Raw genomic sequence first — 46948 nt, forward strand, 5'->3', positions numbered from 1 at the left:
CTGCGATCTCCTCCTTGTTGAGATCGTTTTCCTTGTCCTTCATCAGGAAACGGATCGCCTCCGAGGTCAGGTACATGTCGTTGCGGGTGTTGCCGACGGCTTCCGCCGGCACCTTGGTCAGTGAGCCGTACCTGGCGACCTGATCGCCGACGTCCTTCACCAGCGCGGCGAGCGAGGGATAGGTGCCCTCGTTGAGGTGGTGCAGCGCGATGTACTGCGTCACCGCTGGACGGGGATCGCCGATGATGCTGTGGCCGGCGCCCTTCGCCGCGATCACCTTGGAGGCGGCATCGGAGGTCTTCTGGAACTGGACGACTTGCGATTCCGGCAGTGCGCGGTTGAGCGCATAGGCCGTCGGCACGGTGCCGATCAGGATCAGCATGATCAGGCCCATGCCCTTCTGGCCGTCGTTGGAGCCGTGCGCAAAGCTGACGCCGGTGCAGGTCGCGATCAGCAGTCCGCGGATCCAGAGCGGCGGCGCCTTGTTGCCTTCGGGTGCAGCATAGAGCGCCGGGTTGCGCACGATGAACTTGAGGACCAGCAACAGCACGGCGGCGCAGATGAAGCCGACCAGCGGCGACAGCAGCAGCGCATAGCCGATCTCGGTCGCTTTGCTCCAGTCCACGCCCGAGGTGCCATCGCGGCCGCGCATGACGGCGTTGGCGATACCGACGCCGATGATCGAGCCGATCAGCGTATGCGAGGAGGAGGCGGGAAGGCCGAAGAACCAGGTGCCGAGATTCCACAGGATCGCGGCGATCAGCAGCGCGAACACCATCGCGAAACCGGCGCTGGAGCCGACCTGGAGGATCAGCTCGACTGGCAGCAGCGAGACGATGCCGAAGGCGACCGCGCCGGAGGACATGAGCACGCCGAGGAAGTTGAAGAAGCCGGACCACATCACGGCGACTTCGGCCGGCAGCGAATGGGTGTAGATCACGGTCGCCACCGCATTGGCGGTGTCGTGGAAGCCGTTGACGAATTCGAAGCCGAGCGCAATCAGGAGCGCGACGAACAGCAGGATATAGGGCAGGTAGGTCGTCACGCGCGCGCCGGTCGCGTTGACGTCGACATAGATGCTGTAGGCGACGAACAGCAGGCCCGTGGCGAGGATGCCGAAGAACAGGATCGTCGTCAGCGGGTTGAAGCCCTTGTCGAGATTTGGCCGCGAGGCCGGCTGGATCGGCGCGGGATCGGCCACCGCGCGGTCGAATGCAACATCGGTCATGTCTGGACGCCCCTAACTTTCAAGTAAGGGTATTGTCCGCGATGGATTTGAAGGCCGGATGACAACCGAGGCGTGAAAGCCGCCTTCTTGCCAGTATTTAGGCGGCCCGCGCGGCTTTCTTCTGCAAACCGGCGGCGACCTTCAAATCTTCGACAAAGCGCTGATATTCCAACGCCTTGGCTTCCGGATCTGGTAGCCGCAGCAGGTAGGACGGATGCACCGTCACCAGCGCCTTGTGGCCATCGGGAAGGTCGATCAGCCGGCCCCGGTTCTTGCCGATCGGGGTGATCTTACCGAACACGCTTTGTGCAGCGGTCGCTCCCATGGCCACGATAACATCGGGCTGGATTGCCGAAACTTCCCGCTCATACCATTGCCGGCACGCTCTGATCTCCGGCGTGTTCGGCTTCTGATGCAGGCGGATTTTTCCGCGCGGCACGAATTTGAAGTGTTTGACCGCGTTGGTGACATAGACCTTCCTGCGGTCGACGCCGGCTTCCTCCAGCGCCCGGTCGAGCATCTGGCCGGCAGGGCCGACGAAGGGATGGCCGGCGAGGTCTTCCTTGTCGCCGGGCTGTTCGCCGACCAGCATGATGTTGGCTGACTTCGGGCCTTCGCCGAACACGGTCTGGGTCGCGTCCTTGTAGAGATGGCAGGCGCGGCAGTGCGCGGCCTCCTCGCGGAGCGCTTCGAGATCGTCGGTGGCAGGGTTGCGTCCCATATTGGCTTCCGGGCGTGGGGAGATCCGTCCGCCGGTCCAGCGTTCGGCATCAGCGAGCAGAGGTCCAAGTATCGATCCAAGTATCGACGCGTCCTGAAGGTTCCTCCGGCGCTTCACCGGCGCGTCGGTCGTTGTCAGCCGGTCGGGCTGGAAATGGCGCCGCCAGGTTTCCTCCAGACGGCCAGGGGTAGGCCATTCCGTCCGGCTGATTCCTGGCGTGAAGGAGATCGCGTGACCGTTCCAATGGGCACAAACGTCAGGCGTGAGGATCGACCATGGCATATCGGCAAAACGACGCGCGAAGAACGGCGCGGCGAATGCGACGATGTGATGCTCCGGCTCGAACCAGGCGGCGTAATGCGCCTTTTGCTCGCGCCCGATCTCGCGGAAGCGGACGAGGTCGCGCATCCGCTGAGCATCGCGCTGCACCGCGCCTGCCATAGCAGTTGCCTGCGCCACGTCAGGATCGGTCATCATGCCCAGCAGGTCGTGATCGGCTTTCAACCGCCAGAGCAGGCGATACAGCAGCGCAAAGCGCTCATCGTCGCGATGCAGGATCGCGATGCGTGCAAGCTCGATGAAATTGGCCGGCACAGTGAACGTGCCCTCGGTCTCGATCGGCGGAAGGCTCGGCGCTTCGGACAGGCCGGGCGGCGCCTGGTCTTTTATTTGGCCTTGCACGCACCACGTCACGTCCGCCGGTGCGACATGATGCAGTGCGAACGCGCGTGCGGCTTTACGCCAGCCGTCGAAATCGGTCTCGCAGTCCAGGGTAATGAGGTACATGGCACTCGAATCCTATTGATTCCGCTCATGAATCTGCAGACGCGCCAATTCGATTGACTCTCATGCGCCCGTTAGCTTTATATTAGAACATATCATGAACAAATGAGCCAGCCGTTGGTTCTCTTTTCGAGAGCCACGGCAATCACCTCTGAAGGAGCGGCGAGCATGAGCGGCGCACGCATCAGCGCGCTTGCGACCTTGCGCGGCCAGATCGAGCGCATCGAGGTTTCGGATGCCGTGCATCATCGCGATCGCGTGGCGCTGGGCCACCCGGAAGCCGATGGGGCACTGCAAGGCGGGCTCGCGCGCGCGGCGATCCACGAGGTGTTTTGTGAGGGCCGCCAGGGTACGGCCGCGACGGGTTTTGTCAGCGGGCTTGCGGGTCGTGTGACGGAGCGCAAGCCGTTGCTGTGGATAGGGCAGGAATTTTCGGACATGGAAACAGGCGCACTGTCGATGCACGGGCTCGCCGAGCTCGGCCTCGATCCGCGCCGCGTGGTGATGGTGCGGGCCGCCGATGTGGAGAGCGCGCTGCGCACCTCGGCCGATGCGCTCGCCTGCGATGCGCTTGGCGCCGTCGTGCTCGAGCTCTGGGGCGAGACCAGACAGTTCGACCTCGTGGCGAGCCGCAAGCTGACATTGGCCGCGCAGTCGTCCGGCGTGACCGGCCTGCTGCTGCGGATGGCCGCGCAGCCTTTGCCCTCGACCGCGGAGACACGATGGATGCTGCGTGCGGCGCATTCGCCGCCGGGGGCGATGTGGAGTGCCTGGGGCACGCCGCGCTTCGATGCCGAGCTCTTGCGCAATCGTCATGGCCCGTGTGGCCGGTGGATCATGGAATGGAAGTGTGATGAGTGCCAGTTCTCTGAATCGTCGGCGTATCCTCAGCCTGTGGCTGCCGCGCCTGCCCATCGACCGGATCAAGCGGTTCTTCAACGGCGGGCTGGGTAGAAATAATGAACCCGGCATCGTCGTCGCCAAGGACAACAACGCGCTGGTGATCCATGCGCTCGACGAGGCCGCCGAGCGCCTCGGCCTGCACATCGGCCTGCCCTTGGCCAATGCGCGGGCGATGTGTCCGGACCTGAAGGTGTTCGACGCCGATGTCGCGGCCGATGCAAAGACGCTCAGCGACATCGCCGACTGGTGCGACCGCTTCACGCCGCTGGTGGCGCTCGATCCGCCGCATGGGCTGTTCCTGGACATCACCGGCTGCGCACATCTGTTCGGCGGCGAAGCCACGCTGTTGCAGACGCTGGTCCGTGCGCTTGCCCGCCAGGGCTTTGCGGTCAGCGCGGCGATCGCCGGCACCTCGGTCTGCGCGCGCACGCTGACGCGGCAGGCACCCGGCACCATCGTCGCCGATGGCGGAGAGGCGGAGGCGATCAGCGCCCTGCCGGTGTCCGCACTCGGCGCGGACGAGGCCATCACCACCGGCCTGCGCCGTGCCGGCCTGAAAACCATCGGCGATGTCGCCTCCCGCAGCTCCCATGAGATCACGGCACGGTTCGGCGCGCGGTTCTCCACGCTGCTCGCGCATGCGCTGGGGCAAGGCGATGCGCCGATCAGCCCGCGAAAACCGCTGCCCGACTACATTGTGGAAAAACGCTTTGCCGAGCCGATCGCGACCGACACCATGATCGCGATGACGCTGTCGCGGCTCGCCGACACGTTGATCGCCTCCATGGAGAAGCAGGGCAAGGGCGCGCGACGGCTGGAGGCCGCCTTCTTCCGCACCGACGGCGTGGTGCGTGCGATCATGGTCGAGACCGGGCGTCCGGTGACGCAAAGCGCGGTCATCGACCGTCTCTTCCGCGAGCGTCTCGATGCGCTCGCCGATCCCCTCGACCCCGGTTTCGGCTTCGACATGGTGCGGCTGTCGGCCAGCCGCACCGAGATCGTGGTGCAGGAGCAGCGCGATCTCGACGCCCATGTCCACGACAATGACGAGCTTGCCGCGCTGATAGACCGCATCGCCGCGCGCATCGGCGGAAAGCGCGTCGTCGTGCACCTGCCGCAGGACACCCATATTCCGGAGCATGCGGTGCTGGCCGCGCCTGCGCAGCGCCATCTCGCCGCCGCCATGCAGGCCGAATGGCCGGCGCGCGTTGCGAGCGAGCCGCCGCTGCGGCCCTTGCGGCTGTTCGACAGGCCGGAGCCGATCAAGGTGCCGTTCGCAACCGTCCCGGACGGCGCCCCGCATCAATTCACCTGGCGGCGCGCGCTGCATGCGGTGGTGCGGGTGGAGGGGCCCGAACGCATCGCCATGGAATGGTGGCGGCAGGACGGCAAGCAGCTGACGCGGGACTATTTTCGCATCGAAGATGCCGAAGGCCTTCGCTTCTGGATCTTTCGCGACGGTCTTTACGACAGCGAGCTCATCGATGACGAGGGCAAGCCCGTTCCCGCCAACTGGTATGTTCACGGCCTCTTCGCATGACGACATCAGCCTATGCCGAGATCGGCATCACCACCAATTTCTCCTTCCTGCGCGGCGGCTCGGATCCGCGCGCCTATGTGCACCAGGCCAGCATCCTCGGCGTTCCCGCGATCGGCATCGCCGATCACAACACGCTTGCCGGCGTCGTGCGCGCCTACAAGGAACTCGACAATGCCGAGGTGCTGAACAAGCCGAAGCTGCTGATTGGCGCGCGCATCGTTTTCATCGACGGCACGCCCGACATTCTGGTCTATCCGCGCGACCGCGCGGCTTACGGCCGGCTCTGCCAGCTTCTCACCAAAGGCAAGCGTGGCGACGATATCACGCGGATCGAGAAGGGGGAGTGCCATCTCACTTTTGCTGACCTCCTGGCGTTTTCGGAAGGTCAGCTTTTGGTCCTGACGCTGCCGCATCGCTTCGAGCCGACGCAAGCGCTGGATATTCTCGCAAAACTCAAGGCAAGTCGCGCCGAGGGCGTATGGCTGGCGGCGAGCCTGCTCTATCGCGGCGACGACCGGCGCCGCCTGGTGCGGCTCGGTGATCTCGCAGCGGCAGCAATAGTGCCGCTGCTCGCGACCAACGAGGTGCTCTATCACCACCCGGCGCGCCGTTCCTTGCAGGACGTGCTGACCTGCATCCGGGAAAAGACCACGATCGATGCGATCGGCAGGAAGCTCGAGGCCAATGCCGAGCGGTTTTTGAAGACCCCCGGAGAAATGTCGCGGCTGTTCCGCGATTTTCCAGGCGCGGTCGCGGAGACCATGCGCTTTGCCGACAAGATCGACTTCTCGCTCGACCAGCTCAAATACCAGTACCCGGACGAGCCGGTGCCGCCGGGCAAGACCGCGCAAGAGCACCTGGAGGACCTGACCCGGGCGGGCGTGCAGAAGTATTTCGGCGACAATATCGACGACAAGCTTCGCGCCACCCTGAAGAAAGAGCTCGCGCTGATCGCCGAGCTGAAATACGCGCACTACTTTCTCACCGTGCACGACATCGTGCATTATGCGCGCAGCCAGAACATTCTGTGCCAGGGGCGGGGATCGGCGGCGAACTCGGCCGTCTGCTACGTGCTCGGCATCACCTCGGTCGATCCGACCAAGGTCGACCTGCTGTTCGAGCGTTTCATCTCCAAGGAGCGGCTGGAGCCGCCGGACATCGACGTCGATTTCGAGCATTCGCGCCGCGAGGAGGTGATGCAATATGTCTATCGCCGCTACGGCCGCCACCGCGCCGCGATCATCGCCACCGTCATCCATTATCGCCCGCGCAGCGCCATCCGCGACGTCGGCAAGGCGCTGGGCCTAACCGAGGACGTCACCGCCGCACTCGCCGACACCGTGTGGGGAAGCTGGGGCAAGGGCCTCAACGACATGCAGGTCAAGCAGGCCGGGCTCGATCCCGAGAATCCGATGATCAACCTTGCGGTCGAGCTTGCGACCGAGCTGATCGAATTTCCGCGCCATCTCTCCCAGCATGTCGGCGGCTATGTGCTGACGCAAGACCGGCTCGACACCTATGTGCCGATCGGTAACGCCGCGATGGACGACCGTACCTTCATCGAATGGGACAAGGACGATGTCGACGCGCTCAACATGATGAAGGTCGACGTGCTGGCGCTGGGCATGCTGACCTGCATCCGCAAGTGTTTTGATCTGATCGATCAGCACAAGGGGAAGCGCTGGGTGCTGGCAAGCGTCCCGCAGGATGACCCCAAAGTCTACGACATGCTGTGCCTGGGAGAATCGCTCGGTGTGTTTCAGGTCGAAAGCCGCGCGCAGATGAACATGCTGCCGCGGTTGAGGCCGCGGACCTTCTACGATCTCGTCATCGAGGTGGCGATCGTGCGGCCGGGGCCGATCCAGGGTGACATGGTGCATCCTTATTTGCGGCGGCGAAACGGCTTGGAAAAAGTGAGCTATCCATCGCCGTCACCGGAGCATGGCGACAAGGACGAGCTTTACAAGGTGCTGCACAAAACGCTCGGGGTGCCCCTGTTCCAGGAACAGGCGATGCGGATCGCGATCGAGGCCGCAAAATTCACCTCCGAGGAAGCCAACGGCCTGCGCCGCTCGATGGCGACGTTCCGCAATCTCGGCACCATCGGTACATACGAGGACAAGCTGATCGGCAACATGGTCGCGCGCGGCTACGATCCCGACTTCGCCAGAAGCTGTTTCGACCAGATCAAGGGGTTCGGCTCCTACGGCTTCCCGGAAAGCCATGCTGCAAGCTTCGCGCAGCTCGTCTACATCTCGTCCTGGCTGAAGCACTACCATCCCGACGCGTTCTGCTGCGGCCTGCTGAATTCGCAGCCGATGGGCTTTTACGCCCCGGCGCAGATCGTCAGCGACGCCCGCAAGAACGGTGTCGAGGTGCGCGACATCGACGTGTCCTACAGCTTTGCGCAGAACACGTTGGAGAACACCGACGATAAATATTGTGCTGTCCGTCTTGGTTTCCGCCAGATCGACGGTTTCCATTGGCTCGATCAGGATGAGGAGCGCCTGAAACGCTCTCAGCTGTCATTCCGGGACGCGCGAAGCGCGAACCACGACGGGATTGCGCTCCCTCTCCCGCTTGCGGGGGAGGGTTGGGGTGGGGGTGCCTCCGCGATTCACGCTCCCCAAGAGGAGAGAGCCCTCACCCGCATCGCATCTTTCGATGCGATGCGACCTCCCCCGCAAGCGGGGGAGGTGAAGGAAGATTGGGCCGACCGCATCGTCGCCGCCCGCAATCGCCGGCCCTTCACCTCGCTGGAAGATTTTGCCCGCGACACCAGCCTGCCCAAGCGCGCGCTGATCCTGCTGGCGGACGCCGATGCCTTCCGCTCACTCGGGCTCGACCGCCGCGAGGCGCTGTGGCAGGTGCGGCGCCTGCCAGATGACGTACCGCTGCCGCTGTTCGAAGCGGCCACCGCGCGCGAGCAGCCGGACGAGCACGCAAAACCGTTGCCGGTGATGCCGCGCGCCGAACAGGTGGTCGCCGACTACCAGACCATCCGCCTTTCGCTCAAAGGCCACCCGATGGAATTTTTGCGCGAGATGTTTTCGCGCGAGCGCGTCGTGGCCTGCAAGGACATCCGTCATGAGAACGAGCGGCGCCGCGTCCGCTGCGCCGGTGTGGTGCTGGTGCGGCAGCGGCCGGGCAGCGCCAGCGGCGTCGTGTTCATGACGCTGGAGGACGAAACCGGCATCGCCAATGTCGTGGTGTGGCCCAAGATCATGGAGCAGTACAGGAAGGAGGTGATGGGCGCGCGTCTCATCATGGTCGAAGGCTACATCCAGAGCAGCCCCGAAAAGGTGACGCATCTCATCGCCCAGCGCATGATCGACCGCTCGCAGGATCTGATCGGCCTCGCCAACGACGCGCTGAGCCGCAAACATCCGGTTCCCGCCGGTGCCGACCTGATCGAGCCGCTCAACGACGACCGCCGCGACCACGTGGATGCTCCCGCCCAGAAAATCCGCCACCCCCGCAACGTCCGCATCCTGCCGTCGTCACGGGATTTTCATTGAGGCGATCATAGTCGCATCAACAAATGCGACGTCATACCCCGCGAAGGCGGGGTATCCAGTACGCCGTGACGTCACGGCTCTATCACCAGCGTCTCTGGAATACTGGATCATCCGCCTTCGCGGATGATGACACCGCGCAAGATGGCCAAGAGCGAGACCCCTCACTCCGGCGCAGCCCCCACCGGCGGGCCGCCGGGCGGGCGGTGCAGGAAGGTCAGCGAGGCGTAGGCGCCGGCCCAGGAGCCGAGCGCGGCGAAAGCCACATAGAATGCGTTTTCGGTGTAACTGATCACCGCATAGAAGGAGAGCAGGTACCAGACCGCGCTCCAGTTCGCGGCCGGCACGCGCTTGCGCGCGATCACGGCTGAGGTGAACATGACATAAACCGCGTCGGTGGCCGCCGTTGCGATGAACACGGCGCCTGCGGTGAGGGGATCGATGGCGGCCATTGCGTTCCCTTGTGTGCTCATGGAAGGTCGCGAAACTAAGGGAGAGAAGCGGTCATGCAAAGCCCCGCCGGCATTCTCAGCGACATCTGGACCTCCGTCGGAGGCGATGCGGCCGCGCTCGAACGCGTGCGACTGACCGGCGAGGAGCCGCAGATCCCGTCCTCGTTTCGCGTTGCCGTTGCCGGACAGACGACGATTGCCGCGGCTGGCCTTGCCGCTGCTGAAATCTGGAAGATGCGCGGCGGCGAGGCACAGGACGTTAGCGTCGACATGCGGCACGCCGTGGTCGAATGCCGCTCCGAGCGTTACCTGCGCGTCGACGACAAGCCACCGCCACCGGCCTGGGACGCCATTGCCGGCGTCTACAACACCGGCGACAATCGTTTCGTCCGCTGCCACACCAATTTCAGGCATCACCGTGACGCCGTTTGCAAGGTGCTCGGCTGCGAGCCGGAGCGCGAGAAAGTGCAGGCCGCATTGATGCGATGGAAGGGCGAGGATTTTGAAACTGCGACTTACGCCGCCGGCGGCGTCGTCGCCCTGATGCGCAGCCATGACGAATGGTCCGCGCTGCCGCAGGCACGAGCGCTCGCCGAATTGCCGCTGATCTCGATCGAGAAGATCGGCGATGCCCCGCCAAAATCCTGGCCTCACGGCGATCGCCCGCTGGCCGGCCTTCGCGTGCTCGATCTCTCCCGCGTGATCGCAGGTCCGGTCGCCGGCCGCACGCTCGCCGCCCACGGCGCGGACGTGCTTCTGGTTTCGGGGCCTGAGCTGCCCGCCATTCCCTGGCTCACCATCGATACCGGGCGCGGCAAGCTCACCACCTTCATCGAGCTCAAGAGCGAGGCGGGGCAGGCACAATTGCGCGAACTTCTGAAGGAGGCCGATATCTTCTCACAAGGCTATCGCCCGCGCGCCCTCGCAGCCCTCGGCTTTGCGCCGGAAGATGCAGCGAAGATCAATCCCGGCATCGTCTACGTCACGCTGTCGGCCTATGGCCATGCCGGCCCCTGGGCGGATCGGCGCGGCTTCGATTCCCTTGTGCAGACCACGACCGGCTTCAATCATGCCGAGGGACAGGCTGCCGGCATCGACGGGCCGAAGGAGTTGCCGGCACAGATGCTCGACCACGCCACCGGCTATCTGATGGCGTTCGGCGCGATGATGGCCAAGGCCCGTCAGTCCCGCAAAGGCGGCAGCTGGCACGTGCGGGTGTCGCTGGCGCAGACCGGGCGTTGGCTGTGGAATCTCGGCCGGCTCGAGCATGGTTTGAACACCCCGGATCTTACGGGCGAGGCCGTACATGCTGCATTCATCGAGAGCATGCCATCTGGCTTCGGCACGTTGAAGGCAGTGAAGCATTCGGCGGTGCTGTCGAAAACGCCGGCACAATGGAGCCGTCCGGCAATGCCGCTCGGCACTCATCCACCTGCGTGGCCGCTGCGAACCTGACGTGGGGCTGACGTGTCGCAAAATTTTAACGCAAACCTCAAAGCGATCGGTACTTTTTAGGTTGTTTGAAATCTGAATTCGGCACTATTAGCGCGATCGATCACGCAGTCATTTGCCGAGATCGTCGCAGACTAGACCGGGCCCCATGGTAGTTGAAAAGACCAAGCGATTGCAGGTGTTTACAAAACAACGGATGATCGTATCCGTAGTTTTACTGGCACTCGCCGGCGCCGGGGCCTACGGCTTCCTCTATGCGGGGACCAAGCAGAAGAGCCACTCCGAAATCTCCAGCCAGTCGCGCAGGAATGCGCAGAACTTCACGCCGACGCCGTCCGAATGGGCGACGCTGACGATCGAGCCGGTCAAGGCCAAGACGTTCCGCGCTGAATATGTCACCGAAGGCAAGGTCGCGGTCGACGAGGACCGCTCGACGCCGGTGTTCTCGCCCTATGCCGGACGCGTGACCAAGCTGCTTGCCAAGCCCGGCGAGAGCCTGAAGCAGGGTCAGCCGCTGTTCACGATCGAGGCCGCCGACACCGTGCAGGCGCAGAACGATTTCATCACGGCGATGACCTCGCAGAACAAGGCGAAGTCGGCGGTCGATCTCGCCGACATCCAGTTCAAGCGCGCCAAGGATCTCTATGAAGGCCACGCCATTCCGCTGAAGGATTATCAGCAGGCCGAAGCGACCCAGATCCAGGCGCAGAACGACGTGCGCTCCTCGGCGACTGCGCTGGAAGCTGCGCGAAACAAGCTGCGCATCCTCGGATTCACCGACGAGACGATCAAGACCTTCCAGGACAAGGGCGCCATCAATCCGGAGGTCACGATCTACTCGCCGATCGCGGGCACGGTCGTGCAGCGCAAGATCGGTCCGGGCCAGTACGTCAATTCCGGCGCCAGCGATCCGGTGTTCGTGATCGGCGATCTCTCCACGGTCTGGCTCACCGCCTTCGTACGCGAGAGCGATGCAGCTTCGGTCTGCATCGGGCAGGACATCACCGTCAACGTGATGGCGCTGCCGGGCCGTCCCCTGACCGCCAAGATCAACTATGTCGCCACGGCGATCGACCCCAGCACCCGCCGTCTCCTCGTCCGCGCCACCATCGACAACAAGGACGGGCTGCTCAAGCCGGAGATGTTCGCCAACGTCACGATCTATTCCGCCGGCGACCGCGCCGCGCCAGCCGTGCCGAAGCAGGCGTTGATCTACGAAGCCGACCAGGTCCGCATCTGGGTCGCGCGCGAGGACAAGTCGGTCGAGCTGCGCCAGATCAAGATTGGCCTCATCAACGGCAATCTCGTCGAGGTCACCAGCAACCTCAAGCCCGGCGAGCAGATCATCACGAAGGGCAGCCTGTTCATCGACCGTGCGGCGTCCGGTAGCTGATCGACGAGCAGGAAGCTGAAGACCTGAATGGATCGCCTCGTCGCCCTTGCCGTCAACCGGCGCTTCCTGATGGTCGGAATGTTCGTCGCCGTATTGATCGGCGGCCTGATCGCGTTCAACCAGCTCAACATCGAGGCCTATCCCGACCCGACCCCGCCGATGGTCGACATCGTGACGCAGAGCCCCGGCCTGTCGGCGGAGGAGATCGAACGCTACATCACGATCCCGATCGAGACGCAGGTCGCCGGTCTGAAGAACCTCACGACCATCCGCACCATCTCGCTCTACGGCCTCTCCGACGTCAAACTCCAGTTCTCCTTCGCTTATACCTACGACGAGGCGTTGCAGCAGGTGTTGAACCGTCTGGCGCAGCTTGCGCCGCTGCCGGGCAACGTGCAGCCGCAGATATCGCCGCTCAGCCCGATCGGCGAAATCTTCCGCTACCGGCTGGTCGGTCCGCCGAACTACAGCGTGCTCGACCTCAAGACCATCCAGGACTGGATCCTCCAGCGCCGCTTCCGCGCCGTACCCGGCGTGATCGACGTGACGGGGTGGGGCGGCAAGAGCAAGACCTATGAACTTCAGGTCGACTTCAACAAGCTGGTCGCCAACGGTCTGACGCTGCCGCAATTGCTCCAGGCCGTCGGCAATTCCAACGTCAATGTCGGCGGCAACACCGTCAATATCGGCCAGCAATCGGCCGTGGTGCGCGGCGTGGGCCTGATCCGGTCCATCGACGATCTCGCCAACACCATGGTGGCCCAGACCGGCGGCAATCCGGTGCTGGTGAAGGACGTCGCCACGGTTACGGTGGGCCAGAGGCCCCGTCTCGGCATCGCCGGCCTCGATGAGGCCGACGACATCGTGCAGGGCATCGTCCTGATGCGTCGCGGCGAGCAGAGCTCGCCGACCATCAAGCGCGTCCACCAGCTCGTTCAAACCATCAATGACTCCAGCATCCTGCCGCCCGGCGTACGCATCGAGCGCATCTACGACCGCGGCGACCTAATCGAGCTTACCACCCACACCGTGCTGCACAACATGGTGCTCGGCATGCTGCTGATCGTGCTGCTGCAATGGATCTTCCTTGGAGATCTGCGCAGCGCGCTGATCGTCGGCGCCACCATTCCATTCGCGCTGTTCTTCGCGGTGATCATCCTGGTGCTGCGCGGGGAATCGGCGAACCTGCTGTCGGTCGGCGCGATCGATTTCGGCCTGATCGTCGACGCCACCGTCATCATGGTCGAAGCGATCTTCCGCCGACTGACGCAGACGACGCCGATGTCGGAATCCGAGCAGATGTCCAACGAGACGCTGTTCGGCATGAAGAGTCATGCCATTCTCAGCGCCGCGGCCGACGTCTCGCGCTCGATCTTCTTTGCCGCCGCGATCATCATCGCGGCCTTCCTGCCGCTGTTCACGCTGTCCGGCGTCGAGGGCAACATCTTCGGGCCGATGGCGCGGACTTATGCCTATGCGCTTGCCGGCGGACTTCTCGCTACCTTTACTGTGACCCCGGCGCTCTCTGCGATCATCCTGCCCGCGCATGTCGAGGAGACCGAGACCAGGGTCATGCTGATCCTGCACCGGCTGTACACGCCGTTGCTGAATTGGGCGGTCGCCAATCGCAACATCGTGCTCGGTGGCGCGGCTGTCCTGGTTCTGATGACGGTGGCGCTCAGCCGGCTGCTCGGTCTCGAATTCCTGCCCAAGCTGGAGGAGGGCAATCTCTGGATCCGCGCCACGCTGCCGCCGACCATCTCGCTCCAGGAAGGCAACACCTACGTCAATGAGATGCGCAAGCTGATCCGCGCCCGGCCCGAAGTGGAATCCGTGGTTTCGCAGCACGGCCGTCCGGATGACGGCACCGACGCGGCGGGCTTCTTCAATGCCGAGTTCTTCGCGCCGCTCAAGCCCGCCAGCGAATGGCCCGGCACTCACGACAAGGAAGAACTCACCGCGCAACTGCTCAAGCAGCTCGACGACCGCTTCCCCGGGGTCGAGTTCAACTTCTCGCAATATCTCCAGGACAACGTCTCCGAAGCCGTCTCCGGCGTGAAGGGCGAGAACTCGATCAAGCTGTTCGGCAGCGATCTGCAGGCGCTCACGGACACCGCCAACAAGATCAAGTCGGTGCTGGCGACGGTGCAGGGCGTCACCGACCTTGCGGTGTTCACCTCACTCGGACAGCCGACCATCCAGATCGACATCGACCGTGCCAAGGCCGCGCGCTATGGGTTCGCACCTGGCGACATCAACGCCACCATCAAAGTGGCGATCGGCGGTGACACCGCAGGCGACATCTATGAGGCTGGAAGCGACCGTCACTTCCCGATCATTGTTCGCCTTGCGCCGGAATTCCGCAGGAGCGCCGAAGCAATCCAGAATTTGCGGATCGGCGCGCCCGGGCCGAACGGCACCGTCACCCAGATCCCCCTGAGCGAGGTCGCCAGCATCAGCCTCGTCTCCGGTGCGGCCTATATCTACCGCGAGCAGCAGGAACGCTATCTGCCGATCAAATTCTCGGTGCGCGAGCGCGACCTCGGCAGTGCGATCCGCGAGGCGCAGCAGAAGATCGCCGATCAGGTGCAATTGCCGCCCGGCGCGCACATGGACTGGGTCGGCGAGTTCGGCAATCTTCAGGACGCGATCCGGCGGCTGTCGATCGTGGTGCCGATCTCGCTGGCGCTGATCGGCGTCCTGCTCTGGTTCAATTTCGGCTCGATGACCGACACGCTGCTCGCCATGAGCGTGATCCCGATGGCGATCTTCGGCGGCGTGCTCGGGCTATTGATCACCGGCACGGCGTTCAGCGTCTCCGCCGCCATCGGCTTCATCGCGCTGTTCGGCATCGCCGTGATGGACGGCATCATCATCCTGTCGCAGTTCAACCAGCTGATCGACGAAGGCATGGACCGCATGAGCGCGGTGATCCGTACCGGCGAATTGCAGCTTCGGCCGGTGCTGATGACGTGCGTCGTCGCCGGCGTCGGTCTGCTGCCTGCGGCCCTGTCGGAGGGCATCGGCTCGCAGGTGCAGAAGCCGCTTGCGGTGGTCGTCGTCACCGGCATGATGCTGGCGCCGATCGTCATCCTGGTGACGCTGCCGGTCCTGATCTCGTTCTTCGCCCGCCGTGCACGCTGACGCCGCCTCGCAGAACAGCCGCGGCGCGATCGGGCGAGCGTCGCGAGTTCCGTCGCTGATCAAAAACCGTAGAGTCGCGCCGGATTGTCGACGAGGATCTTCTTGCGCATATCCGCATCCGGTGCCCACACCGGAAGCTGGTTGAGGAGGTTGCCGTCGTCGATCTGGTAGAGCGGCGCGACGTCGGTTGCTTTTCGGCCCGGCACTTGGCTGGAATCCGGATGCGGCCAGTCGGTACCCCAGACGATGCGGTCAGAGTTCGCCGCGATCAGCGCCTGCGCGAATGGCACCATGTCCTGGTAATCGGGCGCGAGTTTTGACGAACGGTAGGCGCCGGAAATCTTCACATAGGCCTTGCCGGATTTGACCAGTTCGATCAGGTCCGCAAATCCCGGCTGCTCCAGCCCGAGCGATGCCTCGAGCCCACCGAAATGGTCGAACACGGCGGGCGCCGGCGCGGCCAGCACGAGCTCCTTGATCGCGGTGATCATCGGCAGCGTCGTATAAAGCTGCACGTGCCAGCCGCGTGCCTTCACGCGCTCGACGGCCGCCGTAAAGCGCGCCCGGCCCACATTGGGATCGTTGATGCCGCCGGTCGCGAGGTTGATCCGGATGCCGCGAAAACCCTCCTGATGCATCGCGTCGAGTTGGGCATCGGTCGTCTTGTCGTCAATCACGGCGACGCCGCGGGCATTTGCGCCGCGTGCCTTCATGCCGAACAAAGTGGAGGAATTGTCGGTGCCGTAAACGCTCGGTGTGACGATTGCCACGCGCTCGATATGCAGCGCCTTGTGCAGCGCGGCCATTTCCTCCGGCGAAGCCAGCTCGGGCGTATAGACGCGCCCCGCGAAGAACGGAAACTTCTCCGGATCGCCGTGGATGTGGGTGTGGCAGTCGCAGGCATGGGGCGGTACGTCGAAATTGACCGGCGTCGCCGGCTGCGACGGCTTGGCGTGCGCTTTGTCGGTCATGGCTACTCCGGCGGCAAGGGAGGCAAGCAGGACGCTGCGTCGGTTGAGCATGGTTTTCTCTCCCGCTTTTATCATTGGCGAATGCATAGCATATTTCGCCGGGAGAGCAGATGGGCCTCTTACGCAACGCGGCGGCGCTTTGACATCCGTCCGCTTGTCGCGCGTTGGGCCGACAATGTCAGGCCTAACGCTCCGACAATACGCATGACCGTGCCGAACTCGGGATTTCCGGTCTCTCCGAGTGCCTTGTACAGGCTTTCGCGGTTCAAGCCGGCTTTCTTCGCGATCGTGCTCATGCCGCGCGCACGCGCGACGAGGCCAAGCGCGTCACGCACGAAATCGGCATCGCCAGTCTCCAATGCGGCCGCGATATAGGCCGCCTGACGCTCTTCGGTGTTGAGATAGTCGGCGGCGTCGAAGCGTGTCGTCCTGGATGCCGTTTTGACCGTCGTTTTCGCTGCTTTTGGCATCACAATGTCTCCGCTAGTTGCTGGGCTAGCTTGATGTCTTGTCGCTGCGTTCGCTTGTCCCCGCCATACAGCAGGATCACGATCTGCGTTCCGCGCTGCACATAGTAGATCCGATAGCCCGGTCCGTAGTCGATGCGCATTTCCCGGACGTTGCGGCCCACGCTCTTGCTGTCGCCGGGATTGCCCATCTCCATGCGGCGAATGCGGGCAGTGATCCGGGCAACCTCGCTGGCGTCTTTGAGGCGGTTCAGCCACTCCGAAAAATGTTCGGTTTGCCTCACCTCGATCATGAGGCCCACTGTAGTCCATGGGCTACAAAATGTCAAGAGTGGCGCGCCGGACGGTGGGCGGTGCAGGGAGGCTGAAGGCGTTGCGGACGGCTACTGCCCCGAGGGCGTGCGCAATCCGTGCCAGGCGTCGCGGACCTGCTGGTAGTGCACCTCGGGTAGGTAGTCCGGCGTGTTCAGGCTCAGCGTCTTGACGTCGAGATGGCCGACGGCGCTCAGCAGCGTGTAGGACGCGATGACGCGGTCGCGCAGCGCGCCGATCAGGCGGGCCCTGGCCTGGATCAGGTCGGCCTGCGAGTTCAAGACGTCGACCGTCGTGCGCTGTCCGCCGGCTGCTTCGCGCTGCACGCCTTGCAATGCCACGGTCGCCGCCTTCACCTCGGACTCCGAGGCCGAGACGGCGATCTTGGCCCCCTCATTGGTGACCCAGGCGCTGGTTGCGGCCGTGCGCGCCTGGTTGCGCACCTGATCGAGCACGAGCCGGCTCTGCGCCGTGATTTCCTTGGCCTGCCGGGTCTGCGAGGCGGCCTGGCCGCCGTCATAGATCGGTGCGGTGACGTTGGCGATGATCGAGGCCTGGTCTTCTGCGAAGGTGCCGAGCGTTGGATCGTTGTTACGGCTGCGGCTGGCGCTGCCTTGAATGCTCGCGCTCGGCAGCAGCGTGCCTTCTGCCACGCGGATGGTGGTGGAGGCGACATCAACGTCGAAGCCGGCTGCCATCACCGCCGGATGCTCGCGGATCGCCATCGTCATCGCGTCCTCGCGGCTCCTTGGCAGATAGCGATCGACGACCTCGGCGGGCCGAAGCTGCGACGGTGCATTTCCGACCACTTGGGCGTACGTCGCCTGGCTCACCGCCAGCGCGACTTCGGCGGCATTGAGATCGGCGAGTCCGCGGTTGAGCCGAGCCTCGGCCTGTGCGCTGTCGGTCGGCGTGACATCGCCGGCGTTGAGGCGGCGCTGCGTGACGGCGAGCGTCTCGCGCAGGAACGCGACGTTGGAGCGCTGGGCCTCGACCAGCGACTGGTTGGCCAGCACGTTGGTGTAGGCGGTCACCGCGTCCAGCAGCACGCCCTGACCGACATTGCGCAGCGCCTCGCGGCCCGACTGCACCTGGAGCTCCGCCATCCGCACGCTGTTGGCGGTGCGGAAGCCGTTGAACAGGGTCTGCGTCACGGTGACGCCGATGACCCATGGCTTCAGGTTCGCGGTCTGGATGGTGTTGTCGGGCAGCAAATTGCGCACCGATTGCAAGCCGGCGCTGAGGCTCGCCACGATCTGCGGGCGGTAGCCGGCGAGCGCCTGCGGCACGTTCTCGTCGGTGGCGCGCTGCCGCGCGCGCTCGGCATTGAGCTGCGGATTTGTCTGGTAGGCTTTTGCCAGCGCTTCCGGCAGGGCTTCAGCCTTTGCTGCGGCTGTCACAGCGCAGGAAAGGGCCAGTGCGGTCCATGTCGCCAGGACAGGAGCCACGCCTGATCGATGCCGCATCATCACGCGACCAGCTTTGGCGGCACGCCCAATCATGTAATCCCGCAAACTTTCGGCTGTCCGCCCCCGCCGACGGTCGCTCTCTTACCTGTTTAACCAGCGCCGGTCCCGCAGGCAAACTGCCGCGGGCAAAACCCCCATGTATTCCGTGCTTGTTGCAGCTTCGTCACAGGGATCGTGCGGGTCAGCGACGGAGCCTTACAGCAGCCTGACGGGTGCTTGTCTTGCCAGTGCTTGTTTGCCGGTGCTCGCCTTAGCGGTTCTTGTTCACCGGCTTGCGCTTCTCGATGAACGCCGCCATTCCCTCGGAGCGGTCTTCCAGCGCGAAGGTCGAATGGAACAGGTTGCGCTCGACGCTCATACCCTCGGCGAGCGTGGTCTCGAAGGCGCGGTTGACGGCTTCCTTGGCCATCGCGACTGCGGGCCGCGACATCGCGGCGATCTTCTCGGCCGCCGCCATCACCTCGTCCATCAGCTTGTCGGCGGGCACGATGCGGCTGACGAGACCGCTTCGCTCGGCTTCGGCCGCATCCATCGTGCGGCCGGTGAGGCAGAGGTCCATCGCCTTGGACTTGCCGATCGCGCGCGTCAGGCGCTGGGTGCCGCCGATGCCCGGAATGGTGCCCAGCGTGATTTCGGGTTGGCCGAATTTGGCGGTTTCTGCGGCGATGATGAAATCGCACATCATCGCGAGCTCGCAGCCGCCGCCGAGCGCATAGCCCGCGACCGCGGCGATCGTCGGCTTGCGGCAGCGCGCGATGCGATCGCCGCCGATCGCGGCAAAATCCTCGGAGAACATGTCGATGAAGCTCTTCGGCTGCATCTCCTTGATGTCGGCGCCGGCGGCAAAGGCCTTCTCGCTGCCGGTCACGACGATGCAGCCGATGGCGTCATCGGCCTCCAGGTCGTCGACGGCGGCGGCGATCTCGCGGAAGACGCCGAAGGAGAGCGCATTGAGCATCTTCGGCCGGTTCAGCTTGATGATGCCGACCGCGCCTTTGCTTTCGACGATGATGTGTTCGAACGTGCTCATGCTCCACCCACGCATTTGAATGAGCGGGCAATGTGCCCGCTGGCGCGGTGAGCTTCAAGAGGGCCAAACGCCCCGCAGGGACGCGCGTGCCGCGCGCCCTTACGGAACCGGCCGTCAGGCCATGAACATGCGCGCGGCGGAAGCCAGCGTCAGCAGCGTGCCGACGCCGATGAAGATCTTGCCGATCAGCGAGCTCTGGTCCCAGGCCGAATTCTGCTGGCTGCTCGCCATCACCGGCGCCGGGCGCGGTTGTGCATCGGTCGCGGCAATAACCGCCTTCTGCGCAGGCGGGTTGTCCTGTTGCAGGGCGCGGTCGAGGTCGTTGAGCTGGTCGGGTGGCACCACCTGCTTCTCGGCGCCCGAGGTGGCGGTATCATCGGCCGCTGCCTGCACATTGTCGTTGGCGCGGCCTGTCATCGCGGAGGCCGCCGCCGCGGGCGGCGTATCGCCGGCCGCGAGCTGTGCATTGGCGTCGGCGACTGCGGGCGGCATCTGGCTGGAGGCGGAGGCCGGCACGTCGCTGGCGGCCTTTGCATCGTCAACCTTGGCGTCGTCGGCCTTTGCCGCCTCTTTCTTGTCGGCGCTGTCGCCTGAGGATTTCTGCGCCGTCTTGCTATCGGTGCGACGGTGAGAATCCTGATGAGAATCTCGGCGCCGCTGCTTGCCGGATTTGACCTCATCGGCCTGCTTGCTCGCGCCGTCCGCCTTGGAGCTTGCGGCGGAGCTTGGCGCCGCTTGCGCCGCGCCCCCGAACAGCACGAATACCGCGGCCAAAAGAAGCAATGCCGCACGCCTGCTGGCTTTCAACATGTTGAGGGTCTCCCCGATTGCGCCATCCCGAACCGAACAGAGACCCCGGCGCATGACGACAGCGGGGCAAAAAAAGGGAATCTTCGGGCTAGACCGGGCGAAAGCGGGGCAAATCAGGGCAGCGCCCCAGCCACCCGGATGCGAGTCGAACCGATCGGTGTTATGAGCCTCCCGGCCTTTAGGCCGGATCGGAGCCTTTGGGCTGCGTCCTGATCACAACTTCGTGATCTCTGGGGTGCCGGCGTAACAAATTGAAAGAGCGGCCGAATTGCCGTGTAGGAGCGCGCGTGCGCGGACGTGAGGACGAGTGGACCGGCCTGATGCGGTCGGCCATGGCAGGGGATGATGCGGCGTATCATCGTCTGTTGAGGGCGGTCACGCCGGTGCTGCGCGCTGCCGCAAGGCGCGGCCTGGCGCGGGCCGGGCAGCCTCCAGACCAGGCCGAGGATATCGTGCAGGAGATTTTGTTGGCGGTGCATCTGAAGCGGCACACCTGGGACAGCGAAGCCCCCTTCGCGCCCTGGCTGTTCGCGATCGCGCGCAACAAGCTGATCGATGCGCTGCGGCGGCGGGGCCGGCGGATCTTCGTCAACATCGACGACTTCGCCGAAACGCTGCCGGGTGAGGCACCGCAGGAGACGGCCTCCGCAGGCGAGGTCGCGGCGCAGCTCGATACCTTGCCGCAGCGCCAGCGCGACGTGTTGCAGTCGATCGCGGTCGAGAGCGCCTCGATCAAGGATACGGCGGCAAAATTTTCGATGAGCGAAGGTGCGGTGCGGGTCGCGCTGCATCGCGGACTTTCGGCCCTCACCGCCAAACTGCGGGACCACTAGTAGGATGGATACCGACCAACTCATTCGCACGCTTGCGGCCGACAATGCCCACCGCGCCCCGCGCGTCGGTGCGATGCTGACCATGGCGCTGCTGGTGGCCGCACCCTTGTCGATCCTGATCTTCGCCACCTTCCTCGGCGTGCGTCACGACCTGATGAGCGCGATGCGCAATCCGTTCTTCGACATGAAGTTCGCGGTGACGCTGTCGCTCGCGATCCCGGCCATCATCGTCAGCTTGCATCTGTCGCGGCCCGAGGCTCTTTTGCGCGGCTGGGGCTGGTTGCTGCTGCTTCCCGTCGGCTTGCTGGCGGTGGCGATCGGTGGCGAGATGATGATGGCGCCGGCGATGCCGATGACGATGCGATTGGTCGGCAAGAACTCCAGGGTGTGCCTGTCTGCAATCCCGGCGATGTCGCTGCCGCTGCTTGCGGGCGCGCTGTTCGGACTGCGACACGGCGCGCCGTCGCGCCCTGCGCTCGCAGGCGCCCTTGCCGGCCTGGTGTCGGCCGGGCTCGCCGCGACGCTCTACGCCTCGCACTGCACCGACGATTCCCCGTTGTTCGTCGCGACCTGGTACACACTCGCGACCGCGCTGGTGACCGCGATCGGTGCGCTGGTGGGATCGAAAGTGCTGCGCTACTGACCAGCCGGCATCCCGCCCTGTTGCATGCGGTGAAAGCGCAGCACCTGCTGCGCGGTCGAGCTGCGTAGGGCCTCGTACGTGTTGCGTAGGGTCAGCATGTCCGTCTGCGAGCCGCCGGACAGTTTTTCGCGCATGGCGATGATGGCCCGCACGCTTGGCCACGACATGCCGGCGACCTTGGCGAGGAGCATCACGCCCTCGGTGCGGCTCTCGATCATCATGTTCTCGGCGGTCTCGACCGTGACGCCGGCGAGCGCGGCGAGCCCTGCGTTGGTCTCGTCGAACTTGCCCTGCTCGGCGAAAGTCGCGACCTGGAATTCGTTGAGACGGCCGTCGTCGTGCAGCGACTTCACCAGCGCCCGCGCCATCTCGATCTGCCTCGTCATGGCGGCGGCGCGAACCCGCTGGGCGGCTTCCTGGACCACACTCGAGACTTCGTCGGCAAGCTCCGGATGGGCGGCTTCAAGCTTCCTGCGCACGCTGAGCGACGCCTTCGCGACCAGCTTCAGGTAATGATGGCGCGGCAGGTCGGGCCGCAGGCCGATGCAGCCGGCGAGGTCGTCGTCGCGTTCGGCGCGTGTGACGAGCTCGGTGAGGCTGCCCTCGGAGAGCTGCGCGCCCGGATTCTTGACGGTCGATTGCACCACCTCTTCGTCGCCGCGCGTCACCAGCACGTCGGTCAACGCTTCGGAGAGCACCCGCCGCAGCGAGATCGCCTTGAGATGCGCCTGGCCCCTGCTGTGCGCGATCTCGATCAAGGTTACCTCATCCAGGCGCTCCGACTTCGTCAGCACAGGGCCGGCGACCTCGATGACCTCGTCGAGCGCGAGCGTGCGGATGATTTTGGGCGGCGCGGCCGTCATCGGCGCGAGGCGGTCGGCAAGCAGCGCCCTGGCCGACGTTTCGATCTGCCCGATCAGGCACTGGAACACGTCGTCGAACAGCCGGATATGGTCGTCGGAATAGTCCACCGCGTTGTTGACGAAGAGATCGGTGACCCGGCGCAGCGTCTCGACGCGGCGCGCGACGGTGCCGTGCGAGAGTGCCGCCTGCAATTCGTCGAGCAGGTTTTCGGCTGGCTTGGCGGATTTGGATCTCATAGCCCTGTCCTGGAGCGTTCGATCCCGCGGCGGCTTCTGCGCGCCCCGGAGGAAATGGATTGGTCAGCTCGATGCAATACGGTTGCGCCCTTGCGCCTTGGCCGAATAGAGCGCGCGGTCGGCGCGCGCGAGAAACGTGTCGGCAGTATCGTTGTCGCGCAGCGTTACGACGCCGGCTGAAATCGTCACGCGCATGCCGGGGGAGAATGCGCTCCAGTCGAGGTCCGCGACGATGCCGCGCAGCCGATCGAGCATACGCGACGCGACGTCGCCCGCCATTCCCGGCAGCAACAGCAAAAATTCCTCGCCGCCGTAACGGCCGAAACGATCGGCGGGGCGGATGTTGGCAAAAATCGTGATCGCGAAGGTGCGCAGCACCTCGTCGCCGACGGGATGACCGTGCGCGTCGTTGATGCGCTTGAACCAGTCGAGATCGATCAGTGCGATCGCGCAAGGCGTGGCCGCCTGCCGCGATATTTCAATCTCGGCGTCGAGATGCCGCATGATGCAGCGGCGGTTGTAGGAGCCGGTGAGCTCGTCGAGCTCGGCGAGCTCCTCGATGCGCTGATACGCGGCCTTCAGCTCGATGCTGCGCCGGTACAGGATCTTCCGCAGCGTCGCGCCGAATAGGCCGAGAAAGGCGCACTGGCCGATCACGAGGACGAAGCAGAGCATCGAGGCGGCCCGCTCGAGGCGGGTTCCGACCGGAAGTCCGATCGGCAGGTCCGAGGCCAGGAAGACCAAGCCGAGCCCGCAGGTTGCGAGACCCCAGGTGACCATCGCTTGGCTCGACGTCATGCGCAGCGTACCGAACGCGAAGATCAGGAACAGGACGGCGATGAAGGCAATCCCGACTGTCGGCGCCGACACCAGGAACATGAATTGCAGCGCCATGTGCGCTGAGATCTGGAACACGGTGAGATAGTGATCGCTGTGGCGGTCGCCGACGCCGGCTTCCGATAGCACCGCGAACGTGCCGATGATGAGCAGGCCGCCGAGCCAGAACAGCGAGGGAACAGCCATCGCGACCGCGCCGTCACGGGCGTAAAGCAGCAGAACCGACGCGCCGAGCGAGTAGCTTACGACCTGGCCGGCATACATCTGGCGACGCTGCCGCATACGCCGCGCGCGCATTTCCGGCATCGTCGCGTCGGAGGTCAACGCGACGGCTTCTGCGGCATTCCGGTCCGGGAGGGATGTCGCGGCCGTGCTCATGGTCTCGCCATTGGTGGATGTCAGTCCAAAAATCTACGTGGCAAGCCTTTAGGTTTGGTATCCTCGCCGCGGATCCAGGCTTGCTGCACCGCCAAAATGGTCTCGATCCGATAGGGAAATTAGCGAGCGATTAGGGATCGCCGGCAATCGGGCCGCGGGGCCTTCAGGATGCGCTGCGCAAGGCTGTGTTATGGACCGAGGCTTGGTAAGGTCGCGGGGGCCCTGCGCGGTCTTCGGCGGGAAAGTGTTTTAGTATTATGTTACCGACTTGGATGAGGGCGATCCGGTGCCCTGGATGGCTACAGGAAAATACGCTGATGTGGGGTAGATCACACGGGCGCCCGTATGAACGCGGTAAGTTCAAGATTCTTGCGTCTTCCGTCGAACCGTCCGCCGTTCCGACCCGACCAACTTTGCGAGACGGCCTTTGAGCGTGACACAGGCGGCTTCGGACGAGATCCTGATCGCCCGGATCGCTCAAGGCGATCGGCTCGCCATGCAGGTGCTGTACGGGCGGCACCATGTCAGGGTGTATCGGTTCGGCCTAAGGCTCGTGCGGGACGAGCAGAAGGCGGAAGACCTCATCAGCGAGGTATTTCTCGACGTCTGGCGCCAAGCCGGCAAGTTCGAGGGCCGATCCGCCGTTTCCACCTGGCTGCTGGCAATCACCCGATTCAAGGCCCTGTCTGCACTCCGGCGCAGGAAGGATTTTGAGTTGGACGACGACGCCGCGAATGCGATCGAAGATACGTCCGACGATCCGGAAACGGTGGTGCAGAAGAAGGATACCAGTGCAGCGTTGCGGGAGTGTTTGACGGGCCTCTCGCCGGACCATCGGGAAATCGTCGATCTCGTCTACTACCACGAGAAGTCCGTGGAAGAAGTGGCCGAAATCGTCGGGATACCGGAGAACACTGTGAAGACGCGCTTGTTCTATGCGCGCAAGAAATTGGCCGAACTGCTGAAGGCAGCCGGCATTGAGCGAGGCTGGCCATGATGGCATTGAGCAAGAAGATGCTGGAGCAAGAGCCCAGTGAAATCGAGATGCTGCTGCCGTGGCACGCCGCCGGCACGCTGAATGCCCGTGACGCCCGCCGCGTCGAGGACGCGCTGGCGCGGGATCCGGCGCTCGCCAGGCAATATGCCGCGATCCGCGGCGAGTACGAGGAAACCATCCATTTGAACGAGAGCCTCGGCGCGCCGTCGGCACGTGCGATGCAGAAGTTGTTCGCCGCGATCGACGCCGAGCCAGCGCGGGCAACGGGCGCGCTGCCGCTATCGGCGCGCATCTCGACCTTCTTCGCGAGCCTGTCGCCGCGCGCGCTGGCGTGGTCGGCGAGCCTCGGCGCGATCGCGCTGCTGCTCCAGGCCGGTGTCATCGGCGCCGTGCTGATGAAGAGCCAGACCGCAACCTTCCAGACGGCCTCGCTCTCCACCAACGCCCCGATCACGCGCGAGCTGGGAGCGACCTCCGCACCGGCGCGCGCGCTGGTGCGCTTTACGCCCGAGGCGCGGGTGGCCGACATCACCTCGCTGCTTGACAGCTATCAGGCCTCGATCATCGACGGTGCCAAGGGCGGCATGTTCCGCCTCCAGTTCGACAAGGCGATGAGCCAGGACGAGCTCGCCTCGCTGCTCGGCAAGATGCAGCGCGAGAAGTTCGTCAATCTCGCCGTGGCGGCGCCGTAAGGCGTCTCTGAGATCATGCCGCGCAAGTCCAATCGCAAGTCCAATGGTGGGGTAAGAGCCGGGGCCTACGCTTCGTCGGTCGGAGCCGGGCTCCTGCTCGCCTGTCTCGGCATCGAGGTCGCGCAGGCGCAAGCGATCATGCGGACGCCGACCATCAGTGTCCCCTCGCGCACGCCGACCATCTCTCCCAGCGTTGCCGCACGGGTCGGCCCGGGTGCTGCCGCAAGAGTGGTTGCCGTCGACCGCGCTCCCCGTGTGGTGACAACCCCACGGATCCCGTCGGCGCGGATGGCGCCGACGCCGGTGCTGCCCTATGCGCGCTATTCGCCGAACCTCTATCCGGCCTGCACCGCGCCGTATCGTGACGCCGCCGGCGAGTGCCTGGCGCAACCGAATGCGGATGGCGGCGGCTCCGGAAAGTCCGATAAAAAGAGCGCCGGCACTGGCCGCCGCAACAACACGCCAGTTGCCGCGAACCTGCGAGCCTTCGCCAACGAATTCGTCGCCGAGATCGATAGTGCTCTGTCACTGACCGAAGCCGACGAGCTTGCCCGCAGGCACGGCCTGGAGCGCATCGCATCGGAGAATTTTCCGCTGATCGGGGCCACGATCGGCCTGTTCCGCATCACCGACGGGCGGTCTTCCGAGACCGTGCGGCGCGAATTCGCCGCCGACGGCAGCGTGCGCTCGCTCCAGCCGAACTTCCGCTACGTGCTCCAGGACCAGAGATCGCCGGTGCCGACCGAGGGCGACCCGGCGCAATATGCGCTGGCAAAGCTGCGCCTGCCGCAGGCCCATACGCTGGCGCACGGCGCCAACGTCACGGTCGCGGTGATCGATTCCGGGATCGACGCCAGGCATCCGGAGCTTGCCAATTCCATCGCCGACAATTTCGATGCGCTCGGCAGCCCCGAGGGCCCGCACATCCACGGTACCGGCATCGCCGGCGTCATCGTCGCGCATGCGCGGCTGATGGGGAGCGCGCCGGAGGCGCGCATCATCGCCATCCGCGCTTTCGGCGGCACCACGGGCGGTGCCGAGAGTTCTTCCTACGTCATCCTGCGCTCGCTGAACTACGCCGCCGAGCACGGCGCGCAGATCGTCAATATGAGCTTTGCCGGTCCGAAAGACACGGTGATCGAACGCGCCATCGCGGCGACCGCCGCGCGCGGCCTGGTGCTGATTGCGGCGGCCGGCAATGCGGGGGCGAAATCGCCGCCGCTCTATCCCGCCGCCAATCCCAACGTGATCGCGGTCAGCGCCACCGACCAGCAGGACAGGCTGTTCACCGCGTCCAACCGCGGTAATTACATCGCGCTTGCTGCGCCCGGCGTCGACATCTTCCTGCCGGCGCCGGACGGCAAATATCAGATGACGTCGGGCACCTCGTTCTCGGCCGCCTATGTCTCCGGCGTCGCGGCACTGCTGCTGGAACGCAATTACGCGCTGAAGCCGGAAGCGCTGCGCATGACGCTTGCAAAGACCGCGCGCGACCTCGGCTCGCCCGGCCGTGACGAGCTGTTCGGCGACGGTGAGGTGGACGCCTTTGCCGCCGTCATGGCCGTTCCGGCCGATAGCGCCACGCCCGTTGCCGCCGCGTCCGGTACAACTAAAAGTGAAGATATCGGGAAGCGTCGCGACGAGCCTGGTATCCGCGCAATAGAGCAACCCTCGCTGTCGAGCGCGGACGATAAATCCGCGGTTTCTCAGGCAGATAGGCCGTCGACGCGATAGCAGCTGCTTCAGAGCTGCACGCGGCGCGAGGGTCAAAAAATCGAACGCCGCATTGAACGTTCAGCCAGCTGCCACGACCAAATTATGTGGGAGCGGTCATCCCTCCCCATCAGTCATATTAGGCGCGAGCGCCCATCCACCCCAAGCGCTTATATGGCTCGACCCGTCCGGTTGTCCCCCCGGACGGGTCTTTTCTTTTCAAATGTCCAATTCCTCGAAGCGGCGCACGACATCAGCTTCTGGTTGAGAGAGCGCGGCTGCGTCATCGCCATCGCCCCGGGCGGCGCCCCGCAGGCGCGTTATGCTTGTGCGAGGCTTGACTCGAAAACCCCTTAAACTCCGCACGAGTACGGTGTTTGACGACGAATATCGTGTCGTTGCTGGACAAGCCAAAACTTTTCCACAAAATATTCATGTCGCGTCTAAATTGATTCGTGTGCGTTGCGTCCCCGCGTCCGTATTTTTCTCCTGACGGGCTGGTCCATGACACATCGCCAAGAGTCCGTTCGCGCCGTGGCTTGCGGTCGCGACATTGCAGCGCGCTGGTGCGCGCTCGCCGAACAGCGGCTGGAACATTTGACTGAAATGTTCGAGACCGGACGCTGGCGCCGCTATCACTCCGAGCTCGCATTCCTCGAAAACATCCAGGAAGCCAAGCGCGCCGTTCAGACCTGGCGCGCCATCGCAACCGGCGAGGATGTGGCGGCGGCCGCCGCGAGCGTAACGCCCGCATTCGGCTGGTCGCCTGCGACGATGCCTCGCATCGCGCCGCGCGAACAGGCGCAGACCGTACAGCCGAAGGCCGTGCACATCGCGCCCGAGACCGCCGTGCCGGTGGCGCTCGACCCCACGCCGGACGTGCTCGCCGAAATCACCGAAACCCCGATCGCGCCGCTCGCCGCGCTTCTCCAGCAGTTCTCGCCCCCGGCGGACGAAATCGTCGCAGCCCCCGACCGCGTCGTCGAGTTCACCCTGAGCTTCGACGGCATCGAGGCGAAGTACCCGCTGCTGCGGAACACGTTTTAGCTTCTGAAGCTCTGGTGCCGGCCAAACACGCCGCCGTCGTCCTGGCGAAGGCCAGGTGAACTCAGGGGACCCATACCGCGGAATCTCTCAAGAGGACACCGCGGCCGCTACCGCCCATAGAGCCCTATCCTGGGATAATGGGTCCTGGATCTGCGCTTCGCTGGTCGAGGACGACACCGAGAGTGTCCTACCGCCGCACCGCATTGCCGCCGACCACGACCTGCGCAAAGCGCTGGGCGCCGTCTGCCGACAGGTCCGCCGTCACCGCGCGCGCATGGTCGAGGCCGACCACGGCGCCGCGCGGGGTCTCGGAGATCATGTTGTTGTTGACGAGCGCGGTGCCGGCGCCCGGCACCACGGAGACGCCGACGCCGGCCAGCGCCTTGCGGATCACATTGCCGGTGATCGCGACGTCGCGCAGGTACTTGCCCCACCCGGCGACGATGCCATAGGACGGCGCGTTCTCGATCACGTTGCCGGTCACGGAGGTATCCGCCTCGATGTAGATGCCGACGCCGGCATCGTCATCCGGCGCGGTCCCGATCGGCCGCTTCGGGATCAAATTGCGGATGATGTTGCCCTGGACCACGGCGATGCGGCCGCCTTCGTTGAAGTTGCAGACGGAAACGCCGACGGCGGCGCCATCCACCGTGTTGTTGGAGATCACGGCCGCCTCGAACGCGAACTCCGAATAGAGCGCGACCTCGCGCACGTCGCTGACGCTGTTGCCGGTAATGTGGATGTTCGAGGCCGAGTTTCCGCGCACCGCGGAATAGTCGCAATTCCTGATACGATTGCCGCGGACGATCACATTGCCGGCGCGGAAGGCGTTGATGGCGTTGCCGTACTGGCCGGAGCCGCCGGGGCCGGCCTTGATGTCCTCGATGCGGTTGTCGGCGACCAGGGTGCCGTCATCGCCGATGGACGTGCGCAGGATCTCGATGCCGTTGTCATTGGTGCCGATGATGGTGTTGCGGGAGACGCCGAGGCCCTTGGCATCGAACGAGACCACGGCTGTGACCGCGATGCTGGTAAAGATGTTGCCGGAGATGTCGCCGGATACCTGCTCGAGCCAGATGCCGCTGCCGCCGGAGCCCGTCATTTCGCAATCGGTAATGCGGACGTCGCGGCCGCCGAGGCAATGGATCAGTCCGCGCCGCGTCGGCAGCGCAATGCCGCCGCCGTCGAAGGTGATGCCGGAAAGGCCGATGGAATCCGAGCCGTCGCTCTCGATCATTGAAGGGCCGCCGGTGAAGACAATCTTGGTCGCGCCGCGCACGCCGATCAGCTGCGCGCCATTCGGTAGCCGGAGCAATCCGCTGAGGTAGACCCCGGGCGGCAGCGCCAGCGGCATTTGCGCCCGCGCGGCCTCGTCGATGGCGCGCTGGAGCACGCGGGTCTGATCCTCGTTGCTCCCGGGCCGCACGCCATACTGGGTCGCATCGCGGCCGAGCAGGGACGTCAAAGGCGCCGCACGCGCGGCATCGGCGGGCATGGCCAGTGCGCCGGCGATGCCGGTGGCCGAGGCTCCGATGAGATGACGACGGTTGAGGGTCATGGCGCGTCCTCCGGCGGACGCGGGAGATGTCCGCAGCGGTTAGGTAGCGCAGCGCGCTCGGGGGCCGTGAGGATTGTTCGCAGTAGGGTTAAATGTTTACCCCAGCTGGCGAAGCGCGCCTCTTCCGCGCCAATCGCACCATCTCCATCAGCATTGCCTCGCCGGCATCCACCAGTTCCTCCAGCGTGATCCGCGGCGAGCCTTTGCGCCGCGACGCGGCACCACGCGCGAGCAGGGGAATGTGGATGAACGCCGCGAGCTTCGGCCCGCCGGCCTTTACGTTCTCGATCGCGCGCCAGCTCAGATAGTTGCAGAGATAGGCGCCGGCATCGCGCGAGGGCCGTGCATCGATGCCGGTGAGGCGCGCTGCGCGCAGCAGCCTTGCCGTGTGCGGGCCGAACGTCATCGCATCTGCATTGGCCGCGATGCCGCGCTTGCTCGAGCGGGTGTTGGCGGCATCGGGCCAGAGCATGGTGACCGCATTGCGCGCGCGGGTTTCGATGCGAAGGTACGAGGTCCGCGCCGCGAGGCCGAACATCAACAATGCGTCTGGCTTGTGCGCAGCGAGCACCTCCGGCAACTGCCGGTCGACAGCGGCATAGGTGACCGGGAAGATGTGGCTCGCGATGGCGACATCGTCGAGTGCCGGTCGGCGCAGTCGCGCCAACCGCGCCACCAGCAGCTGCGTCGGATTATGGGGCGCGCCCGGAAACGGTCCGAAGCCGGTAAGGAGAATGCGGAGCTTGTCGCTCATTGCAGCAACTCCAGAATCTGCTCGGCGGCCAGCGCCGGCGTGAGATGGCCGTCGGCCACCTCGGCCTCGATCTTCTTGACCCTGCTGCGGACCGGCGCCTCGCTGCGCAGACGCGCCAGCATGCGCTGCTCCAGCATCGACCACATCCACTTCACCTGCTGCTCGCGCCGCCGCGCGGCGAAATCGCCGGATGCGTTCATCGCCTTACGGTGGTCGAGGATTTTCTGCCAGAGCTTTGCGATGCCCTCGCCGGTCAGCGCCGAATAGGTCTCGACGGGTGGTTGCCAATGCTCGGAGCGGGGCGTGAGGATATGCAGCGCGCTGCGATAGTCGGCAGCCGTGATGTTGGCGCGCTTGAGATTGTCGCCGTCGGCCTTGTTGATCGCGATCATGTCGGCGAGCTCGACCAGGCCCTTCTTGATGCCCTGGAGCTCGTCGCCGCCGCCCGGCAGCATCAAGGCGAGGAAGAAATCCGTCATGTCGCAGACCGCGGTCTCGGACTGGCCGATCCCGACCGTCTCGACCAGCACGACGTCGAAGCCGGCCGCCTCGCACAGCAGCATCGCCTCGCGGGTCTTGGCCGCGACGCCGCCGAGCGTGCCCGAGGATGGTGAGGGGCGGATGAAGGCGTCGTCTGAGGCCGACAGCCGCGCCATCCGGGTCTTGTCGCCGAGGATCGAGCCGCCGCTGCGCACCGAGGATGGATCGACCGCCAGCACCGCGACCTTGTGGCCCTGGTCGATCAGGTAAGTGCCGAGCGCATCGATGGTGGTGGATTTGCCGACGCCGGGCGAGCCGGTGATGCCAACGCGGGCCGCCTTGCCGGTATCCGGCAAGAGCATCTGCACGAGCTCCCGCGCCAGCGCCTGGTGGTCGCCGCGCCGGCTCTCCACCAGCGTGATAGCGCGCGCCAGCGCCGCCCGCTGGCCCGCACGGAGGTCACGGGCGAGGGATTTGATGTTCAGCGGAGCCTTCTTTTCAACCATGCCATGCTTTACAACGGCCGGAGGGAGCAGGCGAGGGCCCCTCAGCTCAACGGGTGTTGCCGCGGGTCGGGCGCTCGGGAAGACGCGTCAAATCAGGCCTTCCGATTCAACCCTTGGCAAAACCGGCTGCCTTTATGGCCTGCCCCATCTGAGCATCGGCCTGGTCCATGAAGTTTGCGAACTGGCTGGCATCGCGCCACACGGTGCCGAAGCCGCGCCTGATCATGAAGTCCTTGAACTCGGCGGAGTCGTACACCTTCTTCAAGGCCGCGGTCAGCTTCGTGGCGACCTCCGGGGCCATGCCTCTGGGTGCGCCGATGCCGCGCCATGAGCTGGTGGAATAGTCGACGCCAAGCGCCTCTTTCAGAGTCGGGACGTCGGGGAAGATTGGATTGCGTCCGGGCGCCATGATCGCGAGGCTCCGCGCCTGACCGGCCTCGATTATGGCCCGCGCCTCCGGCACGGAGCAGGTGGTGAGATCGAGCCCGCCGGCGGCGAGATCCTGCATGGCCGGTGCTGCGCCATTCGACGCTGACCACGAGATCTGGTTCGCCGGCAATCCCATCGCCTGCATCCAGCCGACGAGTGCGAGATGCCAGATGCCGCCTTGCCCCGTGCCCGACGCCTTGAACTTTCCCGGCGGCGCCATCTTGATGGCATCCATGAGCTCCTTCACCGTCTTGTAGGGTGAGGACGCAGCGACCTGGATGCCCGGCGGGTCTTCGTTCATCAGCGCAAGGGCTGTGAAGTTCAGCGGCGTCAGATGCGTCAAGGCCTGCCAATGCAGCATCGAGATTTCCACCGTCAGCATGCCGATCGTGTAGCCGTCCGGCGCCGCGGATGCGATCTCGGCATGACCAACCACGCCGGACCCGCCGGTGCGGTTGATGACGTTGAAAGGTTGGCCGAGCTCCTTTTCCAGGAGCGTCGCGACGATGTGCGCGGTTGCATCCGTTCCGCCACCCGCACCCCAGGGCACGATCAAGCTCACCGGCCGCGCCGGATAGGCTTGCGCGCGCGCAGGCGTGAGAAGAGCGGAAGCGGCCGCAGCTACAGAAGAGACCGCGAAGGTGCGGCGCGTAATTCCTGACATCAATGTTCCCGGCGGCGCCCTCGGGAATCGGGCTCTTGCTAATGTGACATTCTATGCAGCTTTGCGCTGATGTCGCAAGCAGCAGCCCCACGGCGCTGTGCGCAAAGGGGCTCCTTCGAGCTTACGGCGATCATCTGGAATGAAGCGTGACGCTTCGCTGACGACCTCAAGCAAACGCTCGACAGCCAGACGCATGAAGATATCTTCGGCGAAGCTATCCCGAGTACGCCCGCCACGGCCGTCCTGATTTTTTGACGGCCGCATCGAGGATATGCCCGAGCCGGTCAGCAAGAGTCGGGCGCACGTCAAAATACTTCGAGGACGTCGTCAGCGATCCGCTGTGCAAAGCGGGGGGAGATGGATCGTCGGACGGTTGCCTGCGTCTGCAAACCGGTCGCATCCTCGATGATGTGTTCGACATCGATCAGGTTGAGCAGCGAGAAGGACACGTCCGGTTCGATCTCAACCAGAATGTCGATGTCGCTGTCAGGACGGTAGTCATCGCGGGCCCGAGAGCCGAAGATGGCAAGCTTCGATACGCCCTTGCCTTTGATGGCATCCGCGTTCTTGCGTATCGCAATCATGATTTCGTCACGTGTCATGGACACAGCCTGGCCTGTTACAGGCTAGTCTATCATCTACTCCGCCGCCTCGCTATGCCCGAGCCTCGCGTTCAGCTTGCGGATCAGCTCTTCGGCCGCGTCCGCGATCACCGTGCCGGGCGGGAAGATCGCCTCGGCGCCGGCGGCGTAGAGCGCGTCGTAGTCCTGCGGCGGCACCACGCCGCCGACGATGATCATGATGTCGTCGCGGCCCTGCTTCTTCAGTGCGGCCTTGAGTTCGGGCACTGCGGTGAGGTGGGCGGCGGCGAGTGAGGAGACGCCGAGGATGTGCACGTCGTTCTCGACCGCTTGGCGGGCGGCTTCGTCGGCGGTGGCGAACAGCGGCCCGATGTCGACGTCGAAGCCGATATCGGCGAATGCGGAGGCGATCACCTTCTGGCCGCGGTCGTGGCCGTCCTGGCCGATCTTGGCGACCAGGATGCGCGGCCGGCGTCCTTCCGCCTCCTCGAAGGCGTCGATCAGCGCCTGAACCTTCTCGACCCGGTTACCCATGCTGGACGCCTCCCGCTTGTAGACGCCGGTGATGGACTTGATCTCGGCACGGTGCCGGCCGAACACCTTTTCCATCGCGTCGGAGATTTCACCGACAGTCGCCTTCGCCCGTGCCGCGTCGATGGCGAGCGCGAGTAGATTGCCGTTGCCTTCGCCAGCCGAGCGCGTCAGTGCGGCGAGCGCGGCGTCGACGTCCTTCTGGTTGCGCTCGGATCTCAGCCGCGCCAGCTTGTCGATCTGGAGCCGGCGAACATTGGTGTTGTCGACCTTGAGGATTTCGATCGGAGCTTCGTCCGTCGGCTTGTACTTGTTGACGCCGATCACCGCCTGCTTGCCGGCATCGATGCGCGCCTGCGTCTTCGCCGAGGCCTCCTCGATGCGCAGCTTCGGCACGCCGGCCTCGATCGCCTTGGCCATGCCGCCGAGCTCCTCGACCTCCTGGATATGGCTCCACGCCTTGGCGGCGAGATCGCGCGTCAGCCGCTCGACATAGTACGACCCGCCCCAGGGATCGATGATCCGGGTGGTGCCGCTCTCCTGCTGCAGGAAGAGCTGTGTGTTGCGGGCGATGCGGGCGGAGAAGTCGGTCGGCAGCGCCAGGGCCTCGTCGAGTGCGTTGGTGTGCAGCGACTGGGTGTGACCTTGCGTCGCCGCCATCGCCTCCACCGTCGTGCGCATCACATTGTTGAAGACGTCCTGCGCGGTCAGCGACCAGCCCGAAGTCTGGCAATGCGTGCGAAGCGACAGCGAGCGCGGATCCTTCGGATTGAAAGGCTTCAGCAGCTTGGCCCAGAGCAGCCGCGCCGCGCGCATCTTGGCGACTTCCATGAAGAAGTTCATGCCGATCGCCCAAAAGAACGACAGACGTGGCGCGAAGCGGTCGACGTCGAGCCCGGCGGCAAGACCCGCACGCAGATATTCGACGCCGTCGGCCAGCGTATAGGCGAGCTCGAGGTCCTGCGTCGCGCCGGCTTCCTGCATGTGATAGCCGGAGATCGAGATCGAATTGTATTTCGGCATCTTTTGCGAGGTGTACGCAAAGATGTCGGAGATGATCCGCATCGACGGCGCGGGCGGATAGATATAGGTGTTGCGCACCATGAACTCTTTCAGAATGTCGTTCTGAATGGTGCCTGAGAGTTTTTCCGGCGGCACGCCCTGTTCGCCCGCGGCCGCGACGAACAGCGCCAGGATCGGCAGCACCGCGCCGTTCATGGTCATGGACACGCTCATCTGGTCGAGCGGAATCCCTGCAAACAGCGTGCGCATGTCGTAGATCGAATCGATGGCCACGCCAGCCATGCCGACGTCGCCGCCGACGCGCGGATGATCGCTGTCATAGCCGCGATGGGTGGCGAGATCGAAGGCGACCGAGAGGCCCTTCTGTCCCGCCGCGAGGTTGCGCCGGTAGAACGCGTTGGAATCCTCCGCCGTGGAGAAGCCGGCATATTGCCGGATGGTCCAGGGCTGGTTGACATACATCGTCGGGTAGGGGCCGCGCAGATAAGGCGCGATCCCCGGATAGGTATCGAGGAAATCGAGCCCAGCGAGATCAGCCTCGCCATAGGCGGGCTTCACCAGAATGCCTTCGGGCGTTAGCCACGGCTCGGCGTGGCCGGCGGGCGCGGCGCTGGTGGTGCGCTCGAAAGCGACATCGGCGAAGTTCGGAATGCGGCTCATGGTTTCAACCGTATCATAGCTGCGCGTGAGGCGCTCAATCATGGTCCGGATGCTGATGGCTGACGATGGTCGCCATCTTCTCCGGTCCGTAGTTCTGCTGCGTGGTCTGGCTCGGCAGGTTGGCGATACCTACGACCCAGCCGAGCCGGGATTCGGTTCCATATTGCCGTGTCGGTACCACGTGATCCGGGCGGTCGAAGGTGCCGGTCATGATCTCGATACGAGGGCCGTCGATGCGGCGGAAGCTGAGCGGCGTGCCACAGGCAGCGCAGAAATCGCGCATTGCGATCGAGGAGGACTGGAACGCCGACGGCGTGCCCTTGGTCCATGCAAAGTCGGCTTTCTCGATGTCGGCATAGGAGGCGAACGGCGCGCCAGTCGCCTTCTGACACATCCGGCAATGACAGATGCTGATCTTGGCGGGTGCCGTCGAGACAGCAAAGCGGATGGCACCGCATTGGCAGCCGCCGGTGAGAACTGGTTGGCCCGCTTCGGTCATGGCTGCTCCATCCGTCGATAGGCGTCCTGCAGCGTCGCAAGCGCATCGGCACCGGCAAAGACGAAGCCGGTGACGCCGGCTGCACGCAGCGCCGCCTCGGCCGCGGCCGGGCGGCCTGCCAGATAGATATGTCGCGCGCCGGCGGTTTGCAGGGCCCGGGCGGCGGCTTCCGCCTGGCCGGCATAAACCTTGTCGCTGGAACAAAGGCAGGCGAGCGCGGCGCCGGAAGCCTTGAACGCAGCGGCTAGCTCGGCCGGATCGTCAAAGCCATCGGTATCGATGGCCTCGATGCCGCCGGTCTCGAACAAGCTCTTGGCAAAGGTCGCGCGTGCGGTGAAGTCGGCGGGTGTGCCGAGATTGGCGAGGAACAGCTTTGGCCGCGCGCCGCCGGCCTTCAACATCGCATCCGACTTGTCGCGGAGCGCCTCGAACGGTTCCGCAAGCCGGATCGGGGAGAGCGCATCGAACTTGTATCTTTGCTCGCCGTAGGGTGCGAGCTCAATCGGCGTCGCCTTCAGCACCACCGTCTCGCGCTCATGCAAATTCGGAAATTCGCTGGCACCGGTCAGCACGTCGCGGCGCTTTGCGATATTGGCCTCGCGCGCCTTGCGCGTGGCAGCGACCTTGCTCTGTAACACGCCTTGCTGGAGCGCGGCGAAGGCGCCGCCGGCCTTCTCGGTTTCCTGGAACAGCACCCAGGCGGCTTCGCAGAGCTGTGCGGTGAGCGTTTCGATGCCGCCGGAGCCGGCGGCGGGATCGCTGACCTTGGCGAGGTTGCTTTCCTCGAGCAGCACAAGCTGCGTGTTGCGCGCTGCGCGTCGCGCGAATGGATCGGGCAGACCGAGCGCCAGCGTATGCGGCAGCACCGTGATCGCATTTGCGCCGGCGAGCCCCGCCGCAAACGTCGCCATGGTCGCACGCAGCATGTTCACATAGGGATCGCGCTGCGTCAGCATGCGCCAGGCGGTATCGGCGGCGATGAACAGCGGCTTGGGCGTCAGGCCGCAGGCGGTCTCGATTCGCGCCCACAGCAGCCGCAACGCGCGGAACTTTGCCATGGTCAGGAACTGATCGGCATCCGCAGCGAGCCGCGCATAAACCATGCCCTGCGCCTGCTCCAGCGGAACACCGGCGCCTTCGATCGCGCGCAAATAGGCGGTGCCGCAGGCGAGCACGAAGGCGAGTTCCTGCACCTCCGATCCGCCGGCATCGTGGATCACGCGCCCGTCGGTGGACGCAAATGGCCCCTTGAAGCCGAGCGCAGCGAGACCCTTGATAGCGCCGGTGACGGCAGGAGCGATCTCCTCCCACGTATACGGGCTGTGGCCCCACACCGCGCCCGCGGCGAGCGGATCCAGTCCGAAGCGAATGTCGCAGGCGGCAGGATCGAGACCTCGGCTCTTCACATATTCCGCGACATGGATCGCCGCCATTCGCGACTGCGGGCCGATCTGCAGCTCAAGGCCGATACCGGCGTCGAGATGGATGTCCGTCAAGACTCGTGCGACCGCATCGGCCGTCGGTTCCAGACCGAAACCGTAGCTGCCATTGCCGCCGGCGAACACCAGCGCGAGACCCGTTGCGCCATTCTCGAGATCGGTCAGCGCCTGCGCGTTTGCGGCGGCCGCATCGGGGTGGTCGATCCGCTGCATGATCTGCCATGGCGCCGCCGCGGGGCGTCCGACCACCGGCGTAACGCCCTTGGCGCGCGGATAGAGCGGATCGATTCTGACCCCGTCATAGGTCTTGCCGACCAGCTTTTCGAACGGCGCGCCCTTCAGCACGCCATCGACCAGCTTGCGCCAGTCTTCGACCGTTGCCTTGGGAAAATCGGCCGCCAGCGGCAGATCGTCAGTCACGGAGGTCATGCGGCGAGGGACTCCCAAAAATCTTGTCGTTCGCACGCGAAATTGCCACGGCGGAGCGTCCCTGCAAACGGTTGTTTTTGGTTAACCGGTATCCGGAAGCCGCTCGATGCCTTGCGTCGAGACGCTGGCAAGCCCGTCATGAACACGGATGCCGCCGATCACGCGGTCGGGCGCGATCTCGGCCAGCGGCACCAGCACGAAGGCGCGCTCGAACAGGCGCGGATGCGGCAAGGTCAGGTCCGGCTTGTGCAGGCTGACATCGTCATAGGCGATCATATCGAGATCGAGCGTGCGCGGTCCCCAGCGCCGCTCCTTGTCCCGTGTGCGGCCGAATTTCTGCTCGACCTTCTGCATCACGAACAGCAGCGCGTGCGGATCGAGGCTGGTCTCGATCTCGATGCAGGCATTGATGAAGGCAGCCTGGTCCTCGTCGCCCCAAGGCGGCGTTGTATAGTCGGAGGAGCGCGCGATCAGCGTCGCCTGCGCCATGCCGCAGATGTGCGCGATCGCCTTTGCGAACGTCGCGCGGACATCGCCGACATTGCCGCCGAGCGCAATGAGGACGCTCGCCATGTCAGGGGTGCCGCGCGCGCGTCAGCATGATGCCGACGTCGTCGAAGATCGCTGCGATCGGCGCATGCGGCTTGTGCACGGTGATCTTCACGGCGCGGATGCGCGGGAAATGCGACAGGATGGCGTCGGCGACAGCGCCGGCCGCGCGCTCCAAAAGCTTGTAATTGGTGTTCTTGAAGGCCGCCGTCGTGGTTGCCACGACTTCGGCGTAAGACACCGTATCGGCGAGCCGGTCGGTGCGCGAAGGCTCCGACAGGTCGGTATAGAGTTCGAGATCGATGACAAAACGCTGGCCGACTTCGGTTTCGTGATCCATCACGCCGTGGCGAGCATGGATCGACAGGCCGGTCACGAAGATCGTATCGGTCATTGCTTGCTCTCGATTGCGTGCGCCACCCGCAGGGCTTGCAGGGTCTCGGCGACGTCATGGGTCCGGATGATTTTTGCGCCGCGCTGCGCGGCGATGAGATGCGCGGCGATCGAGCCGGCGAGCCTGTCTTTCGGTTCCGACGGCGACACCGAGGCGATGAAGCGCTTGCGCGAGGCGCCGACCAGGATCGACAGGCCGAACATGTCGAATTCGCGCAGCCGCGCCAGCGCGGTCATGCTCTGCTCGGCGGTCTTGCCGAAGCCGATGCCGGGATCGAGCACGATCTTGTCGCGTGCGACGCCGGCCTTTGCGGCGATCTCGAGCGAGCGCTGAAAGAACGCCTTCATGTCCGCGATGATATCGATGGCGGCATCGACGCTGTCGCGGTTGTGCATGACGATGACGGGCACGCCTTTCGCGGCCACCAGCGGCGCTATGCCGGCGTCGCGTTGCAGGCCCCAGACGTCGTTGGCGATCGCGACGCCCTGATCGAGCGCGAAGGCAACGACCTCCGCCTTCATGCTGTCGATTGAAACCGGCACGCCGAGCGCCACCAATTCGGCAAGCAGCGGCTTCAGCCGCGCGAGTTCGTCCGCCGCCGTGACCGGCCGGGCGCCCTTGTAAGGCCGGGTGGACTCGGCGCCGATATCGATGATGTCGACGCCGGCCTCGATCATCGCCCGCGCCCGCGCCAGCGCCTGCTCAGGCGCGATGAACTCGCCGCCGTCGGAGAAAGAATCTGGGGTCACGTTGAGCACGCCCATCACCGCCGGAATCGGCCGTTCCAGCAGCGTCCGCAGCACGTCGGTCCCGGCCGAGCCGGCCGCCGGGACGGATGGGGTGGGCGAGGCATTCATGCCGCTGGCTTTGCGCGGTCGGGAAGGGGGAGTCAAGACCAACACCCTCGCTGTCATTGCCCGCCTTGTGCGCAATTGCGCACTGGGGCGGGCAATCCAGTATTCCGAGGCAGTGCGGTGATGCGGAGGAGCCGCGGCGTACTGGATACCCCGCCTTAGCGGGGTATGACACCGAGAGCTAACGCTGCAGGTCGTATGCCGAGAGAAGCAGCCCTAATACGTGATCTTCGGCGGCAGCTTCTTGGCCTTGGCGATGATGTCGCCGACCGACTTCTCGGAAGGAAGGATGCGGACGAGCTTCTTCTTCTCGTTGGCTTCTCGCATGCTCGCGGCGAGCCTTGACGGGTTTCGATAGGAGAGCTCGCGCACGGTGGTGACGCCGGCGGCGCGGACCAGGCCGACCTTGGCCTTGCCCATGCCGGGGATGCGCATGTAGTCGGAGACGTTGGCCCATTCCAACAGCAGCTGCTCGCTGATGCCAGTCTTGGCGGAGAGCGTCTTGCGACCCTTCACGGTGCTCGCCGCCTCGAGCAGCGCATCGGTGGTGCGAATACCCTGAGCCTTCAGTTTGCCGGCGGCAAAGGCGGACAGGCCGTCAATCTCGGAGATCGGATATGTCATGATACTCGGTATGAAATGCGCGCTTCAGGCGAACTGGCCGAGGCCCGGCGTCCCCGCGATCATCTTGCCCATCCGATCCGCTCCGATTTTGTCTCGGCCGAAACGAAAAAGTTCACGGGCGACGTTCTGAATCTCGGACATGCCGAGCCCCAGGCCCATCAGGCGCGTGCCGACGGCCATCAGGCCGCCGCCCATCAGCCATGACAGTCCGCCGCCGCTCTTGGACGCTTCGATCGCCGCTTCTGCACCTGGAATCTGGTCGATCAGGGCCTGCACGCTATCGGACGGACCCTCGCTGCGGAGGAAGCCCAGAATAATGCCGACCGTCTTTTCAGCGACAGCACTATCTATGCTGGCGTTCGTCGCCAGCCGCCCGATCAACTCGTCCATAAGCCCCGCCCCTCAGCCGGTCTTCATCCGGAGTATTACTTTCGAAAAATGATCTTGAGCCGGAGCGATGTGAAATACAAGCGAGGAACGCACGCGATGCCGCGATTCATCTTCGAACGCGCGGCAAGTGTTGCAGCGATGCAAGAGCGGAGACGAAATCGGCAACAAATTGCCGCGGTATGAACCCGTCGTTCCACCTTTCGGCGGATGTCATCCACTCGTTCTCCGACAATGTCGCATCTCCAGGACGCGTTGAACGGTTTCAATCGACAGGTGACATGCGTTAAACTACGGAACTGGAGCACGCGAGTTTCGATACGCGAAACATCGCAGAGAGATCAGAGAAAATAGATGACGGCACAGGACAGCAAGCTCGGCGATACCGACGACAAGATCTTCGTCGGCAAGGGAGACGAGCAGGCCTGGCTGACGCTGGCGCTCGCCAATCGCCACGGCCTCGTTACCGGTGCAACCGGAACCGGCAAGACAGTATCGCTGCAGGTGATGGCGGAAGGATTTGCGCGCGCCGGTGTTCCGGTGTTCGCCGCCGATATCAAAGGCGATCTCTCCGGCATCGCCGAGGTCGGCGAAGCCAAGGACTTCATCGTCAAGCGCGCCACCGGGATGGGGCTGACGTTCCAGCCCGACCAGTTCTCGACGGTGTTCTGGGACGTGTTCGGCGAGCAGGGCCACCCGGTGCGGGCGACCGTCACCGAGATGGGGCCGCTGCTGCTCGCGCGCATGCTCGATCTGAACGACGTGCAGGAAGGCGTGCTCAACGTTGCCTTCCGCGTCGCCGACGACAATGGTCTCGCATTGATCGACATGAAGGATCTGCGGGCGCTGCTGGACGCCATCGTGCCCGACAGCGGCAAGAAAGGACCGGACGCGGCGGACGATCCGCTTGCCGCCATTCGGAAAGCGGCGCAGGGTTTTGGCAACGTCACCAAGGCCACCGTCGGCACCATCCAGCGCCAGCTCCTGGTGCTGGAGAACCAGGGCGGCACTAAATTCTTCGGCGAGCCGGCGCTGACGCTGAAGGATTTCATGAAGACCGACCGCGACGGCCGCGGCATGGTCAACATCCTCGTCGCCGACAAGCTGATGCAGAGCCCGCGGCTTTACGCGACATTCCTGTTGTGGATGCTGTCGGAGCTGTTCGAGGAGCTGCCCGAGGCCGGCGACCCGCCCAAGCCGAAGCTGGTGTTCTTCTTCGACGAGGCGCATCTGTTGTTCAACGACGCGCCGAAGGCGCTGATGGACAAGATCGAGCAGGTGGTGCGCCTGATCCGCTCCAAGGGCGTCGGCGTCTACTTCGTGACGCAAAACCCGATCGACGTGCCCGACCGCGTGCTCGGGCAATTGGGCAACCGGGTACAGCACGCGCTGCGCGCCTTCACCCCGCGCGACCAGAAGGCGGTCGCCGCCGCAGCCCAGACCTTCCGGCCCAATCCGAAGCTCGACACCACCAAGGTGATCATGGAGCTCGGGAAGGGCGAGGCGCTGGTGTCCTTCCTCGAAGGCAACGGCACGCCAGCGATGGTCGAGCGGGTGATGATCCGGCCGCCATCGGCCCGGATCGGGCCGATCACGCCGGAAGAACGCAAGGCGATCATGGATGCAAGCCCGATGAAGGGCAAATACGACACCGCCGTCGATGCCGAGTCCGCCTACGAGATCCTGCAGAAGCGCATCGCCGGCACCGCGGTCACCGCAGACGGTCCGGCAGGCGCAAGCGGCGGCGGCATCCTCGGCCAGATCGGCTCGATCGTCGGCACCATCTTCGGCACCAACGTCAAGCGCGGCCGCTTGTCGGCCGGCCAGGTCATTGCGCGCGACGTGACGCGATCGGTCACCAATCAGGTGATCGGGGGGATGGCAGCCAACCTTGGCAAATCCGTCGGCGGTCAGCTCGGCGGCTCGATCGGCCGTACGCTGGTCCGCGGTGCGCTCGGCGGATTGCTGCGGAGGTAGGCAGCAAGCCCTGTTTGAGGCAATTGGTCCGAAATCCTCGGGCGGCCTGGAGAGAGCTTGCGTGGTCGATCGGTACAAATTCGGGTGAAGGGGGCTCTCCAAGCGTCCATCGGTCTGCTAGGTCCTAGGTCCCCTGATTGGACCACACAGTGACCCCAACCACCTCCTTTGCCAAACCCGGCGCGCTCAGACCCCTGTCGCTGCGCGCGCCGCTCGATCTTCTCTTCCTGTTCTGCTGCATCCTTCTGACCGCGGACGTGCTCGTTCCCGAGATCTTCGGCCACGGCAAGACCAAGGATTATGGACTGTGGTACTGGGCCGGGCAGCAGGTCTTGCAGGGCAAGCCGCTCTATCCCGGCGACATCCGTGCGTACTTCGAGTTCATCTACCCGCCTCTGCCGGCGATCCTGCTGGCGATCCCGAGCTGGTTCGGCAAGCTCCCGCTCTACATCGTCCTGTCGATCCTGAATGCGGTGGCATGGTGGTACACGGGGATGTTCTCCAATGCCATGACCGGATCGGGCCACACGCCCGGCCGCTGGCTGGAGGCGCTGCCGGCTCTGGTCACTGTGACCTTCGTGTTCGACATGTTCGACCTCGGTCAGCCGAACCTCGTGTTGCTGGCGATAATGCTCTACGGCTTCTGGAGCTTGCAGCGTCAACGCCCCTGGCTTGCAGCCTTCATGTTCGCGCTCGCCACCGCCATCAAGGTGTTTCCGGTCGCGGTTCTGCCCTATCTGGTTTGGCGTCGAAATTGGGCTGCCGTCATAGGCACGATCGCCTTCACCGGCATCCTGCTCTATGTGGTGCCGGCGCCGATCCGCGGTTTCGAGCGCAATGCGGCCGAACTCAAGACCTGGTATCAGGGCATGATCGGAACGAGCTCGGAAAAGGGCTTCGGCCAGCGCGACGAGCAGAACTGGTCGTGGGTCAACCAGTCCCTCATTGCGGTCACGCACCGTCTGGTGCGGCCGATCAACTACAATCAGGAAGATCCCAACAAGCCGCCGCGCACGATGAATGTCATCGACGTCGATTACGGGACGGCGAACTGGATCGTGCTCGCGGTGTCGGCGTTGCTCGGGCTCGGCTTCGTCGCGATCATGCCACAGCAAGCGCGGCGGACGGCGCGCTCGGATGCCGAGGAGCTTGGCATCCTGTTCTGCCTGATGACGGTGGCCACGCCCTTGGCGCGGCAATATTACTTCATCTGGCTGTACCTGCCGATCACGGTGCTGATGCATCGCGCCGCCTTTGACGAGCGGGCGGATGTGCGCCTGGGGACCTGGCTCGCCCTCGGCGCCGCCGGCATTCTCATGCTGCTGTCGCTGCCGTGGTTTCCCAATGTGCTCCAGGCTTGGGGCAACAACCTCGTCGCGACGGCCATTCTCGCCGTGGCACTCGCCTGGCATATCCGGCATCCGCCGGTTGCGGCTAGCTCCGACGCGGCGGCAGGGCTAAAACTACAACCATCTTGAGACCCCCGATTTCTTGTGCCTCAAACGACGGGAATACGACCATGGCCAATGCCCAGCTCCAATCCGTGCTCGACCATATCGACAAGGACTTTGACAACAGCCTGGAGCGTCTGTTCTCGCTGTTGCGGATCAAGTCGATCTCCGCGGATCCCGCGTTCGTCGCTGATTGCAGGGCGGCCGCCGAGCATCTGGCCAAGGACATTGCAAGCTTCGGCGTCGCGACCGAGGTGAGGCCGACGGCCGGCCATCCCGCCGTCATCGGCAAGACCGCCGCGGGCGGGCGGCCGCATGTGCTGTTCTACGGCCATTATGACGTGCAGCCCGTCGATCCGCTCGAGCTCTGGCATCGTCCGCCGTTCGAACCTGTTGTCACCGGCCACGCCGACGGCCGCAAGATCATCGTCGCGCGCGGCGCCGAGGACGACAAGGGACAGGTGATGACCTTCGTCGAGGCCTGCCGCGCCTGGAAGAAAGTGACGGGCTCGCTGCCGATCGACATCACCTTCCTGATCGAAGGCGAGGAGGAAGTCGGCTCGAAGAATTTCGTGCCGTTCATCGAAGCCAACAAGGACGAGTTCAAGGCCGACTACGTGCTGGTCTGCGACACCGGCATGTGGGACCGCGACACGCCGGCGATCACGACCTCGCTGCGCGGCCTGCTCTACGAAGAGTTGAAGATCACGGCCGCCAATCGCGACCTTCATTCCGGCGTGTTCGGCGGCACGGCGATGAATCCGATCCGGGTGCTGACCAAAATTCTCGGCGGGCTGTTCGACGACGACAACCGCATCACCATTCCCGGCTTCTATGACGGCGTGAAGGATGCGCCGCCGGACATCCTGGCGCAGTGGAAGAAGCTCGACTTCACGCCGGAGACGTTCCTCAAGCCGGTAGGGCTGTCGATCCCGGCTGGCGAGAAGGGTCGCCTGCTGGTCGAGCAGGCCTCCACGCGTCCGACCTGCGACGTCAACGGCATCTGGGGCGGCTATATCGGCGAAGGTTCGAAGACGGTGATCCCGTCGCATGCATCGGCAAAGGTGTCGTTCCGCCTGGTCGAAGGGCAGGATCCCCAGAAGATCCGCAAGGCTTTCCGCGATTACGTGTCGGCGCGCATCCCCGGAGACTGCAAGGTCGAGTTCGGCGACCATTCCGCGGGGCCTGCGATCGCCCTCGACTGGAATATGAAGCCACTCGCCGCCGCCAAGACGGCGCTGACCGAGGAATGGGGCAAGGAGACCGTGCTGATGGGGTCGGGTGCCTCGATCCCGATCGTCGCCGACTTCAAGCGCACCCTCGGGCTGGACTCGCTGCTGGTCGGCTTTGGGCTGGACGACGACAACATCCATTCGCCGAACGAGAAATACGACCTCCGCAGCTTCCAGAAGGGCATCCGCTCCTGGGCCCGCATCCTCGCCGCGCTGGCGGAGGTAAAGTAGGCGTGTGGTGCGTAGCGAGTAGGGTGGGTTAGCGAAGCGTAACCCACCATCTTCGTCCCGCAGTCGCGGAAGCATGGTGGGTTACGCCTTCGGCTAACCCACCCTACACCACCTGCGACCGCCCCAAAACAAAAACGCCGCCCGGAATTGGGCGGCGTTTCATTCCAGAACGTGTAGAGGGTGTTGATGCCTACTCTACACCAAACCCCGAAAATCTCAAGACCGGTAGCCCGGAAGCTCGCGGTCCAGCTTGCGCAGCAGCGGTGGCCACACCAGGTTGGTCGCGCGCAGCTCGGCGCGGTCGCGGTTGGCGAGCAGCTCGGTGTTCTTGTCGACCGCGATATCGTCGACCGGATAGACCGGCGTGCCCAGCGCGCGCGTGCGCACCTGCATCGAGCAGGCGCGCTCGAGGTGATACATGCGCTCGAAGGCGGAGGCGATCGAGCGGCCGACCGTCAGCGTGCCATGATTGCGCAGAAGCATGTGGTTGTGGTCGCCGAGGTCCTTCTGGAGCCGCGGCCGCTCGTCGTGGTCGAGCGCGATGCCCTCATAGTCGTGATAGGCGAGATCGTGGGTGACGAGCTGCGCAGTCTGGTTCAGAGGCAACAGGCCTTCGGCGCTGCTCGACACCGCTGTGCCATCGAGGGTGTGGAGATGCAGCACGCAGATCGCGTCCTCGCGCACCTCGTGGATCGCCGAATGGATGGTGAAGCCGGCGGGGTTGATGCTGTACTCGCTCTCGGAGAGTTGGTTGCCGTGCAGGTCGACCTTGACCAGGCTCGACGCCGTGATCTCGTCGAACATCAGCCCATAGGGGTTGATGAGGAAGTGATGCTCGGGACCTGGTACGCGCGCGGAGATGTGAGTGTCGACCAGGTCGTCCCAGCCGTACAGCGCGACGAGACGATAGCAGGCGGCCAGATTGACCCGTTGCTGCCACTCGGCCTCCGTCATGTTCGACGGCACTTCTTTCAGGCGCGCTTCCGCTGGTGACATGGCAAATCTCTCCGAACATCGTTGTTGCGGGGAGGGAGCCTAGTCTTGCCGCAGGCTGCCAGCAAGGCGCACAAAGCGCGGCAGTCCGGCGTGGCCCGCATGGAGCGGAGCGTAATGCGGGATCGGTCCCCGGATTGCGCTTCGAGACTGGGCAGGAATTTGTTTTGCGTACCCCACTAAGCGGGCGAACCGAATTCCAGGCAGAAACCAGCTTTTGGTCGGAACATCAGGGTCTGGAGCCCGGCTATTATCGCTGAAGCGATGTTGAGC

Annotated in this window: 40 protein-coding genes (1 of these 40 only partly in view); 15 read left to right on the forward strand and 25 right to left on the reverse strand. The window is 64.7% G+C overall.

All coding sequences use genetic code 11. The features are described from left to right. Both GWG65_RS01525 and GWG65_RS01530 read right to left on the reverse strand, forming a co-directional pair. On the reverse strand, positions 1–1228 hold the 5' portion of the coding sequence (locus GWG65_RS01525) for an inorganic phosphate transporter (protein WP_275193519.1). The gene continues 401 nt to the left of window position 1, outside the view; 1228 of the gene's 1629 nt are visible here — the first part of the coding sequence; its start codon is at positions 1226–1228; the stop codon falls past the left edge of the window. A 97-nt stretch (positions 1229–1325) separates the two neighbouring features. After that, positions 1326–2735, reverse strand: a complete 1410-nt coding sequence (locus GWG65_RS01530) for a UdgX family uracil-DNA binding protein (RefSeq protein WP_275193520.1) — start codon at positions 2733–2735, stop codon at positions 1326–1328. A gap of 165 nt (positions 2736–2900) precedes the next feature. Here GWG65_RS01530 and GWG65_RS01535 point away from each other — a divergent pair, with 165 nt between their 5' ends. From GWG65_RS01535 to GWG65_RS01545, 3 genes are read left to right on the forward strand one after another with little or no spacing between them, the layout of a single operon-like run. Beyond that, entirely contained in the window at positions 2901–3686 is a 786-nt protein-coding gene (locus tag GWG65_RS01535) for a DNA repair protein (protein WP_275193521.1), read from the forward strand. Continuing rightward, on the forward strand, positions 3586–5175 hold the full coding sequence (locus tag GWG65_RS01540; protein ID WP_275193522.1) for a DNA polymerase Y family protein: 1590 nt from the start codon (positions 3586–3588) through the stop codon (positions 5173–5175). The genes GWG65_RS01535 and GWG65_RS01540 overlap by 101 nt, the downstream gene beginning before the upstream one ends. Continuing rightward, a complete protein-coding gene (locus tag GWG65_RS01545) occupies positions 5172–8693 on the forward strand; it encodes an error-prone DNA polymerase (protein WP_275193523.1) in 3522 nt (1173 codons plus the stop codon). Before GWG65_RS01540 ends, GWG65_RS01545 begins: the two co-directional genes overlap by 4 nt. Before the next feature lie 161 nt (positions 8694–8854). On the opposite strand, the gene GWG65_RS01550 is transcribed toward GWG65_RS01545, so the two are convergent. Beyond that, complete coding sequence (locus tag GWG65_RS01550) at positions 8855–9142, reverse strand: hypothetical protein (RefSeq protein ID WP_275193564.1); 288 nt, start codon at positions 9140–9142, stop codon at positions 8855–8857. 54 nt (positions 9143–9196) lie between these two features. Here GWG65_RS01550 and GWG65_RS01555 point away from each other — a divergent pair, with 54 nt between their 5' ends. The 3 genes from GWG65_RS01555 to GWG65_RS01565 all read left to right on the forward strand — a co-directional run bounded on the left by GWG65_RS01555 (position 9197) and on the right by GWG65_RS01565 (position 15131). Further along, entirely contained in the window at positions 9197–10597 is a 1401-nt protein-coding gene (locus GWG65_RS01555) for a CoA transferase (RefSeq protein ID WP_275193524.1), read from the forward strand. A gap of 145 nt (positions 10598–10742) precedes the next feature. After that, positions 10743–11987: an efflux RND transporter periplasmic adaptor subunit gene (locus tag GWG65_RS01560; RefSeq protein ID WP_275193525.1), complete on the forward strand. Its 1245-nt coding sequence runs from the start codon at positions 10743–10745 to the stop codon at positions 11985–11987. 27 nt (positions 11988–12014) lie between these two features. Next, the gene (locus GWG65_RS01565) at positions 12015–15131 is read left to right on the forward strand and encodes a CusA/CzcA family heavy metal efflux RND transporter (protein ID WP_275193526.1); all 3117 of its coding nucleotides are present in this window, start codon (positions 12015–12017) and stop codon (positions 15129–15131) included. 59 nt (positions 15132–15190) lie between these two features. On the opposite strand, the gene GWG65_RS01570 is transcribed toward GWG65_RS01565, so the two are convergent. From GWG65_RS01570 to GWG65_RS01595, 6 genes are all read right to left on the reverse strand, one after another. Then, the gene (locus tag GWG65_RS01570; protein ID WP_275193527.1) at positions 15191–16153 is read right to left on the reverse strand and encodes an amidohydrolase family protein; all 963 of its coding nucleotides are present in this window, start codon (positions 16151–16153) and stop codon (positions 15191–15193) included. A gap of 68 nt (positions 16154–16221) precedes the next feature. Continuing rightward, on the reverse strand, positions 16222–16572 hold the full coding sequence (locus GWG65_RS01575) for an addiction module antidote protein (RefSeq protein WP_275193528.1): 351 nt from the start codon (positions 16570–16572) through the stop codon (positions 16222–16224). Beyond that, positions 16572–16862 carry a type II toxin-antitoxin system RelE/ParE family toxin gene (locus tag GWG65_RS01580; protein ID WP_275193529.1) on the reverse strand — a complete coding sequence of 97 codons (291 nt, stop codon included), beginning with the start codon at positions 16860–16862 and terminating at the stop codon, positions 16572–16574. The genes GWG65_RS01575 and GWG65_RS01580 overlap by 1 nt, the downstream gene beginning before the upstream one ends. A gap of 90 nt (positions 16863–16952) precedes the next feature. Beyond that, positions 16953–18350 carry a TolC family outer membrane protein gene (locus GWG65_RS01585; protein WP_275193565.1) on the reverse strand — a complete coding sequence of 466 codons (1398 nt, stop codon included), beginning with the start codon at positions 18348–18350 and terminating at the stop codon, positions 16953–16955. A gap of 250 nt (positions 18351–18600) precedes the next feature. Then, on the reverse strand, positions 18601–19380 hold the full coding sequence (locus tag GWG65_RS01590; RefSeq protein ID WP_275193530.1) for an enoyl-CoA hydratase: 780 nt from the start codon (positions 19378–19380) through the stop codon (positions 18601–18603). A gap of 114 nt (positions 19381–19494) precedes the next feature. Then, positions 19495–20190, reverse strand: coding sequence for a hypothetical protein (locus GWG65_RS01595; RefSeq protein WP_275193531.1), 696 nt, complete (start codon positions 20188–20190; stop codon positions 19495–19497). 287 nt (positions 20191–20477) lie between these two features. On the opposite strand from GWG65_RS01595, the gene GWG65_RS01600 reads away from it, so the two are divergent. After that, positions 20478–21023: a sigma-70 family RNA polymerase sigma factor gene (locus GWG65_RS01600; protein ID WP_275193532.1), complete on the forward strand. Its 546-nt coding sequence runs from the start codon at positions 20478–20480 to the stop codon at positions 21021–21023. A gap of 4 nt (positions 21024–21027) precedes the next feature. Continuing rightward, positions 21028–21666, forward strand: a complete 639-nt coding sequence (locus GWG65_RS01605; protein ID WP_275193533.1) for a DUF1109 domain-containing protein — start codon at positions 21028–21030, stop codon at positions 21664–21666. Here the strand turns inward: GWG65_RS01605 and GWG65_RS01610 are convergent. Both GWG65_RS01610 and GWG65_RS01615 read right to left on the reverse strand, forming a co-directional pair. Continuing rightward, on the reverse strand, positions 21660–22766 hold the full coding sequence (locus GWG65_RS01610; protein WP_275193534.1) for a DUF2336 domain-containing protein: 1107 nt from the start codon (positions 22764–22766) through the stop codon (positions 21660–21662). The genes GWG65_RS01605 and GWG65_RS01610 overlap by 7 nt on opposite strands. Positions 22767–22829: 63 nt before the next feature. Beyond that, positions 22830–23981, reverse strand: coding sequence for a GGDEF domain-containing protein (locus GWG65_RS01615; RefSeq protein WP_275193535.1), 1152 nt, complete (start codon positions 23979–23981; stop codon positions 22830–22832). 427 nt (positions 23982–24408) lie between these two features. Here GWG65_RS01615 and GWG65_RS01620 point away from each other — a divergent pair, with 427 nt between their 5' ends. From GWG65_RS01620 to GWG65_RS01635, 4 genes are all read left to right on the forward strand, one after another. Continuing rightward, positions 24409–24978, forward strand: coding sequence for a sigma-70 family RNA polymerase sigma factor (locus GWG65_RS01620; RefSeq protein ID WP_187436289.1), 570 nt, complete (start codon positions 24409–24411; stop codon positions 24976–24978). Then, positions 24975–25670 carry a hypothetical protein gene (locus tag GWG65_RS01625; protein ID WP_275193536.1) on the forward strand — a complete coding sequence of 232 codons (696 nt, stop codon included), beginning with the start codon at positions 24975–24977 and terminating at the stop codon, positions 25668–25670. Before GWG65_RS01620 ends, GWG65_RS01625 begins: the two co-directional genes overlap by 4 nt. Positions 25671–25685: 15 nt before the next feature. Beyond that, positions 25686–27404 carry a S8 family serine peptidase gene (locus GWG65_RS01630; RefSeq protein ID WP_275193537.1) on the forward strand — a complete coding sequence of 573 codons (1719 nt, stop codon included), beginning with the start codon at positions 25686–25688 and terminating at the stop codon, positions 27402–27404. A gap of 483 nt (positions 27405–27887) precedes the next feature. After that, positions 27888–28430, forward strand: a complete 543-nt coding sequence (locus GWG65_RS01635) for a TIGR03809 family protein (protein ID WP_275193538.1) — start codon at positions 27888–27890, stop codon at positions 28428–28430. Between the two features lie 187 nt (positions 28431–28617). On the opposite strand, the gene GWG65_RS01640 is transcribed toward GWG65_RS01635, so the two are convergent. The 13 genes from GWG65_RS01640 to GWG65_RS01700 all read right to left on the reverse strand — a co-directional run bounded on the left by GWG65_RS01640 (position 28618) and on the right by GWG65_RS01700 (position 40794). Further along, on the reverse strand, positions 28618–29988 hold the full coding sequence (locus tag GWG65_RS01640) for a TIGR03808 family TAT-translocated repetitive protein (protein ID WP_275193539.1): 1371 nt from the start codon (positions 29986–29988) through the stop codon (positions 28618–28620). 88 nt (positions 29989–30076) lie between these two features. Further along, the gene (locus GWG65_RS01645) at positions 30077–30742 is read right to left on the reverse strand and encodes a pyroglutamyl-peptidase I (RefSeq protein ID WP_275193540.1); all 666 of its coding nucleotides are present in this window, start codon (positions 30740–30742) and stop codon (positions 30077–30079) included. Next, on the reverse strand, positions 30739–31728 hold the full coding sequence (meaB, locus tag GWG65_RS01650; RefSeq protein WP_275193541.1) for a methylmalonyl Co-A mutase-associated GTPase MeaB: 990 nt from the start codon (positions 31726–31728) through the stop codon (positions 30739–30741). Before meaB ends, GWG65_RS01645 begins: the two co-directional genes overlap by 4 nt. Before the next feature lie 106 nt (positions 31729–31834). Beyond that, a complete protein-coding gene (locus tag GWG65_RS01655; RefSeq protein WP_275193542.1) occupies positions 31835–32821 on the reverse strand; it encodes a tripartite tricarboxylate transporter substrate binding protein in 987 nt (328 codons plus the stop codon). 305 nt (positions 32822–33126) lie between these two features. Then, entirely contained in the window at positions 33127–33423 is a 297-nt protein-coding gene (locus GWG65_RS01660; RefSeq protein WP_275193543.1) for a nucleotidyltransferase domain-containing protein, read from the reverse strand. Positions 33424–33459: 36 nt separating this feature from the next. Then, on the reverse strand, positions 33460–35616 hold the full coding sequence (scpA, locus tag GWG65_RS01665) for a methylmalonyl-CoA mutase (RefSeq protein WP_275193566.1): 2157 nt from the start codon (positions 35614–35616) through the stop codon (positions 33460–33462). Between the two features lie 34 nt (positions 35617–35650). Further along, on the reverse strand, positions 35651–36115 hold the full coding sequence (locus GWG65_RS01670; protein WP_275193544.1) for a GFA family protein: 465 nt from the start codon (positions 36113–36115) through the stop codon (positions 35651–35653). After that, the gene (locus GWG65_RS01675; RefSeq protein ID WP_275193545.1) at positions 36112–37983 is read right to left on the reverse strand and encodes a methylmalonyl-CoA mutase family protein; all 1872 of its coding nucleotides are present in this window, start codon (positions 37981–37983) and stop codon (positions 36112–36114) included. Before GWG65_RS01675 ends, GWG65_RS01670 begins: the two co-directional genes overlap by 4 nt. A gap of 81 nt (positions 37984–38064) precedes the next feature. After that, the gene (gene folK / locus GWG65_RS01680) at positions 38065–38556 is read right to left on the reverse strand and encodes a 2-amino-4-hydroxy-6-hydroxymethyldihydropteridine diphosphokinase (protein WP_275193546.1); all 492 of its coding nucleotides are present in this window, start codon (positions 38554–38556) and stop codon (positions 38065–38067) included. A gap of 1 nt (position 38557) precedes the next feature. Beyond that, positions 38558–38926 carry a dihydroneopterin aldolase gene (folB, locus tag GWG65_RS01685; protein WP_247383265.1) on the reverse strand — a complete coding sequence of 123 codons (369 nt, stop codon included), beginning with the start codon at positions 38924–38926 and terminating at the stop codon, positions 38558–38560. Further along, the gene (gene folP / locus GWG65_RS01690; protein WP_275193547.1) at positions 38923–39783 is read right to left on the reverse strand and encodes a dihydropteroate synthase; all 861 of its coding nucleotides are present in this window, start codon (positions 39781–39783) and stop codon (positions 38923–38925) included. Before folP ends, folB begins: the two co-directional genes overlap by 4 nt. 213 nt (positions 39784–39996) lie before the next feature. Beyond that, positions 39997–40404 carry a DUF4332 domain-containing protein gene (locus tag GWG65_RS01695; protein WP_247383269.1) on the reverse strand — a complete coding sequence of 136 codons (408 nt, stop codon included), beginning with the start codon at positions 40402–40404 and terminating at the stop codon, positions 39997–39999. A gap of 24 nt (positions 40405–40428) precedes the next feature. Beyond that, entirely contained in the window at positions 40429–40794 is a 366-nt protein-coding gene (locus GWG65_RS01700; RefSeq protein WP_275193548.1) for a DUF2267 domain-containing protein, read from the reverse strand. 351 nt (positions 40795–41145) lie between these two features. Between GWG65_RS01700 and GWG65_RS01705 the strand changes: the two genes are divergently transcribed. The 3 genes from GWG65_RS01705 (at position 41146) to GWG65_RS01715 (ending at position 45682) form a co-directional block, all read left to right on the forward strand. Then, positions 41146–42768, forward strand: a complete 1623-nt coding sequence (locus tag GWG65_RS01705; protein ID WP_275193549.1) for a helicase HerA-like domain-containing protein — start codon at positions 41146–41148, stop codon at positions 42766–42768. A gap of 149 nt (positions 42769–42917) precedes the next feature. Beyond that, positions 42918–44246, forward strand: coding sequence for a glycosyltransferase family 87 protein (locus tag GWG65_RS01710; RefSeq protein WP_275193550.1), 1329 nt, complete (start codon positions 42918–42920; stop codon positions 44244–44246). 41 nt (positions 44247–44287) lie between these two features. Further along, a complete protein-coding gene (locus GWG65_RS01715) occupies positions 44288–45682 on the forward strand; it encodes a M20/M25/M40 family metallo-hydrolase (RefSeq protein WP_275193551.1) in 1395 nt (464 codons plus the stop codon). Between the two features lie 216 nt (positions 45683–45898). Here GWG65_RS01715 and GWG65_RS01720 read toward each other — a convergent pair whose 3' ends face one another. Next, positions 45899–46678: a class II aldolase/adducin family protein gene (locus GWG65_RS01720; protein ID WP_275193552.1), complete on the reverse strand. Its 780-nt coding sequence runs from the start codon at positions 46676–46678 to the stop codon at positions 45899–45901. Between the last annotated feature and the right edge of the window lie 270 nt (positions 46679–46948).

Source organism: Bradyrhizobium sp. CSA207, assembly GCF_029051685.1.
Classification (GTDB): domain Bacteria; phylum Pseudomonadota; class Alphaproteobacteria; order Rhizobiales; family Xanthobacteraceae; genus Bradyrhizobium.

Coding starts and splice junctions, on each gene's coding strand:
- GWG65_RS01635 (WP_275193538.1), top strand. CDS start 27,888: ATGACACATCGCCAAGAGTCCGTTCGCGCCGTGGCTTGCGGTCGCGAC.
- GWG65_RS01615 (WP_275193535.1), bottom strand. CDS start 23,981: ATGAGCACGGCCGCGACATCCCTCCCGGACCGGAATGCCGCAGAAGCC.
- GWG65_RS01630 (WP_275193537.1), top strand. CDS start 25,686: ATGCCGCGCAAGTCCAATCGCAAGTCCAATGGTGGGGTAAGAGCCGGG.
- GWG65_RS01705 (WP_275193549.1), top strand. CDS start 41,146: ATGACGGCACAGGACAGCAAGCTCGGCGATACCGACGACAAGATCTTC.
- GWG65_RS01580 (WP_275193529.1), bottom strand. CDS start 16,862: ATGATCGAGGTGAGGCAAACCGAACATTTTTCGGAGTGGCTGAACCGC.
- GWG65_RS01575 (WP_275193528.1), bottom strand. CDS start 16,572: ATGCCAAAAGCAGCGAAAACGACGGTCAAAACGGCATCCAGGACGACA.
- GWG65_RS01555 (WP_275193524.1), top strand. CDS start 9,197: ATGCAAAGCCCCGCCGGCATTCTCAGCGACATCTGGACCTCCGTCGGA.
- GWG65_RS01675 (WP_275193545.1), bottom strand. CDS start 37,983: ATGACCTCCGTGACTGACGATCTGCCGCTGGCGGCCGATTTTCCCAAG.
- GWG65_RS01605 (WP_275193533.1), top strand. CDS start 21,028: ATGGATACCGACCAACTCATTCGCACGCTTGCGGCCGACAATGCCCAC.
- GWG65_RS01565 (WP_275193526.1), top strand. CDS start 12,015: ATGGATCGCCTCGTCGCCCTTGCCGTCAACCGGCGCTTCCTGATGGTC.
- folK (WP_275193546.1), bottom strand. CDS start 38,556: ATGGCGAGCGTCCTCATTGCGCTCGGCGGCAATGTCGGCGATGTCCGC.
- folP (WP_275193547.1), bottom strand. CDS start 39,783: ATGAATGCCTCGCCCACCCCATCCGTCCCGGCGGCCGGCTCGGCCGGG.
- GWG65_RS01590 (WP_275193530.1), bottom strand. CDS start 19,380: ATGAGCACGTTCGAACACATCATCGTCGAAAGCAAAGGCGCGGTCGGC.
- GWG65_RS01695 (WP_247383269.1), bottom strand. CDS start 40,404: ATGACATATCCGATCTCCGAGATTGACGGCCTGTCCGCCTTTGCCGCC.
- folB (WP_247383265.1), bottom strand. CDS start 38,926: ATGACCGATACGATCTTCGTGACCGGCCTGTCGATCCATGCTCGCCAC.
- GWG65_RS01655 (WP_275193542.1), bottom strand. CDS start 32,821: ATGTCAGGAATTACGCGCCGCACCTTCGCGGTCTCTTCTGTAGCTGCG.
- GWG65_RS01530 (WP_275193520.1), bottom strand. CDS start 2,735: ATGTACCTCATTACCCTGGACTGCGAGACCGATTTCGACGGCTGGCGT.
- GWG65_RS01585 (WP_275193565.1), bottom strand. CDS start 18,350: ATGATGCGGCATCGATCAGGCGTGGCTCCTGTCCTGGCGACATGGACC.
- meaB (WP_275193541.1), bottom strand. CDS start 31,728: ATGGTTGAAAAGAAGGCTCCGCTGAACATCAAATCCCTCGCCCGTGAC.
- GWG65_RS01595 (WP_275193531.1), bottom strand. CDS start 20,190: ATGTTGAAAGCCAGCAGGCGTGCGGCATTGCTTCTTTTGGCCGCGGTA.
- GWG65_RS01670 (WP_275193544.1), bottom strand. CDS start 36,115: ATGACCGAAGCGGGCCAACCAGTTCTCACCGGCGGCTGCCAATGCGGT.
- GWG65_RS01570 (WP_275193527.1), bottom strand. CDS start 16,153: ATGCTCAACCGACGCAGCGTCCTGCTTGCCTCCCTTGCCGCCGGAGTA.
- GWG65_RS01550 (WP_275193564.1), bottom strand. CDS start 9,142: ATGGCCGCCATCGATCCCCTCACCGCAGGCGCCGTGTTCATCGCAACG.
- GWG65_RS01535 (WP_275193521.1), top strand. CDS start 2,901: ATGAGCGGCGCACGCATCAGCGCGCTTGCGACCTTGCGCGGCCAGATC.
- GWG65_RS01645 (WP_275193540.1), bottom strand. CDS start 30,742: ATGAGCGACAAGCTCCGCATTCTCCTTACCGGCTTCGGACCGTTTCCG.
- scpA (WP_275193566.1), bottom strand. CDS start 35,616: ATGAGCCGCATTCCGAACTTCGCCGATGTCGCTTTCGAGCGCACCACC.
- GWG65_RS01560 (WP_275193525.1), top strand. CDS start 10,743: ATGGTAGTTGAAAAGACCAAGCGATTGCAGGTGTTTACAAAACAACGG.
- GWG65_RS01545 (WP_275193523.1), top strand. CDS start 5,172: ATGACGACATCAGCCTATGCCGAGATCGGCATCACCACCAATTTCTCC.
- GWG65_RS01720 (WP_275193552.1), bottom strand. CDS start 46,678: ATGTCACCAGCGGAAGCGCGCCTGAAAGAAGTGCCGTCGAACATGACG.
- GWG65_RS01625 (WP_275193536.1), top strand. CDS start 24,975: ATGATGGCATTGAGCAAGAAGATGCTGGAGCAAGAGCCCAGTGAAATC.
- GWG65_RS01610 (WP_275193534.1), bottom strand. CDS start 22,766: ATGAGATCCAAATCCGCCAAGCCAGCCGAAAACCTGCTCGACGAATTG.
- GWG65_RS01640 (WP_275193539.1), bottom strand. CDS start 29,988: ATGACCCTCAACCGTCGTCATCTCATCGGAGCCTCGGCCACCGGCATC.
- GWG65_RS01660 (WP_275193543.1), bottom strand. CDS start 33,423: ATGACACGTGACGAAATCATGATTGCGATACGCAAGAACGCGGATGCC.
- GWG65_RS01700 (WP_275193548.1), bottom strand. CDS start 40,794: ATGGACGAGTTGATCGGGCGGCTGGCGACGAACGCCAGCATAGATAGT.
- GWG65_RS01540 (WP_275193522.1), top strand. CDS start 3,586: ATGAGTGCCAGTTCTCTGAATCGTCGGCGTATCCTCAGCCTGTGGCTG.
- GWG65_RS01715 (WP_275193551.1), top strand. CDS start 44,288: ATGGCCAATGCCCAGCTCCAATCCGTGCTCGACCATATCGACAAGGAC.